The organism is Corynebacterium frankenforstense, assembly GCF_030211955.1.
In the GTDB taxonomy this organism is placed as follows: domain Bacteria; phylum Actinomycetota; class Actinomycetes; order Mycobacteriales; family Mycobacteriaceae; genus Corynebacterium; species Corynebacterium frankenforstense_A.
Window position 1 is genome coordinate 1 of record NZ_JASODI010000018.1, and the last position, 52262, is coordinate 52262.

Consider the following 52262-nt stretch of genomic DNA (forward strand, 5'->3'; position numbering starts at 1 on the left):
GGGATGATCCCGCCGGGCGGCGTCTTTCTCAGATCAGCTCTCGAGCACGCGGAACGAGTAGGTGTTGAACACGGGTTCGTGGATCTCCAGCTCGTAGCTCTGCCCGCGTGCGTCGGCGCCCTCGCGCAGCGACTCGATCTCCGCCGCGTTGAAGCGGTTGACGGTGACGGTCAGCGCGCAGGCGACGATCACGGCGACAGCTACGGCCGCAGCGATGACTTTCGCGGTGGTGGACATACCCGTGGAGGGTAGGGGAACACCGCGCCGGATCGTTACGGCTTCGATACGCCCGGGCGAGACACCCGGCCGAGACACCCGGCCGGGCCGCCCCGCGCTACTTGATCTCGAGCAGCTGCTCGCCCTTGGTCACGCCGGCGCCCTCCTCGGCGGTCAGCCCGGTGACCGTGCCGGCCTTGTGGGCCTTGACGGGGTTCTCCATCTTCATCGCCTCGAGCACGGCCACCACGTCACCCTCGGCGACCTCGTCGCCCTCGGAGACGTTGACCTTGATCACGGTGCCCTGCATCGGGGCGAGCACGGCGTCGCCGGAGGCGGCGGTCGCCTTGCCGGTGGCGCGGCGCTTGCGGGTCTTGCGCCGCGGGGTGAACCCGCCCAGGGAGAGCGAGGAGGGCAGCGCGATCTCGACGCGGCGGCCGTTGATCTCGACGACGACCTTGTGGTTCGGGTCGGTGCCGTCCTCGTCGGCGGTCTCGGTCGGGTCGGTGAACGGCTCGATGGGGTTGTCCCACTCCTCCTCGATCCACTTGGTGTAGACCGAGAAGCCGTCCTCGTCGCCGATGAAGGCCGGGTCGGAGACGATCAGGCGGTGGAAGGGCAGCACGGTCGGCATGCCCTCGACGGTGTACTCGTCCAGGGCGCGCCGGGAGCGCTCGAGAGCCTCGGTGCGGTCCTCGCCGTAGACGATCAGCTTGGCCAGCATGGAGTCGAACTGGCCGCCGACCACGGAGCCCTCGCGCACGCCGGAGTCGACGCGCACGCCCGGGCCGGACGGCTCATGGTAGCCGGTGACGGTGCCGGGCGTCGGCATGAAGTTGGATCCGGCGTCCTCGCCGTTGACGCGGAACTCGAAGGCGTGCCCGCGCGGGGTCGGGTCCTCGGTGAAGCGCAGCTTTTCGCCCTCGGCGATGCGGAACTGCTCGCGGACCAGGTCGATGCCGGTGGTCATCTCGGTGACGGGGTGCTCGACCTGCAGGCGGGTGTTGACCTCCAGGAAGGAGACCAGGCCGTCGGAGCCGACGAGGTACTCGACGGTGCCGGCGCCGTAGTAGCCGGCCTCGCGGCAGATGCGCTTGGCCGAGGAGTGGATCAGCTCGCGCTGCTCGTCGGTCAGGTAGGGCGCGGGGGCCTCCTCGACGAGCTTCTGGAAGCGTCGCTGCAGCGAGCAGTCGCGGGTGCCCACGACGATGACGTTGTCGTGCTGGTCGGCGAGGACCTGGGCCTCGACGTGGCGGGCGCGGTCGAGGTAGCGCTCGACGAAGCACTCGCCGCGGCCGAAGGCGGTGGTGGCCTCGCGGGTGGCGGACTCGTAGAGCTCGGCGACCTCGTCGAGCTCGTGGGCGACCTTCATGCCGCGCCCGCCGCCGCCGAAGGCGGCCTTGATGGCGATGGGCAGGCCGTGCTTCCCGGCGAAGGCGACGACCTCGTCGGCGTCGGCGACCGGGTCCTGGGTGCCGGGCACCATCGGGGCGTCGGCGCGCTCGGCGATGTGGCGGGCGGTGACCTTGTCGCCGAGGGCGGCGATGGACTCCGGCGAGGGCCCGATCCAGATCAGCCCGGCGTCGATGACGGCGCGGGCGAAGTCGGCGTTCTCGGCCAGGAAGCCGTAGCCGGGGTGCACGGCGTTGGCGCCGGACTTGCCGGCGGCGGCGACGATCTTCTCGATGTCCAGGTAGGTCTCGGCGGCCGTCGAGCCGCCCAGGGCGAAGGCCTCGTCGGCCATCTCGACGAAGGGGGCGCCGGCGTCCGGTTCGGCGTAGACGGCCACGGAGGCGATTCCCGCGTCCTTGGCGGCGCGGATGACGCGCACGGCGATCTCTCCGCGGTTGGCCACGAGGACCTTGCTGATCTTCCGGGATTCGACGGCCACTGTCACTCTCCTGGGCTCGGTTGGGGCGTGGACGGGTGCTTGTTTCGGCACCGTAACTTACGCCAGTCTAGGGCACGCGACAAAAATTGAGCGAATCCTCATGTTTCGGCGCGCCGATTTCGACGTCCCGTCTATCGCACCGTCGGCGGGAACAGTTACGGGGGTGCCGCGCCGACAGGCGGCGCTGTTGTTGCGCTGGGGCTGTAGAAATGGGGTCATTGCGCCGGGCGCCGGCCCCGGCGTGGCCGGGGCCGGCGCGGTCGGTCCGGCGCGCGTGCCCGCGCGGTGCCGGTGCGAAAAACGGGTGCCACGCGAAGGCGCGGCACCCGTCGGTGGGGGAGCGGTCTAGGGCTCCTCGCCGGTGCGGATCGGCATGCGGATCATGTTGCCCCACTCGGACCACGAGCCGTCGTAGTTGCGCACGTTGTCGAAGCCGAGCAGGTACTTCAGCACGAACCAGGCGTGCGCGGAGCGGTCGCCGAGCTGGCAGTAGGTGACCGTGGGCGCGTCCGGATCGAGCGCGGAGTAGTTCTCGCGCAGCTCCTCGACCGGGCGGAAGTTGTTGTTGAAGTGCACCGCGGAGCGCCACGGGGCGTGCACGGCACCCGGGATGTGGCCGGAGCGCTCGACCGACTTCGGCGCGTAGTTCTGGTCGGAGGCCTTGCCGGTGTACTCGTCGATGTCGCGGACGTCGATCAGTGAGAGCCCGTTCTCGCCGCGGGCGGCGGCGAGCACCTCGTCGACGAAGACGCGGGCCGAAGAGTCGTCGCGCTCGACGACGGGGTAGTCGGTGGCCGGGTACTCGGGCACGGCGAAGGAGGTGTCGCGCTCCTCGGCCATCCAGGCGTCGCGGCCGCCGTCGAGGAGGCGGACGTCCTCGTGGCCGAACAGCTCGAAGACCCACAGGGTGTAGGCGGCCCACCAGTTGGACTTGTCGCCGTAGATGACCACGGTGTCGTCGCGGGAGATGCCCTTCTCGCGCATCAGGCGGGCGAAGGCCTCGCCGTCGATGAAGTCGCGGGTGACCGGGTCGTTGAGGTCGCGCTGCCAGTCGATGCGCACGGCTCCGGGGATGTGCCCGATGTCGTAGAGGAGCGCGTCCTCGTCGGACTCGACGACCCGCAGCCCCTTGACGCCGAGCCGGGCGGAGAGCCACGCGGCGGTGACCAGCCGCTCCGGTTGGGCGTACTGCTGGAAGGGTGGGTGCGGATCAAACGGCACTGGCACGATGGTGACCTTTCTGCTGCCGGGACTGCTTCGTCGCCCACACGCGGGGATCGGTGGGGGCGACGTATATTTGTACCCCCACGATACCGCCGTGGGGCCCCGCGGTCACGCAGACGGACGCGCCATGACGCAGTTCACGGCATGGCGTGTGTCGGGCGGGCGTCGGGCCGGCGCGGGACCTACCGGTCCAGCAGCGTGGCCACGCAGTCCGGGTCGGCGTCGGAGAGCATCTGGCGGCAACGGTCGTACTCGTCGTCCTCGTCGATCAGCTTCGCGGCACGGGCCAGCGCGGCGATGGCGCGCAGCACGCCCTGGTTCGGCTCGTGCGAGAAGGGCACCGGGCCCCAGCCCTTCCAGCCGTTGTGGCGCAGGCGGTCCAGGCTGCGGTGGTAGCCGGTGCGCGCGAAGGCGTAGGCGACGAGCTTGTCTTCGTCGGCGGCCTTCTCCCCGGCCGCCTCGAGGGCGTCGAGGGCCTGCTCGGCGCGGGAGGCCCACACCAGCGGGCTGTCCGGGTGGGCGATGGCCGTGGCCGGGGTCTGCGGGTCGTGCGCCTCTGCGGCCGGGTCGGCGGGCAGGTGGACCGGGGGCGGGGCGAGCATGTCGTTGATCTCCATGGCGCCCACACTAACCCGCTACGGGCCACGCACGCCCGCGGCCCGGTCACCTGCTGATACAATTCCACGCGGTTATCGCCCGGGTCCGGGGCCGGCGCCGTGGGGCGGCGCGTCCGGGCCCGGGCACGGCGCGCGCGGTCCGTCCACCGCGCGGCGCGAAGGACGACGACGGGACGGGGAAGAGGACCGCTGGTTCTGAGGTGACTACGAGCGTGGACAACTCCGGGCACCCGGGTGGTCTCGGCACCGCGAAATACCGCTACGACCTCGACGGACTGCGCGGCATCGCCATCGCCTTCGTCGTCATCTTCCACGTCTTCGTCGGCCGGGTCTCCGGCGGCGTCGACGTCTTCCTGCTGCTGTCGGGCTACTTCTTCCTGGGTTCCCAGCTGCGCTACGCCGAGCGCCCCGACGCCTCGCTGAACATGTGGTGGCCGATCTGGCGCACCGCACGCAGGCTCCTGCCGTCGCTGGTCCTCGTGCTCACGGCGACCACGCTCGCCGTGGCCTGGTTCGTGCCCGCGCTGCGCCAGCTCGGCGTCGCCAATCAACTCGTGGCCAGCCTGTTCTACTACCAGAACTGGGAGCTGGCGAACCAGGGCCAGGCCTACGGTGCGGCCTCGGCGACGACCAGCCCGCTGCAGCACATCTGGTCGATGTCGGTGCAGGGGCAGTTCTACCTGTGCGCCGTGCTGCTCGGCTGGATTATCGCGGTGATCCTGCGCCGCCAGCGCCGCGCCGGGCGCGAGAGTGTCACCCCGGCCGTGCGCATCGCCGGGCCGGTGCTCATCGCCGCCACGGTGCTCTCCTTCTGCTACGCGGTCCACCTGCACCGAGTGGACCAGGCGCTGAACTACTACTCGACGTTCTCGCGCATGTGGGAGCTGACCCTCGGTGCGGTCCTGCTGCTCTACGGCTCGCGCATCCACCTGGCCCGCTGGGCCCGCGAGGTCTGCACCGTCGTCGGCCTGGCCATGGTGGTCACCACCGGCCTGCTCTTCGACGGCGCCGCCTACTTCCCGGGCCCCTGGACGCTCTACCCGCTGGGCGGGGCCGTGCTGGTCATCCTCGGCGGCGGCCGGGTGGCCTCGGTGCTGGCGAGCCGCTTCGCGCGCTGGCTCGGCGGCATCGCCTACGCGCTCTACCTGTGGCACTGGCCGATCCTCATCCTGTCGACCGTGATGCTCGGCATGACCCGCCCGCCGGTCTGGCTGGGCGTGCTCGTCATCGCCGGCTCCCTGGTGCTGGCCGACCTGACCCACCGCTTCATCGAGAGCCCGCTGCAGCAGAAGGCCAAGCGCCCGACGCGCTCGGAGAACCGCGTGGCCGACGCCTCGCGCAAGGTGGTCAACGAGACCCCGGCGCTGCTGCGCGCCGCCGGTGGCGTGACCGTCGCTCTGGTCGCCTCCGGCCTGTTGTCGGTGCCCGGGGCCTGGCAGTCCAGCGTCAGCCAGGTCGAGGACGGCACCCTGGACCCGGCCGACCACCCGGGCGCGCGCGTGCTCACCGGCGCGAAGGCCCCGGAGGGCGTCAAGCCCGGCCCGGACCCCTACGCGCTGGCGGACACCGTCTCGCCGGCGTGGGCCGCCGGCTGCATGTCCACCTTCGAGGACGACCCGGACGAGCTGGTCATCGACCGCTACACCGGCGAGGAGGCCGAGCACTGCATCTTCGGCGACAAGGACGCCGAGGTCGAGGTCTACCTGATCGGCGGCTCGCACGCTGAGCAGTGGATGGCCCCGATGGACGAGCTGGGCAAGAAGCACGGCTTCAAGGTCGTGCCGCTGGTGCGCCAGTCCTGCCCGGCCTTCGTCACCGAGCTCGACGGCGTCTTCGACGAGGGCTGCCAGATCTTCAACCAGCGCGTCATCGAGCGCATCGAGGAGCGCCAGCCGGACCTGGTGGTCTCCAACTCCACGCGCCCGCTGCTCGAGCTCGGCGAGACCATCGACTCGGTGCCGCAGTCCTACATCACCCTGTGGGACTTCCTGGCCGGCGAGGGCATCCCGTTCCTCGGCCTGCGCGACAACCCCTGGTTCCTCCTCGAGGACGGCGGGCCCGACATGGTCTCGCAGTGCCTCGAGGAGGGCAACGACTTCCACGACTGCGGCCGCCCGATCGACCACATCTACGCCGACTCCGACCCGGCGCGGCCCTACCTGGAGGCCCGCCCCGACATGCTCGCGGTGGACACCTCCGGCTGGTTCTGCCCGGACGGCTTCTGCGGCGCGGAGATGGGCAACATCTACATGTGGCGCGACGGCAACCACATGTCCGACGACTTCGCCCTCTCGCTGCAGGACCTGCTGTGGGCGCAGCTGCGCAAGCTCCTGCCGCCGGAGGCCGACGGGTTGCTTGACGACGCCGCGTCCGCCGACGAGGCGGGCACCTCCGGCGCGGAGACCACGGCCGGGCGCAGCCCGGCCCAGGGCGCGGGCGGCGCGGGCGGTGCCGGTGCCGCGGGCGGCACGGGCAGCACGGGCGGTGCGGGGCAGGCCCCGCAGGCGCCGAGCCGTCAAAAGAACACCTACGGCAACGGCACGGGGCCGTCCGCGGGTGCGGGCTACGGCACCGGCGGCTACGGCAGCACCTACGGCACCGGGGACGGATCCGGCTACGGCAGTCAGCAGGGGCAGGGCTACGCCCCGCCGGCCTACGGCGGCGGTTACGGCTACGGCTACTGAGCCCGGCCGATGGTCACCGGGCTGAACCGGTCAGCCGACCCGGGGAGAGCCCCTCAGCGGGCCCAGAAGGCGCTGACCGGGTAGCCGAAGGCGTTGAGCGCCCGGCGTAGCAGCGGCAGCGACAGCCCGATCACCGAGGAGGGGTCGCCCTCGATGCGGTCGATGAACCAGCCGCCGAGCGCCTCCAGGGTGAAGGCCCCGGCGCACTCGAGAGGCTCGCTGGAGGCCGCGTAGGCGGCGATCTCGTCCTCGCGGGCGTCGGCGAAGAAGACGCGTGTGCCGGCCGTCTCGACGATCTCGCGGCCGTCGGGGCCGATCACGCAGTGCCCGGTCAGCAGGTCCGCCGCCTTGCCGGCCTGGGCGCGCCAGCGCTCGACGACACGCTCGGCGGTGTGCGGCTTACCCTGCAGCTCGCCGTCGAGCAGCAGCATCGAGTCGCAGCCGATGACGACGGCGGGCGTGTCGCCGTCAAGGCGCGCGCGCACCGCGCGCGCCTTGGCCACGGCGAGGGCGGCCACGACGTCGGCGGGCGCGGCGTCGTCAAGCGAGGAACGGATGGCGTCCTCGTCGACGTCGGCGGGGATGAGCTCCGGCTCGCAGCCGCCGGCGTGCAGCAGCGCGGCGCGCGAGGGGGAGCGGGAGGCCAGGATCAGGCGCACGGGTTCGGGCACGGGCGTACTCACCGGTAGGTCAGCGTGCGGAAGGCGGCCGGGTTGAAGCCCGCGACGTGCAGGCGGCGGGCGCCGGTGTGGCCCCAGTCGTTGCGCTCGCGCTCCTGCGGTCCCGAGGAGCGGCGCGCGACGTCGTGGAGCACCTTGTCCAGGGCGGCGATCTCGACGTCGTCCGGGTGCCCGCTCAGGACGGTGAACATCGGTTGCGCAGTGGTCATCGTTCCTCCTTACAGCGGGGTGTTCGGGTGCTTCTTGGCCGGCGGGTAGATGACCTTACGGTCGAACAGGCGCAGGCCCTCGACGAGCTGGCCGCGCGTCTGGTTCGGCGGGATGACGGCGTCAACCAGGCCGCGCTCGGCGGCCAGGTACGGGGTGAGCGCCTCGGCCTCGTACTCGGCGGTGAACTTCTCGCGCATCGCGGCGGTGTCCTTGCGGCGGCGCTCGGCCTTGGCCAGCTCCGCGGCGTGGATCTCCGGGACAGCGACGTCCGCGGTCACCGCGGCGATCTCCGCGGTCGGCCAGGCGAAGACGAGGTCCGCGCCCAGGTGCTTGGCGCCCATGACCATCGCCGCCGCACCCATCGCCTTGCGGGTGACCACAGTCAGCGTGCCGACGGCGGCCTCCGCGTAGGCGGCGGCCAGCTTGCCGGTGCAGCGCACCACGCCGGCCAGCTCCTCGCCGGTGTCCGGCAGGAAGCCGGGCACGTCGACGAAGGTGACCACCGGGATGTTGAAGGAGTCCGCCACGCGGATGAAGCGGGCGGCCTTCTCGGCGGCGGCCGCGCTCAGGCAGCCGGCCAGGGCGACCGGCTGGTTGGCCACGACGGCCACCGCGCGGCCCTCGATGCGACCGAAGCCGGTGACGACGTTGTCGGCGTAGGCCGCCTGCAGCTCGAGGAACCAGCCGTTGTCGACGACGCGCTCGATGACCTCGCGGACGTCGTAGGGCACCGTGGAGTCGTCCGGGATGACGGCGTCGAGCTCGCGGTCACGGTCGGTGACGTTCTCGCTGATCGGGCCGGTCACACGCGCGTCCAGGTCGCGCGGGGCCTCGGCGCGGTTGTTGGCCGGCAGCACGCCGAGCAGCTCGGCGACGGCCGTGACCGCGGAGGCGTCGTCGGCGGCCGTCAGGTGCGCGGTGCCGGAGGTCGCCGCGTGCGCCTGCGCGCCGAGGTCGGCGGCCGGGTCGACCTCGGCGCCGGTGACGGTGGTGATGATCTCCGGCGGGGTCAGGCTCACCGCGGCGCCGCCCTCGACCATGACCGTGAAGTCGGCCAGGGAGGCCAGCAGCGCGTGCGGGCCGGTCAGCTCGCCGGTGACGACGCTGATCTGCGGGATCAGGCCGGAGGCCTTGGCCTGCCCGGCGATGATCGTGGAGTAGAAGGCCATCGCGGCGACGTTCTCGGCGGCACGCGCGCCGGCGCCCTCGAGGAAGGCGACCAGCGGCACGCCGGTGGTGGCGGCCAGCTTCTGGACCTTGGTGATCTTCTCGCCGTGGACCTCGCCGAGGCGGCCGTCGAAGATGTCGCGGTCCTGGGCGAACACGCAGATCTTGCGGCCGTCCACGGTGCCGTAACCGGCGACGATGCCGTCGGTGGCGGGGCGGTCGGCGTCCAGGCCGTGCGCCTCCACGCGGTGGCGGGCCAGGGCGTCGATCTCGACGAAGGAGTCGTGGTCCAGCAGGTGCTCGACCCGCTCCCGGGCGGTCAGCCGCCCGGCCTCGTGGGTCGCCTCGACGGCCTTCTCGCCCCGCGGGGCGTGGGCCTCCTCGAGGCGCTGCTGGAGTCCGGCCAACTTTCCGGCGGTGGTGGAAAGATCAGTCATGGGCTTCGATTCTAGATCGTCAGCGGTCTGTTGCCGGGACCGCCTCCGCCCGCCGCGTGCGCCCGGAGCCCGTGACGCGCGGGTGGCACCCGCGCCGGGACGCGCTCAGCGCCTGCGGTCGCGGGCGGTGCGCGTCCGTGGCGGGCTAGATGTAGGAGACGCCGGGCAGCGGTGCGGAGGAGATTCCCGAGAACATATCGCCCGGGGCGGCCCAACCGTTTCGCCCCGCCGGGCACGACCCGCCGCGGCGGGCGGCGACGCGCCCGCGGCCCGGGGTGCCGATAGCGGCCGCGGCGGTGGTGCGGCCGACGGCGACGACGGTGGCCAGCGCGGCCAGCTCGTCGGCGGTCGGGGAGCCGTTGGTGACGGTGAAGAGGGGAGACATCTTTTTCTTGTCCTTCCGGGTGTTCGGTGGGCGGGGGCGGGGTGGGCTGCTTCGGTGGGCGGCTGGATCAGAGCGGCATGTTGCCGTGCTTGCGCGCCGGGCGGGTCTTCCGCTTGGTGGCCAGCAGGCGCAGGGCGCGGGCGATCTCGCCGCGGGTCTCGCTGGGCAGGATCACCGCGTCGACCAGGCCGCGCTCGGCGGCGAGGTACGGGTTGAGGATGTAGTCGTCGTACTCGCGCTCGAGGCGGGCGCGCAGCGCGGCGACCTCGGCCTCGGCGTCCTCGGGGGAGTGGTTCGCCACGGCCTCGGCCTCGGCGGCCTTGAGCGTGCGGCGGTGGATGAAGCCGACCGCGCCGGCCGCGCCCATCACCGCGATCTGCGCGGTGGGCCAGGCCAGGTTGAGGTCCGCGCCCAGGCCCTTGGAGCCCATGACGCAGTAGGCGCCGCCGTAGGCCTTGCGCATGGTCACCGTGATCTTCGGGACGGTGGCCTCGGCGTAGGCGTAGAGCAGCTTCGCGCCGCGGCGCAGGATGCCCTGGTGCTCCTGGTCGGCGCCGGGCAGGAAGCCGGGCACGTCGACGAGCATGACCACCGGGATGTTGAAGGCGTCGCAGGTGCGCACGAAGCGGGCGGCCTTCTCGGCGGCGTCGATGTCCAGGCAGCCGGCGAAGTGGGTCGGCTGGTTGGCCACGAACCCCACCGAGGCGCCCTCGACGCGGCCGAAGGCGCAGACGACGTTCTCGGCGCGCTCGGCCTGGATCTCGAGGAACTCGCCGTCGTCGGCCACGGCGGCGACCACGTCGCGCACGTCGTAGGGGGTGCTCGGCGAGTCCGGGATGATCGAGTCGAGGGCGAGGTCGGTCTCGGTCAGCGAGTCCGCGATCTGCCCCTCCTCGACCTCGGCGGGCTCGACGGGGGCGAGCTCGCGGTTGTTGCCGGGCAGGTAGCTGACCAGCTCCTGGACCCACTCGAGGGCGTCGGTGTCGTCGGCGGCGGTGTAGTGGGAGTTGCCGGCGGTGGTCATGTGCACCTCGGCGCCGCCGAGCTCGGCCTGGGTGATCTTCTCGCCGGTGACGGTGGTGATCACGTCCGGGCCGGTGACGAACATCTTCGCCGAGTCGCGGACCATGACCACGAAGTCGGTCAGCGCGGGCGAGTAGGCGTTGCCGCCGGCGCAGGCGCCCATGATCACGGAGATCTGCGGGACCACGCCCGAGGCGCGCACGTTGTGGTAGAAGGTCTGCGCGATGAAGTCGAGCGAGACCACGCCGTCCTGGATGCGCGCGCCGGCGCCCTCGTAGAGGCCGATCAGCGGGCGGCCGGTCTCGCAGGCCAGCTGCTGCAGCTTGGTCATCTTCTCGCCGTAGACCTCGCCGAGGGCGCCGCCGAAGACGGTGCCGTCCTGGGAGAACACGCAGACCTCGCGGCCGTCGATGGTGCCCCAGCCGCAGATGATGCCGTCCGTGACCGGGCGGCGCTTGTCCATCCCGAAGGCGTGGGTGCGGTGGCGGGCCAGCTCGTCGATCTCGACGAAGCTGCCCTCGTCGAGCAGGACGTCCAGGCGCTCGCGGGCGGTCAGCCGCCCCTTGTCGTGCACCTTGTCCACGGCGGCCTGGCCCATCGGCAGGCGGACCTCGGCGCGCCGCCGGCGGAGGTCGTCGTTGCGCTCGGCGGTCGTCGGCGGGGCGGTGAGCACCGCCGAAGATGAGGGATCAGTCATGTTCGGCGATAGTAACCATCCCGGGCAAATGTTTCAAGACCGAAGTGATCGGGATTTGCCGCGCCACCTGCGTCACCCCAGGTTACGGTGCCGAAGGTTGGCGGAAAATTATTCGCTCCACCTACTCTGGTCGGCGTGAACATCACCACCGTGCGCGAGGCCCTCGCGGAGTTCTACCCGTCCATCGAGTACGTCGAGGAGACCGGCTCGACCAACGCCGACCTCATCGACGCCGCCGACCCCGTCGACCGCACCGTGCTGCTGGCCGGGCACCAGTCCGCCGGCCGCGGGCGCAAGGGCCGCAGCTTCACCGCCCCGCCCGGCACCCAGCTGATCTTCTCCGTGGTCTACCGCCCGGCCGCCGAGGTCTTCGCCGGCCCCGTCTCCGAGGTCCTCGACAGGCTCGGCCTGCTGCCGCTGACCGCCGGCCTGGCCTTCTCCGACGTCGTGGCCGGCTCGAAGCTGAAGTGGCCCAACGACGTGCTCGTGCGCGGCAAGAAGGTCTGCGGCATCCTCGCCGAGGCCGACGGCCTGGGCGAGGACCACCCGCGCATCGTCCTCGGCTGCGGGCTGAACGTCTCCATCGCGCCCGAGGACCTGCCGGTGCCCACCGCGACCTCGCTGGCCATCGAGAACGACCTCCTTGCGGGTGAGGGCATGGAGGCCGTCGCCGTCGCCGTGCTCACCGCCCTCGAGCGCCGCGTGCGCCAGTGGGAGTCCGGCTCGCCGCAGCTGCTGACCGACTACCGCGCCGCCAGCGGCACCATCGGCCAGGCCGTGCGCGTGGAGACCCCCTCGGACACCATCTACGGCGTGGCCGAGGGCATCGCCGAGGACGGCGAGCTCGTCGTCGTCGACGACCAGGGCATCCACCGCACCCTCTCGGCCGGCGACGTCACCCACCTGCGACCCTGGCGGCCCGGCCAGTGACGCCCGGCCGCGACCCGCACGCCGCGCCGGCGCCCCGGGCGCGGCGCCCCGAGCGGCTCATCGTCGACCTGAGCGCCCCGCTGGGCTCGCTGACCTTCGCCGTGCTCGAGTGCGTCCTGATCACGGCCCTGGCCTGGATCGCCGTCGGCTACCTCGACGGCCCGGGTGCGGGCACCGTCAGCGTCGACGTGCGCAACGGCATCGTCGGCGTGTGGGCGATCCTGCTGGCCTGGCGCCTGCTGCTGCCGCTGTTGCGCGCCCGCCACCAGCTCTTCCAGCTGACCGACCGGCGGATCCGCGTGCGCCCGGCCAAGCTGACCGCGCGCACCGGCAGCATCCGCCTCGCGGACGTCCTCGACGCCAACCGGCGCCGCCGCGGCACCGTCTCGCTCATGGTGCGCGGCTACGAGCGCCCCCTCGTCTTCGAGCGCGTCGCGCACACGCGCAAGGTCGTCGGACTCATCCGCGAACGCCTGCGCTGACACCCCGCGCCGGGCGGGCGGCGTGAGCGCGCACGCGCCGACGCCGCAGCGCACCCACGCCGCGCCAGGGCCGCCCACGTGGGGGAGGGGCGGCGTCGGCAATCGGGCCGCGCACTAGGATGAGCACCGTGACTGACTCCGGAAACCCCCACGCCCACGCCCCCGGAACGCCCACCGTCGCCGTCATCGGCGACGGTCAGCTCGCGCGCATGATGCAGACCGCGGCCATCGAGCTCGGCCAGTCGGTGCGCCTGCTCGCCGGCGCCCCCGACGCCTCCGCCGCCCAGGTCGCAGCCGACTGCGTCCAGGGCGACTACCACGAGCTCGCCGACCTCGAGCGCGCCGTCGAGGGGGCTGACGCCGTCACCTTCGACCACGAGCACGTGCCCAACCGGCACCTGCGCACCCTGCTCGACCGCGGCGTCGTCGTCGAGCCGCGCCCCGAGGCGCTCATCTTTGCCCAGGACAAGCTCGAGCAGCGCCGCCGCCTCCACGAGCTCGGCCTGCCCGTGCCGCCGTTCGCGGCCATCGAGTCGATTGACGACGCCGTGGAGTTCTTCGAGCGCGTCGACGGCGCCGTCTGCCTGAAGGCGACGCGCGGCGGCTACGACGGCCACGGCGTGTGGTTCCCCGGGGACCTCGAGGACCTGAAGAAGCTGGCGGAGAAGCTGCTGGGCGACGAGGTCCCGCTGATGGCCGAGGAGAAGGTACCCTTCACCCGCGAGCTGTCCGCGATGGTCGCGCGCAACCGCAGCGGCGAGTGCGTCGCTTGGCCCGTCGTCGAGTCCGTGCAGGCCGACGGCATCTGCCACGAGGCCGTCGCCCCGGCGCCCGGGCTGCCCGTCGACATCGAGCGCGGCACCCGCACCCTGGCCGAGACCATCGCCCGCGAGCTGGACGTCACCGGCGTGCTGGCCGTCGAGCTCTTCGAGGCCGAGGGCCCCGAGGGGGCGCCGCGCGTGGTGGTCAACGAGCTGGCCATGCGCCCGCACAACACCGGCCACTGGACCCAGGACGGCTGCGTGACCAGCCAGTTCGAGCAGCACCTGCGTGCCGTGCTCAACATGCCGCTTGGCTCGACCGAGCTGGTCACCCCGCACACCGTCATGGTCAACACCCTCGGTGCCGACGAGTCGCCCGAGATGCCGCTGACCGAGCGCGTCAACGCCGTGTGGCGCCGCTTCCCGCACGCCAAGATCCACCTCTACGGCAAGTCGCACCGGCCCGGGCGCAAGCTCGGCCACGTCAACGTCACCGGCTCCGATCTCGGCGCCGTGCGCCGCGAGGCCCAGCTGGCCGCGCACTTCCTGGTGCACGCCGTGTGGGCCGACGGCTACAGCGAGGCCTGAGCCCCGCCGGGGCCGGCCACCGGAACCTGACCGCCCCCGAAACTGACCGCTGAACCCCGAAGGAAGGAACCTTCACCATGCAACCCGTCGTCGGCCTGATCATGGGCTCGGACTCCGACTGGGACACCGTCCAGCCCGCCGCCGAGGTGCTCGCCCAGTTCGGCGTGCCATTCGAGGTCGGGGTCGTCTCCGCCCACCGCACCCCGGACCGCATGCTCGAGTACGCCAAGACCGCCCGTGAGCGCGGGCTCAAGGTCATCCTCGCCTGCGCCGGGGGCGCCGCCCACCTGCCCGGCATGGTCGCCGCCGCGACCCCGCTGCCGGTGATCGGCATCCCGCGCGCGCTGAAGAACCTCGACGGGCTGGACTCGCTGCTGTCTATCGTCCAGATGCCCGGCGGCGTGCCGGTGGCCACCGTCTCCGTCGACGGGGCGAAGAACGCGGGGCTGCTGGCCGTGCGCATCCTCGGCGCCGGCGACGCCGCGCTGGCCGAGAAGATGGAGGCCTACCAGAAGGAGATGGCCGACGGCGTGCTGGACAAGGACGCCGCGCTGAAGAAGCGGCTGCTCGGCGAGTGAGCGGGACCGCGTGAGCCGGGCGACGCAGCAGTGGCCGATCCTGGTGCTCGGCTCCAAGACCGACGGCGGCCGGGCCCAGCCCGTGCTGGCCGCCCGCCTGCGCACCGCCGCCGCGGTCGCCGCTGAGCGCCCCGGCGTGCCCGTCGTGGTCTCCGGGCGCGGCGAGTCCGACGTCATGGCCCGCGACCTGCGTCAGGCCGGGGTCGATCCGGCGCGCATCGTCGCCGAGCCGCTGGCGACCTCCACCAACGAAAACCTCGAGCACGCCCGCCGGCTCTTCCCGGACGCCGGCGGCTTCATCGTGGTCACGAGCAACTACCACGCCCGCCGCGCCCGCCTGTGGGCCTGGCACCTGGGCATCCCCGTCGAGGTGATCCCGGCACCGACGCCCAAGGCCCAGCGCCGGGACACCTACCTGCGCGAGGTGCTCGCGCTGCCGCACTCGGCGACGCGCATCGCCTGGCGGCGTATCCTCGCCCGCCTCGGGCGGTGACGCCGCACTACCTGCGCAGCGGGTCCGGGGCGCCCGCTGGCCCGGTGCGTCGGCTCGTCAGCCCATCACCAGCCCGCCGTCGACCAGCAGGTTCGGGCCGGTCACCGCGCGCGATAGCGGCGAGGCGAAGAAGACGGCGGTGTCGCCGAACTCCTCGGGGGTGGTCGTCGAGCCCAGCGGGGCGCCGGCGGCGATCATGTCAAAGACCTCCTCCAGGGTGGCCGCCGAGGCATCGGTGGTGCGCAGCAGGCCGCCGGAGAACATATTGACGGTCACGTGCTTCGAGCCGAGGTCCTTGCAGAAGGTGCGCGTCAGCGACAGCAGCGCGGCCTTGGCGGCGGTGTAGTCGTGGTAGGGCACCGAGGGGGCCTGGAAGAGGTCGGTACCGATGTTGACCACGCGGCCGAAGCCGGCCTTCTCGAAGTCGGGCACGGCCAGCTGGATGGTGTTGAGCGCACCGTGGACGGCGCCGGAGAACTGGGCGTCGAAACGCCCGGCGGTGATGTCCTCGGCCTTCGGGCGGGCGTCGCCGTCGAAGGGGAAGTCGACCAGCGCGTTGACCACGGTGGTCACCGGGGCGTCGAAGTGCTCGTGGGCGCGTCGCCCGCGTGCGAGGACCGGACATCCCTTCGCCAGTATTGACTGGATCAGGTTCGACGGGTGCCATCTCAGCCTTCCCCCTAAGGGGAAAGCACCCCGTGTCACTGGACCCGAAGTTAGCGTCGTCACAGCTTCGGCGGTGGGGTCGGGGTGGGTGCGGGTGCCGCCGGTGGCCGCCGGCCGTGGCCGACGTTTCAGGAGCCGGTTAGCGGTTCATGGCCTTCTGCAGCTCCGGGTACCAGACCGGGGAGAAGGAGCCGATGAGCATCAGCAGCGCGAAGAGGGCGGCGCCGACGCCGACGCCGATGCCGATCTTCTTGGCCTGCTCGAGGCCCTCGTTGAGCTTGCTGTTTTCGTCGCCGGAGGAGATGCTCGCGGCGCTGAGGATGGCGTCGTCGTCCGCGCCGGCGGAGGCGCACTTGCGCAGGGCGTCCTTGCGCGGGCCGTCGAGCTCGACGGTCGCGGTGCGGTAGGCGACGACCAGGCGGTTCTGCAGCGTCTTGTCGGTGGTGTTGACCGTGGCGTTGAAGTCCTCGATGTTGCCCTTGAGGGCGTCGCTGAGGCCGGTCAGCTCCAGGGCGATGTTGGTCTTGTCCACGCCCCACTCGCCCTTCTCCAGGGAGGACGTGTGCTCCTTGTTCGCCTCGCGCTGCAGGCGTAGGGCGGCGGTCGGCACAATGGTCCACGGATCGCTGTAGCCGTTTTCCTTGACCAGGTCATTGGCCTTGCCGAAGTCCCCGGCGCGGAGGGTTAGACGGCCCTGCTCGGCGGCGGGGCGGACGATCTCCTCGAGGCCTGGAACGGCGTCGTAGAAGACGTCGGCCTGGGCCTGGAAGCGCTTGCCCTCGAGCTCGGCGTAGCGGTCGTGATCGGCCTGGTCGTAGACGATCGTGCAGCGCTGGGCGTCCTTGTGGTAGGTCACCTCGGCGGCGTTGGCCTGCGGGGCGGTGAGCAGGGTGGAGGCGGTCGCGGCGGCGGTGAACACCGCGATGGCGGACTTGCGGTTCATGCGGAACTTCATGTTCAGAATCCTGTTGTGTGGCGCGACAAAGGGCTTAGAGCAAGATAATAGCGTGCTGGATTATGAATGTGCGCCTGATCTGTCAACGGGGGTGTGGTTACCCCTGGGGCAGATGTTTCCTGTGGGGTCCGGGGTGTTCCGGGAACCGATTGACCGGTCCGGTCGGTCCAACAGGTTGAGACGAGTATGCCGAACGAGAGGACCGTCGTCGTGGATTACCGCGGCACCGAGATTGACAGGCGCCTGTCCCACCACCTGCAGGGAGATGACCTGCACCGGCAGGCGCCTGTGCCGTGTCGCGGCAAGGTCGTGGAGGCTGCCTTCCAGACGACGGTGTATCCGTCGGAGCCAGCGGAGGAGTTTGCCCGACGTTTCCGGCTCGCCTCCCCGGACCTGTGCGTCCCGGCCGAGTCCGCCCGCAACGACAAGTTGGTGATGTCGCAGGGCGAGGCCCATCCGCGCCGGATCAAGTACTGGGTCCCCGCCGTCGACCGGATCTACGCCCACCTGTCCATCCGCCCGCGCGCGGTCGCCGCGGTGTGGAGCGCCGCGATGCTCTGAGGCGTACCCGAGTTCAGCGACTCGGCCGACACCGTCCTCTTCAACCGGGGCGGCGACAAGCGGGTGGCCCGACACAGCCTCGAGCCCACGCTCCTGCGGCGGGACATGACGGGGCTGACGTGGTCGACCACGCTGTGGGACCTGCAGGTCAGGGTTGCGCCGCCGATGATGACCGCCCTGCACTGCATCCGGTCAGCCCTGCTCGGAACCCATCGCTGGCCTGTGCCGGAGGTACCCGGTCTGGATCCGGACCTGGTGCGTGCGGTGCAGGTCGCGGACCGGTTCATGCATGTGTGGCAGATCGGTCCCGAGGAGTTCCGCGCGTGCGCGAGTCCGTTCATCGCCGCCGGCAGGCTCGATTCGGTGCTGCGGTTGGCTGATGCCGGTGCGGAGTCGGTGCCCGAGACCACGACCAGGCTCCAGGCCGTCACCGTGTTCAAGGGGAAGGACTGCACCTGGACGACGCAGTTGAAGATCCGGGTGAGCGACCGGTTGATCTCGGTCGCCGACGTCGGCTGCGCGGAGCTGAAGATCGCGAACTTCTACGACGGCGAGCACCACCTGAAACGCCGCCAACGCGACAAGGACTTCGCCCGCCGCCACGAGATCCAGAGCGCCGGTTGGACGGTCATCGTGCTCACCGCCGGCATGCTCCATGAGCCCGAGAGGTGGTTGCCGGATCTGGCCGGCTACATCGACCGGATTCGGGCCCGGCAGGTCGGATGAACGGGCTCCGGTAGGGGAGCGGTGGGGCCGGGACACCGGTTTTCGGTCTCTGGTCGGCCATGTGCGGTGCGGATTTACCGACCGCGGGTCGGTAACCAATTTTGGCCGATCCTGCGACCTGGGGTTTTGTGGAGGCCAAATCAGCTTTACCGACCGGGACCCGGTAAAAGCCCCCGCGCAGGCCGGCCCAGCCGCGGTCTGGGCCCGGTTCGGGGCCCGATCCAGCCTCAGCGCAACCTCGATTCCGCCCCGACCGGGCGCCCGCTCCCTCAGTCGGAGTACCGCGCCCGGCCCTTCCAGACCAGCCAGGTCGCCAGCACCATCACCAGCGCGAAGAGCCCGGGCCAGATCGCGGGATCGGCCCGGAAGACGTTGAGCACGGCCTGCAGGACAGCCAGCGCGGTCAGGAACCCGACGAAGCCCAAGGCGGTGTCCCAGACCAGGGCCCGCCGCCGGCTCTCGGACGCGCCCGGGCCAGGCCCGGGGCCCGCCCCAGGACCAGACCCAGCGCTCGACCCGGGACGGGAGCCGGGCCCGCCCCCGGACGCATCCCCGCCCCCGGCCTGATCCTCCGAACTCACGCCTTGACCCCGCCCGCGGTCAGCCCGGAGACGATCCGGCGCTGGAAGAACAGCACCATGATCACCAGCGGGATCGTGACCAGCGCGCCGGCGGCCATGATCGAGGTGTACGGGTACTCGAAGGCGCTCGGGCCCGAGAAGCGCGCGATCGCCACGGTCACCGGCTCGGTGTCGGTCGTGGACAGCTGGCGGGCGAGCATGAACTCGTTCCAGGTCGCGATGAACGCCAGGATCGCCGTGGTGAACAGCGCCGGGGCGGCCAGCGGCAGCAGCACCTTACGGAAGGCCTGCCCGCGGCTGGCGCCGTCGACGCGCGCGGCCTCCTCGAGCTCCCAGGGCAGGGTGCGGAAGAAGGAGACCAGCGTGTAGACGGTCAGCGGCAGCGCGAAGGAGATGTTCGGGATGATCAGCGCCTGGTAGGTGCCGATCCACCCGAGGTCACCGAAGAGCTGGAAGAGCGGGGTGACCAGCGCGATGCCGGGGAACATCGAGGCGGCCAGGACGATGCCGGTGACGATGCCCTTGCCGGAGAAGTCCAGCCGGGCCAACGCGTAGGCGGTGAACACGCCCACGGCCACGGCCAGCGCGGTCGTCGTCGCAGAGATCAGCAGCGAGTTGCCGATCGCGCCCAAAAAGTCGTTGCCCTTGTCCGTGGCCAGCGCATCGCGGAAGTTGTCCAGCGTGACGTGCGTGGGCCACGGGGTGGTGTCGAACGTGTGCGACGGGTCGCGCAGCGCGGTGACGACCATCCAGTAGAAGGGCGCGAGCCCCCAGATCAGAATGAAGATCAGGCCCAGGTAGTTGCCGATGAACGAACGCGTCTTGCTCATCGCGCACCGCCTTCCACGTCGTGGTCGCCTCGATTGCCGACGTCGCGTGGGTCGCCGTCGCGCATCGCGTCACCGTCGCGCGTGGCGTCACCGCCGCGCGCTCCGACCCCGGCGGACCCCGCACGCCCGCGGCCGAAGTGCTCGCGCAGCCCGCGCAGGCCCCGGGCCCGGCTTTTGCCGCCGGGCAGGTTGCGGGTGCCGGAGACGTCCGCGCCGAGGAAGCGGATCATGACGAACGCCACGGCGAAGATGAGCAGGAAGATCAGGGTGGACAGCGCGGAGGCCGAGTTGAAGTGGCCCTGGCGCATGTCCTCGACCACCAGCTGGGAGACCGTGGCGGTCGGCGAGTTCGAGGACCCGGAGATCATGATCACCGGCAGGTCGTACATGCGCAGCGCGTCGAGGGTGCGGAAAAGCACGGCCACCATCAGCGCCGGGCGCACCAGCGGCAAGGTGATGCGGGTGAAGCGCTGCCAGGCCGAGGCACCGTCGACGCGGGCGGCCTCGTAGAGCTCCTTGGGGATCATCTGCAGGCCGGCGAGGATGAGCAGCGCCATGAACGGCGTGGTCTTCCAGACGTCGGCGATGATCACGGCGGTGCGTGCGGCCCACGGGTCGGTGGTCCAGGCGATGTCGGTGCCCAGCGTCGCGTTGACCACGCCGTCGGGGGCGAACATGAACTGCCAGAGCTTGGCCGTGACGGCCGTGGGGATCGCCCAGGGCACGAGCACGGCGGCGCGGACCAGACCGCGGCCGCGGAACTCGCGGTTCATCACCAGCGCCATGATCACGCCGAGGACCGTCTCGAGGGCCACGGTGACCACGGTGAAGAACAGAGTGATGCGCACCGCCGGCCAGAAGTCGGTGGCGATGACGCCGGGCGGGCAGACCCCGGCGGAGCAGCGCTGGGTCAGCCAGTAGAAGTAGTGGTCGAGGCCGGCGAAGCCGCCCTCGGTGAACAGGCCGGTCTCGGGGTCGAGCCCCTTGTCGGCCTGGAACGACAGCCAGACCGCGCGCACGATCGGGTAGCCGATGACCACGGCCAGCACGATCATGGCCGGGGCGATCAGCCAGGCGGCGTTGCGCGCCTGGACGCGCGCCTGGCGGCGCGCGCCGGTCCGGCCGGACTTACGGGTTCCGGTGGGGGAGGGGCGCTCCGCGGTGGTCACCCCACCTGCGGCGCGGGCGGAACCCGCGGTCCCGCCGGCACCGTCCCCGCCACCGTGCGGTACGGCTGTCGACCCGGACACGCTGGGTTACTCCGCCGAGGCGTTCTCGATCGCGGCCTTCATGTCCGCGGTGGCCTTGTCCACGTCGGCGTCACCGTTGACGGCGGCGTAGGCGTTGTCCTGGATGGCCTTCGAGATGGCGTCGTAGAACGGGCTGACCGGGCGCGGCTTGGCGTTCTCCAGCGACTCCTTGAGCGCCGGCAGGTAGGGCTGCTCGGCGATGAGCTCCTGGTCGTCGTAAATGGAGGCGAGCACCGGCGGGAAGGAGGCCTCGGCGAAGGAGCGCTGGCTCTCCTCGCTGACGACGAACTCGATGAAGTCGCGGGCGGTGGCCTTGTAATCGGAGTTGATGTTGATGCCGTTGTTGTAGCCGCCGAGGGTGGACACACCCACGCCGTCCTTGCCCACCAGGGGCTGGACCTCGACCTTGCCGGCGACGGCGGAGCCGTCCTCCTCGGAGTTGGCGTACATGTACGGCCAGTTCACCGCGTAGGCGGTCTTGCCCTCGGTGAAGGCCAGGTTGGTCTCCTCCTCGGTGGCGGCGGTGGAGTCCTTGGCCACGGTGCCGTCCTCGTAGCCGTCGACCAGGGCCTGCAGGCCCTCCTTCGAGGCGTCGGAGTCGACGGCCGGGGTCTTGCCGTCGTCCTCGAGCACGGAGCCGCCCCAGCCGGCCATGAACCCGGCGGTGTTGACGGTCAGGCCCTCGTACTGCTTGAGCTGCAGGGTCAGGCAGTCGACCTGGGCCTCCTCGGCCTGCTTGCAGGACTCCTTGAGGCTGGCCCAGTCGGTGGGCGCCTCCGGGATGATCTCGGTGTTGCGGAAGAGTAGCTGGCCGTTGGTGTTCTGCGGCAGCGCGTACAGGGTGTCGTTGTAGGTGGCGGACTCGACGGTGGCGTCGAGCAGCTCGGAGGTGTCGACCTCGAGGTCGCCGGTCAGCGGGGCGAGCCACTGGTTGGCGGCGAACTGGGCGGTCCACACGACGTCGAGGGCCATCACGTCGTAGTCGGTGTTGCCGGCCTGCAGGGACTGCACGAGGGTCTCACGCTGGGCGTCGGCCTCGCCGGCGAGCTCGGAGAGGGTGACCTCCTCGTCCGGGTGCTCCTTGTTCCACCGGTCGATGATCGGGATGATCTTGTCGGTGTCGTTCTTGCCCATCGCGAAGGTGATGGGGCCACGGCCGTCGGTGTTCTCGGCCTCGGGGGCGGAGGAGGAGCCGTCGGAGCCGCACGCGGTGAGGGTGGCGCCGGCCACGGCGGTGGCGGCGAGGACGGCGCCGACGCGGCGCAGAGAGGTGAAGCGCATGGTTTCGGAACCTTTCAGTCGTGGATGCGCGGTGAACCCCAAGTTAATTGCGAGGCAACCCCGGGCGGCACGCTACGGCGCAAATTACCCCCGTGAGAGGGGAAAGACAGGTCCCATTCAGGAACTATGCGGCCCGACTTTCAGGGTTTGCTTGCCGACGCCGCGCCCGGCCCCACCGCCCGCGCGTGGTTGCGCACGCCCGCTCTTTCCCCGGTGGCGGGCGCCGACCCAACTAGTTGCGGGCGTCAGCCCGCAACCCGTCCGGTCCGAAGCGCAGCGCGGCGGCCGGGTCGTAGGCCATGCGCACCTCGGCGCCGCGCTCGGGGGCGGGGGCGTCGAGGAGCCGGGCGACCAGGCGCCCGCCGTCGCGGTGGGCGTAGACGTAGGACTCGGCGCCGAGCTCCTCGACGATGTCGACCGGCCCGCTCAGCTCGCGGAAGCCGGCCGGGCAGGCCTCGCCCTGCCCGAGCAGGCGCATGTGCTCGGGGCGCACGCCGAAGGTGACGTCGCCGGCGCCGGGGACGTCGTCGTGGAAGAGGTTCATCGACGGCGAGCCGATGAAGCCGGCGACGAAGAGGTTGACCGGGTCGCGGTAGAGCTCGCGCGGCGGGGCGACCTGCTGGAGCACGCCGCGGTCGAGCACGGCCACCCGGTCGCCCATCGTCATCGCCTCGACCTGGTCGTGGGTGACGTAGACGGTGGTCACTCCCAGCCGCCGCTGCAGGGCGGCGATCTCGGAGCGGGTGGACACACGCAGCTTGGCGTCGAGGTTGCTCAGCGGCTCGTCCATGAGGAAGACCCGCGGGTTGCGCACGATCGCCCGGCCCATGGCCACGCGCTGGCGCTGGCCGCCGGAGAGGTCCTTGGGCTTGCGGTCCAGAAAGTCGGTCAGCCCCAGGATCTCGGCGGCCTCGGCCACCCGGGCGTCGGCCTCGTCGCGGGGCACCTTGCGCAGGTCCAGGGCGAAGGACATGTTCTTGCGCACCGACAGGTGCGGGTAGAGCGCGTAGTTCTGGAAGACCATGGCCACGTCGCGGGCGGCCGGGTCGGAGTCGGTGACGTCGTCGTCGCCGATGAGGATGCGTCCGGACTCGACCGGCTCGAGGCCGGCCAGGGCGCGCAGCGTGGTCGACTTGCCGCAGCCGGAGGGACCGACGAGCACCAGGAACTCGCCGTCGGCGATCTCCAGGTCGAAGTCGGTGACCGAGGGGCGGTCCGCCCCGGGGTAGCGGACGGTGACGTTGTCGTAGGTGACCGGTGCCATGGCACCTCAGGCTAGCAGCGTGCGCCGCCTCAGAGGCGCAGAGTGACCTTCTCGGCCTCCGCGATCGCGTCGAGGCGGGCGGCCTCGGCGAAGCCGGAGACGACCACCGTCGAGCCGCCGACGGCCAGCGGCTCGAGGACCTGGCGGGTGAAGGAGGCGTCGTCGGTCCAGCCGGTGGCCAGCACGCGGGCGCCGGCGGGGATGTCGGTGCTCTCGGCCAGGTCGGCCAGGCTCATCGTCGGGGCGGGGAAGACGTCGGGGTAGAAGCGCACGGTCGGCCCGAAGTCGACCGCCCCGGGCGGCAGGGTGCCGCCGGTCTCGGCCACGCCGCGGCCGAAGGGGTCGTCGGTGACCAGCACCAGGTCGGGGCCGGGGTGGTCGCCGGCGCGTTCGGGGGAGGTGAAGACGACGTCCAGGTCGTCGGGCCCGGCCGCGGGCGCGCCGGGGTCCAGGGTGTGGTCCACGCCGGCGGCCATCGCGCCGAGGGCGATCGCGGCGGCCTGCCAGCCGACGGGCAGGTCGATGAGGATGCGGGAGTCGGCGTCGAGGTCGAGCTCCTCGAGCAGCATGGTGGCGACCTTGGCCGCCCAGTTGTCCAGGGTGGTCGCGGAGAAGTCGAGGCGGGCGCCGGTGTGCTCGTCGTAGACGGTCAGGCGCGGGCCGGCGGGGTCGGCGTCGAGGAGGTGGCGCAGCAGTTCCATGCACCCGATGGTAGGTCAGTTCACGCAGCGCGGACCGTCGCCGCCGGCGTCGATCTCGGGGGAGGCCTCGGGCTCGGTGCCGAAGTCGGCGCCGGGCTGGCCCACCGAGCCGTCGCCGCTGGGCGCCTCGGCCATCTGGTCGCCCTGGGGGCCGGCGTAGTCGTCGTGGGTGACCACGACCAGGGTGTCGGCGTCCAGGCCCTCGTTGACGGTCACGGGCAGCCCGCCGAGCTCCTCGGCGACGGCCTTGGCGGCCTCGCTGTCGGCGTCGCCGGCGACGACCTGGGACTCGGTGTAGATGCCCTCCAGGGCGTTGGAGACCTCGGCTACGTGGTAGCCGTGCTCCTCGAGCCAGCCGCCGACGGAGCCGGCCAGCCCGGAGACGGACCCGGCGTTGAGCACGTGCAGCTCGGCGTCAGCGGCCGCGGCCGCGGGCTCGCCGGCGGGCGGGGCCTCGCCGTCCTCGGGCTGCTCCTCCTCCCGGGTGCCGAGGAGGTCGTCCATGAAGGCGCGCACCTGGTCCGGGTCGACGGTGACGATGGACTCGCCGTAGTCGCCGACGCCGTCGAGCGAGGTCACCGGGACGGTGGTGAAGGTGACGTTGCCGCCGGCGAGGTTGGACAGCTGGGCGGCGAAGCTCATCACGTCCCAGTCCTCGTCGATGACCACGGAGCGCTCGACGGCGCCGCGCAGGTCGTTGAGGCGGCCCGGGTTGGTCAGGGTGCCGGCGGAGAGCAGCTTCTGCACCATCGAGGCCATGAAGGCCTGCTGACGGGTCACGCGGTCGAGGTCGCCGCGGGGCAGGCCGTGGCGCTGGCGGACGAACTTCAGGGCGTCCACGCCGTCGAGGGTCTGGCGGCCGGCGGGGAAGTCGGCGCCGGAGAACTCGTCCTGGACGGGCTCGTTGAGGCAGACGTCCACGCCGCCGACGGCGTCGGTGAGCAGCACGAAGCCGAGCAGGCCGATCTCCGCGTAGTGGTCGACCTCGATGCCGGTCAGCTCGGCGACGGTGGTGACCAGGCCCTCACGGCCGGCGGCGAGCTCCTCGCGGGCGATGCGCTGCTCGTCGGCGCCCTCCGCCTCCAGCTCGGAGCGGCGCTCGGCGGCGTGGGCGGCGAAGACGCCGTTGATCTTCATGTTGCCCAGCTCGTCGTCCTTGACGTAGGTGTCGCGCGGGATGGACACGGCTGTCGCGGAAGAGCCGTCGTTGGGCACGCGGATGACCATGATGGTGTCCGTGTTGTGCTCGCCCTCCTCGGCGCCGGCGTTGAGCGAGGCCAGCTCCTCCTGGCTCAACGGGTTGCCCTGGGCGTCGGTGCGCGAGTCGGAGCCGACCAGCAGGATGTCGGTGGCGCCGTCGGGGGCCTTCTTCATGCCCTGCCCGCCGCCGAGGGAGAGGTTGCCGGCGGAGGCGACCTCGTTGCCCAGCCGCCCGACGGTCAGGTAGCCGATGCCGGCGAAGACGAGCACGAGCACGGAGAGCACGGCGATGACGCCCTTGAGGCCGCCGGGGCCTGCCTGCCGGATGCGGGTGTCCGAGTCCGGGGCCGGCTGGATGGCCCTGACCTGGCGGTAGTGCTCACTCACTGCGGTGCTTTTCCTTCGACGTACTGTGGGGGCGGCCTGGCGGTCGCCGGGCTCAAGTGCACCCATCGTACTTCAAGGAGGCCTCCGCCCATGAGAGTCGTCGTCACCGGCGCGCGCGGTCAGCTGGGCCGCAGCCTCGCGCTGACCTGTCCGCCGGGGCTCGACGGCGACGTCGTCTGGGCGGACCGCTCGCTCCTCGACGTCACCGACACCGCCGCCGTCGCCGCCTCGCCCGTGCTCGAGGCGGCGGACGTGGTGCTCAACTGCGCGGCGTTCACCGACGTCGACGGCGCCGAGGAGGAGCCGGGGCGCACGCTGGCCGAGGCCGCCAATGCCACCGCGCCCGGGCTCATTGCCCGCCGCTGCGCCGACGTGGGCGCGCGCCTGGTGCACGTGTCCACCGACTACGTCTTCGGCGACGCCGTACTTGACGACGCCGCGCATGCGGACGTGGTCGTTTCCCGCCCCGTGCTTGACGACGCCGCGCCCGGCGGCGTCGCCGGTCCCGGCGCCGCGGTGCCCGCGGGCGCCCGGCCGTTGCTGCCCGGGGACCCCACGAGCCCGGAGACGATCTACGGGCGCACGAAGCTGGCCGGGGAGCGCGCCGCGCTGGCGGCTTGCCCGGCCACGACGGTCGTACGCACCGCGTGGGTCTACTCGGGCGACACGCTGCCGGAGCACAGGGACTTCGTCTCCACGATGCTGCGCCTGGCGCGCAGGGGAGTGGACCCGAAGGTGGTCGACGACCAGTTCGGCAGCCCGACGTACGCGCCCGACCTGGCCCGCGCGCTGTGGCGGCTCGTGCTCGACGGCGACGGGGCCGCGTCGGGTACGGCCGGCGTGCGCCCCGCCGCCGGGCGCGTGCTGCACGGTGTGGGGGCCGGCTGGACGAGCTGGCACCTGCTCGCCCGCGAGGTCTTTGCGGCGGCCGGCTTCGACCCGGAGCGGGTCTCGCCGGTGGACACGGCCGGTTACCCCACCAAGGCGAAGCGGCCGCGCTGGTCGGTGCTCGCCGCTGACCTGGAGCTGCCGGAGTGGCGGACCGGGGTCGCCCGGGCGGTGGCCGCTAGACTCTGAAGACCGTGAACGACAACGCTCACGCCCCGGTACCCGTGATCACCGTGACCTACTCGCCGGGGCGTCATCTGCGCGCGCTCCTCGAGTCGCTGCCCGAAGCCACGGTCCGGGGCACCCGCACGGTGCTCGCCGACAACGGCAGCACCGACGGGGTCCCGCAGGCCGAGGCCGCCGCCCGCGACGACGTCGAGTTCCTCGACACCGGGGGAAACATCGGCTACGGCGCGGCGATCAACGCCGCCTGGCGGCACCTGGGAGACGGTGCCGGGGAGGCCGGGGAGGCCGGGGTGGACGACGAGTTCCTCGTGGTGGTCAACCCGGACGTCGTCTTCGAGTCCGGCGCGATCGACGCGATGATCGAGTGCGCCCGCCGCCACCCGGACGCCGGCGCGGTCGGCCCGCTCATCCACGACCCGTCGGGCGAGGTCTACCCCTCGGCCCGCGAGCTGCCGGACCTGGTCCACGGGGCCGGGCACGCCGTGCTCGCCGGGATCTGGCCGGACAACCCGTTCACCCGCGCCTACCGCGCGGGCCGCGACATGTCCCGGGAGCGGGCCGCCGGCTGGCTCTCCGGGTCCTGCCTGCTGTTGCGCCGTACGGCCTTCGAGCAGATCGGCGGCTTCGACGAGCGTTACTTCATGTACCTGGAGGACGTCGACCTCGGCGACCGGCTGGCGCGCGCCGGCTGGACCTCGGTGCTGTGCGTGGACGCGGGCGTGGTCCACGACCAGGGCCACGCGGCCAACGCGCACCGCACGGTCACCTCCGCGGCGCACCACCACAGCGCCTACGCCTACCTGGCCGACCGCCACCCGGGACCGGTGCAGGCCCCGCTGCGGCTGGCCCTGCGCGCCGGGCTCGCGGTGCGCCGGCGCGTCGCCACGGCCGCGGCGCGCCTGACCGACACGACACGGAAATGAAAGAGACTGTTTTCATGCCGCATCCCGAGAACACGGACGCCGTCATCCTCGTCGGAGGCAAGGGCACCCGTCTGCGCCCGTTGACGGTCAACACCCCGAAGCCGATGCTGCCGACCGCCGGCTTCCCCTTCCTGCAGCACCTGCTGGCCCGCATCCGCGACGCCGGCATGACCCACGTGGTGCTGGGCACCTCCTACAAGGCGGAGGTCTTCGAGAGCTACTTCGGCGACGGCTCCGACTTCGGGCTCGAGATCGAGTACGTCGTCGAGGAGCAGGCGCTGGGCACCGGCGGCGGCATCCGCAACGTCTACGAGAAGCTGCGCCACGACACGGTGATGGTCTTCAACGGAGACATCCTCTCCGGCAACGACCTCGGCGCGCTGCTGGACACCCACGAGCGCAACGAGGCCGACGTCACGCTGCACCTGGTGCGTGTGAGCGACCCGCGCGCCTTCGGCTGTGTGCCCACCGGCCCGGACGGGCGGGTGCTCGAGTTCCTCGAGAAGACCGAGGATCCGCCGACCAACCAGGTCAACGCCGGCTGCTACGTCTTCCGCCGCGACGTGATCGCCGAGATCCCCGCCGGGCGCGTGGTCTCCGTCGAGCGCGAGACCTTCCCGCAGCTGCTGGAGGAGGACCGGAGCGTCTTCGGCCACGTCGACTCCAGCTACTGGCGCGACATGGGCCGCCCGGACGACTTCGTGCGCGGCTCCTCGGACCTGGTCCGCGGCATCGCGCCCTCGCCGCTCTTGCGCGGCAGCACCGGCGAGTCCTACGTCGACGAGTCCGCCGGCGTGCGCGACGGCGTGATCCTGCTCGGCGGCACCGCGGTGGGTCGCGGCACAGAGATCGGCGCGGGCTGCCGCCTCGACGACTCGGTCGTCTTCGACGGCGCGACCATTGAGCCGGGCGCGGTGGTGGAGGACTCCATCATCGCCTCGGGCGCGCGCATCGGCGCCAACGCCCGCCTCAGCGGCTGCGTCATCGGCGACGGTGCGCAGATCGGCGCGCGCTGCGAGCTGCGCGGCGGCATGCGCGTGTGGCCCGGCGTGGTCATCCCGGATTCGGGTGTGCGCTTCTCCCCGGACGCCTAGCAGCCGTGGCGGGCCCCGGCATCGGGGCACTGGCACCGGGCCGCCGACGCGGCGCCGGGAGACCGGCCCGGCGTGTCGCGGCCCCTCCGGGCGTCCGCCGGGCTAGGCCGCCGAACCTGCCTGTGACCTGTGTCGCGGCCGGGGTAGTTGCCAGGTATTTGGCCTACCACTACATGTGCTACCCCCGGAATCCCACCCCCGTGGGGCGAGTGTGTGACTCGTGTGAATTCTGTGGTGGTCGACGTGCGGTTTCGGGAAATGCTCCCCAAAACCGCCACATTCAGGTTGACGACATCTTGTGATCCGTGTTGAATTTCATCGGTGTAAGCACCTTTCACATCAAAGACGTCAACGGCAGAAGGGATGGTGGCGTGGAGAACATGGCAGACGACGCCACATTCCACCGCGGCTCGGCCGCCCGCCTCAACCTCGACGACCTCTTCGGTGCGGTCGAGCAGGAGTGGCAGGACCAGGCACTGTGCGCCCAGACGGACCCGGAGGCCTTCTTCCCCGAGAAGGGCGGCTCCACGCGAGAGGCGAAGAGGATCTGTCAGGCGTGCGCCGTGCGCGACGAGTGCCTCGAGTTCGCCCTCGAGAACGACGAGCGCTTCGGCATCTGGGGCGGCCTCTCCGACCGTGAGCGCCGCCGCCTCAAGCGTGACATCGGCTGACGGTGGTCCCCCGCGGTACCCGCGGGCGAGTCCGCGCGCGCTCATCCGGCCCTCGAGGCCGGTTTTTTCATGCCCGCATGCCCGGGGGAGGGGTCCCGGGTGTTACCAGGGGAAGTTCGGGTCGATGTCGCGCGGGTCCAGGTTCAGGTAGTTGGCCACCAGTGCGGTGAGCACCACCGTGAGCAGCTCCTGGCGCTGCGCCGGCGTCGAGCAGCGCTCCTCGACGGGCATCCGGAAGATGACGATGCGCGCCCGTGTGGGCGAGCCCGTGGAGTCCACGCCCGCCGGGATCACGCGGCCCAGCGGCACCGGGCCGTCGGCGACGATCTCGTCAGGCAGCACGGTCATGTCCGCGCGCAGCCGCATCCGCGGCACGGTGTCCACCGCGACGTCGAGACCCGACAGCTCGTCGGGGTACTGGGCGGCGAGCGGGGCGTAGGCCGCCAGTACGGCGACGTCGAAGCGCCGCCGCCGCGTGCGGTGGGCCGGAACACCGGCGGGCAGCAGCGGTCCCCGCGCGCCTCGTCCGCGACGGTCGCGGTGCACCCTCATACGCATGGTCACAACGGTAGCCCGGCCCCGCCCACGGGCCGGGGACCCACGCCACGGGTGTCGGAATCTCGACCACAGGTCTAGACTTTGACGGCGTGAGTGAGTTCCGACGTTGTTCCCGCCCCGGCTGCGGCCGACCCGCCGTGGCCACGCTGACCTACGCCTACGCCGAGTCCACCGCCGTGGTCGGCCCGCTCGCGCCCACCGCCGAGCCGCACAGCTGGGACCTGTGCGCCCGCCACGCGGACAACCTCACCGCCCCGCTCGGCTGGGAGATGCTCCACGTCAAGGACATCGAGATCGACGAGGACGAGGACATCACCGCCCTGGCCGAGGCCGTCCGCGAGGCCGGCCAGGTCACCAGCGGACTCGTCGCCCCGCAGGACCCGAGCGACACCGACGACTCCTCGCTCGACCCGGTCACCTCCAACCACCCGGTGCACCGCTCGCGCCGCGTGGCCGCCGAGAAGACCCGCCGCCGCGCCCACCTGCACGTCGTGCCCGACCCGGAGGAGAACTCCGCCGAGGGTGACGAGCAGCGCTAACCCGCACGAACCCGCACAAGCACGCCGACGGCGTGCGACGGGACGTCGGAAAGCGGAGTTAGTCCCCGTCGCATCACTGCCGTAACATCTCCCACCAGCACTGCCCCGCGCCGCGCGGGGCGCGACACCGTCAGCCGGGCCGGTAACCGTGGGCCCGGGCGAGCAGGAAGAAGGCAGCAGATGCGCACACGCGACGCGGTCACCTCCGTGATCAAGGCCTACGACGTCCGCGGGGTCGTCGGCGAGGACATCGACGAGGACTTCGTCCGCGACGTCGGAGCCTCCTACGCCCGCATCCTGCGCGGGGAGGGCGAGATCACCCTGGCCGTCGGCCGCGACATGCGCCCGTCCTCCCCGGAGCTCTCCCGCGCCTTCGCCGAGGGCGCTACCTCCCAGGGAGTCGACGTCATCCTCCTCGGGCTGACCTCCACCGACGAGCTCTACTTCGCCTCCGGCTCGCTGAACTGCGCCGGCGCGATGTTCACCGCCAGCCACAACCCGGCCCGCTACAACGGCATCAAGCTCTGCCGCGCCGGCGCGCGCCCGGTCAGCCAGGACTCCGGCCTGGCCGTGATCACCGAGGACCTCATCAACGGCGTGCCCGCCTTCGACGGCGAGGCCGGGACGATCACCGAGCGCGACGTGCTGGCCGACTACTCCGCCTTCCTCAACGGGCTGGTCGACCTCGACGGCATCCGCAAGCTCACCGTCGCCGTCGACGCCGCCAACGGCATGGGCGGGCTGACCGTTCCGGCCGTGCTCGACCGCGCCGAGCTGGACGTGCGCGACCTCTACTTCGAGCTCGACGGCACCTTCCCCAACCATGAGGCCAACCCGCTGGACCCGAAGAACCTCGAGGACCTGCGCCGCTTCGTCGTCGAGCAGGGCGCCGACATCGGCCTGGCCTTCGACGGCGACGCCGACCGTTGCTTCGTCGTCGACGAGCGCGGCGAGGCCGTCTCGCCCTCGGCGATCTGCGCCGTCATCGCGGAGAACTACCTGGCCGAGCACCCGGGTGCCACGATCATCCACAACCTGATCACCTCGCGCTCCGTGGCCGAGCTGGTCGAGGCCAACGGCGGCACGCCCGTGCGCACGCGCGTGGGCCACTCCTACATCAAGGCCACCATGGCGGAGAAGAACGCGGTCTTCGGCGGCGAGCACTCCGCGCACTACTACTTCACCGAGTTCTTCAACGCCGACTCCGGCCTGCTGGCCGCGCTGCACGTGCTCAAGGCGCTCGGCGAGCAGGACAAGCCGCTGTCTGAGCTGATGAAGAAGTACAACCGCTACGCCGCCAGCGGCGAGATCAACTCCACCGTCGAGGACCAGGCCGCCGCCACCGCCAAGGTGCTTGAGGCCTTCGCCGACCGCACCGAGAGCGTCGACCGCCTCGACGGGGTGACCGTGGACCTGAAGGACTCCAAGGCCTGGTTCAACCTGCGCGCCAGCAACACCGAGCCGCTGCTGCGCCTCAACGTCGAGGCGCCGACGAAGGACGAGGTGGACGCGGTCGTCGAGGAGATCCTCGGTATCGTGCGCGGCTGATTTCACCAGCCGGCACCACGGTTTCTCCCACCGTACTGTCAATCGGCGCCGCTATCCTGGGGGCCATGAATCTCCAGGGCCCGGCCGCGGACGAGTCGCGGCTGTTTCTGCCTGCCGCCTACGAGGGGGCGCAGGTGCGCACTTTGGTCACCCTCGCCCACCGCGTTGACCTGCGCGGACTCGATCCGCGCAGCGTCATCGTGGTCGCCGCCGACGAGCTGGCCGCCCGCTGTGCGGGCGCGGCCGCGGACCTGCACGCCCCGCTGCGGGTGCCCGTCGTGGTCACCCGCGGGCTGCCGGCCTACGCCGGCCCGCTCGACCTCGTCGTCGTGCTCGGCGAACCCGACGCGGAGGCCGGCGTCGCCCTCGAGGAGGCCTGCGCCGTCGCCGCGCGCCGCGGCTGCCCGATCGTCCTGGCCGGTCCCGCCGACGGGCCCCTGATCGAGGACGCCCCGGACTCCGCCGTGGTGCTCGAGCCGCCGGCCGGCGCCTCGGGCGACTCTCCGGCCCGCGCCTTCGGCACCGTGCACACCGCTCTCGAGCTGCTACACCGCGACGCCGCGCCCGTGACCGAGGCGCTGTCGATGACCGCCGACCTCGTCGACGAGGAGCTGCAGTCGCTCGTGCCTGAGCGCGACGAGGTGGTCAACCCCGCCCGCAACCTGGCCGCCGCCGTCGAGGGCCACCGCGTGATGCACACCGGCCTGGACCGGACCGGCCGCGCCGTCGCCGGCGTGGTCGCCGCGCTGTGGTCCTCGCGCGGCGTCTACTCGGGCGTGACAGGGCCGGCCGAGCTGGCCGCCACCGCGCCGGTGCGCGACATCTTCCACGACCCGCTGATCGACGGCGACGACGGGGTGATACCTTTGAGGGTCGTCGTATGGGCGGCCAAAGAGTCCGGCCTGCCCGACTCCATCGCCCAGGACGCGCCCGAGGACGCGGCCACGGGCCCGGCGGCGCGCGCTCTGCGCCTGATCACCCGCGGTTTCGCCGCCACCGCGTTCCACCGGAGGTAATCGAGTACACAATGGATCTGCTCAACGGAACCATCCGTGCGTACCCGTGGGGTTCGCGCACGCTGCTGCCCGCGCTGTGCGGCCGGCAGGCGCCCTCCGAGCGCCCCGAGGCCGAGCTCTGGTACGGCGCGCACCCCGCCTCCCCGTCCGAGCTCGCCGGTTCGGGGGAGCTTCTCGACGCCGTGGTGGCCGCCGACCCGCGCGCCGCGCTCGGCGCGCGCGTGGCCGACGCCCACGACGGCCAGCTGCCCTTCCTGGTCAAGATCCTCGCCGCCGACCAGCCGCTCTCGCTGCAGGCCCACCCCTCGCCGGAGCAGGCCGAGGCCGGCTTCGCCCGCGAGAACGAGGCCGGGGTGCCCATCGACGCGCCCAACCGCAACTACCGCGACGCGCACCACAAGCCCGAGATCATGATCGCGCTGACCGAGTTCCGCGCCATGGCCGGCTTCCGCCCCGTCGAGGCCACCCGCGAGCTCTTCGCCGAGCTCGACTGCCCCGAGTGCGACCGCTACCTGACCATGCTCGACCCGGGCCCGGACGGCGAGACCGACCTGCGCGGCCTGTTCACCACCTGGATCACCATCCCCGGCGAGACGCGCCGCGAGCTGATCGACGCGATCGTCGCCAAGGCGCGGGTGCGCGCACGGCGGGACGACTGGATCGCCGACGTGCTGCGCACCGTCGTTGACCTCAACCAGCGCTACCCCGGCGACGTCGGGGTGCTCGGTGCCCTGCTGCTCAACCACGTCACCCTGCGCCCCGGCGAGGCGATCTACCTCGACGCCGGGCAGCTGCACGCCTACGTGCAGGGCATGGGCGTGGAGATCCAGGCCAACTCCGACAACGTCCTGCGCGGCGGGCTGACCTCGAAGTACGTCGACGTGCCCGAGCTGGTGCGCGTCCTCGACTTCACCCCGCTGGCCGACCCGCGCGTGGTGCCGGTGCCGAGCCAGGAGGGCCCGGCCGGCTCCGTGAACTACCCGGTGCCGGTGCCCGACTTCGTCATCACCGTCGGCCACCCGCCGGCCGACGGCTGGCGCATCGACCAGGACGCCCCGTCGATCCTGCTGTGCACCAACGGCCATCTCGAGGTCGCGGACAAGAAGCTCAGCGCCGGCGACGCGCTGTGGCTGGCCGCCGAGGACCCGGAGGTCACCGTCACCGGCCCCGGCCAGCTGGTCTGGGTGCGCTGCTAGGGCGCTTCCGGCGGCGGCGCGACTGCGCAGCAGAAAGGGCGCGGCTTTCGGCCGCGCCCTTCGTCATGTCCCGGTCGGGGGAGTGGTCAGCCCCGCGGGGGCAGGGACCACTCGTCGATGCGGGGGAAGTCCATCGAGTCCAGGCCCGTGGTCGGCACCGCCAGGGACGGCACCGGCTCCGGCAGGCCGCCGCGCCCGGAGGTCTCGCCGGTCGGCTGGGGCGCCTCGGTGCGGTGGATACCCATGTCGTCCTCGGTCTGCCCCGCACCCGGGGTCAGCTCGGCCGACGGGGTGGGCGTGGCCGGCTGCGACGTCGAGGGGGCGGAGCTGCCGGGGGTCGGCTCCGCGGCGGTGGTCGCCTCGCCGCCCTGCGTCGTGCGGGTGGGCTCGCCGACGTTGGTGGGACGGTAGTAGCGCGTCGGCGCGGAGGCCTGGGCGCCGCGGTCCGGGGAGACTGCGTGCGGCGGCAGGAGCGGGTCGTCGGCCGGCGCGACGGGTTGGTGCTCGGCCTCGGCGTGTGTGGTCTGGCCGCCCTCGGTGTCCGCGCCGGACTCGTGCTCGACGGGCTCCTCCTCGTCGCGGTCGCGGACCTCCTCGCTGGCGGCGGTCAGGTGCCCGTTGGTGGTGCAGTAGCCGGATTCGGCAGAGCTGCTGGAGAACGGCGTGTTGAACTGCCAGACGAGTAGACCGACGGCCAAGGCGGCGACGATGCCCAGTCCGATGAAGGTGATCACCTTCTTCGTCTCGCCTCTCACAGACGCACCACTTTCGCTTCCCATTGTCTCCAGGTATAACAGGCCATGTACAGGGCCTCGAGCCCCCGGCGGCGGTGCGCCGCCCGACGCTCCGGGTTCTATTGCGACCGCCTAAGGTCACAACGTGATAACGAACATATCAGAAATCGCCGTCGGGGCAAGGGGTTGACGCTATGCTTGCGCCTTCCCGGCGGGCATCGACCGGAGAGGTGGGCCTCATGGGTGCCTGGGACGTGAAGATTCTCGGAGACGACGTCAACGAGGAGTTTCTCGATGACTTGAACGACCTCGACGACGACGAGGTCGTCGAGGCCGTCCGCGACGCCTGCGTGCTCGCGGAGTCCGAGGAGGCCTCCGAGGAGGAGATCATCAACGGCCAAGCCGCGGCCACCGTCGCCGCCATCTGGGCCGGCGCGCCGTTCTCCGCCGGTGCGATCGCCGACGAGCACCCCTTCATCCGCCGCCTGATCGGCACCGACTCCGAGGAGCTCTCCGAGGCCGCCGGCGCGGTGCTCGAGGCCGCCGAGGTAGAGGAGGACCTCGAGGTCTTCATTGAGGCGCTCAGCTGATCCGCTGACCCGCGGCACGTCGGGCACGGGCGGGCGGCCCGGGGCGGGGTTATGGTTGGGGGAAGTCTGAATACCCCGAACGAACCCCGAGGAGTTGAACCGCCTGATGACCACGGTCAGTGACTACAAGATCGCCGACATCTCGCTCGCCGAGGCCGGCCGCCACCAGATCCGCCTGGCCGAGCACGAGATGCCCGGCCTGATGGCCCTGCGCGAGGAGTACGGCCAGGAGAAGCCGCTCGCCGGCGCCCGGATCGCCGGTTCGATCCACATGACCGTGCAGACCGCCGTGCTCATCGAGACCCTCCTCGAGCTCGGCGCCGAGGTCCGCTGGGCCTCCTGCAACATCTTCTCCACCGACGACGCCGCGGCCGCCGCCGTCGTCGTCGGCGAGGGCACCCCCGAGGACCCGCAGGGCGCGCCCGTCTTCGCCTGGAAGGGCGAGACCCTCGAGGAGTACTGGGACTGCCTGCTCAACGTCTTCACCTGGGGTGACGGCGTGGAGCCGAACATGATTCTCGACGACGGCGGCGACGCGACCATGGCCGTGATCAAGGGCGTCGAGTTCGAGCAGGCCGGCGCCGTGCCGCCGGCCGACGCCACCGACTCCGACGAGGAGATCGCCTTCAAGGACATGCTGCGCGGCGCCCTGGAGCAGGACAACGAGCGCTGGCGCCGGGCCGCCGCCGAGATCCGCGGTGTCACCGAGGAGACCACCACCGGTGTCCACCGCCTCTACCACTTCGCACAGGAGAACCTGCTGCCCTTCCCGGCGATGAACGTCAACGACGCCGTCACCAAGAGCAAGTTCGACAACAAGTACGGCACCCGCCACAGCCTCATCGACGGCATCAACCGCGCCACCGACATGCTCATCGGCGGCAAGAACGTGCTCATCTGCGGCTACGGCGACGTGGGCAAGGGCTGCGCGGAGGCCATGAAGGGCCAGGGCGCGCGCGTGAAGGTCACCGAGGCCGACCCGATCAACGCTCTGCAGGCCCTGATGGAGGGCTTCCCCGTGGTCACCGTCGAGGACGCCATCGCCGAGGCCGACATCGTCATCACCGCCACCGGCAACCTGGGCATCATCTCCTTCGACGACATGCTCAAGATGAAGGACCACGCGGTGCTGGGCAACATCGGCCACTTCGACAACGAGATCGACATGGCCAGCCTGATCCACCGCGACGACGTCACCCGCACCAGCATCAAGCCGCAGGTCGACGAGTTCCACCTGCCCAACGGGCGCGCGATCATTGTGCTGTCCATGGGCCGCCTGCTCAACCTGGGCAACGCCACCGGCCACCCCAGCTTCGTGATGTCGAACTCCTTCGCCGACCAGACGATCGCCCAGATCGAGCTGTTCACCCACCCGGACGACTACGACAACGAGGTGTACCGCCTGCCGAAGATCCTCGACGAGAAGGTCGCGCGCATCCACGTCGAGGCCCTCGGCGGCGAGCTGACCGAGCTGACCAAGGAGCAGGCCGAGTACATCGGCGTCGACGTCGCCGGCCCGTTCAAGCCCGAGCACTACCGCTACTGAGTCCGCGGAGGAGACCGGGCAGATGCTGATCGCAGTCGAGGGCCTCGACGGGGCCGGCAAGAACACGCTCGTGCGCGGGCTGGTCGAGGCCACCGGCGCGGACGTGCTCGCCTTCCCCCGCTACGCGGAGTCCGTCCACGCCCAGCTGGCCGCCGAGGCCCTGCACGGGCGGATGGGAGACCTGACCGACTCCGCCTACGCGATGGCCACGCTGTTCGCCCTGGACCGCCACGGCGCCGGTGACCGGCTCCGCGCGGCGTCGGCAAGCGCCGGCGCCCCGGCCGCGCCGGACGCGGCCGCCGGGCGCGGCGTGCTCATCTGCGACCGCTACGTCGCCTCCAACGCCGCCTACTCCTGGGCGCGCACCGGCGACGAGGCCGCGGTCGACTGGGTCGAGGAGCTCGAGTTCTCCCGCCTCGGCCTGCCGCGGCCGGACCTGACCGTCCTGCTCGACACCGACCCGGCCACCGCCGCCGAGCGCGCCCGCGGCCGGGAGGCCGCCGACGCCTCGCGCACCCGGGACCGCTACGAGCGCGACTCCGGGCTGCAGGAGCGCACGTGGCAGGCCTACCTGCGCCTCGCCGATCGCCGGTGGGGCGGGCCCTGGCTGGTAACGTCGGATCCGGCGAAGATCCTCGCCGCCGCTGGCCTGGCCTGACCACGCACCCGGCGGCGCGGATCTGTCAGAGAAAGACTAAAGACTTATCCGCGCGCCGCACCGGCGGACCCGAGAAGGCCCGCCGGCGGCTCCAGACAGCAGGGAGTGGCTCACCGTGCCGAAGATCCTCGTCGTCGATGACGACCCGGCCATCTCCGAGATGCTCACGCTCGTGCTCGAGGGCGAGGGCTTCGACCCCGTGGCCGTCATGGACGGCTCCGAGGCCGTGCCCGCCTTCGAGCGCGAGGACCCGGACCTGATCCTGCTCGACCTGATGCTCCCGGGCATCAACGGCATCGACATCTGCCGGGCGATCCGCGAGACCTCCACCGTGCCGATCGTCATGCTCACCGCGAAGACGGACACCGTCGACGTGGTCCTCGGTCTCGAGACCGGCGCGGACGACTACATCACCAAGCCGTTCAAGCCGCAGGAGCTCATCGCGCGCATCCGCGCGCGCCTGCGCCGCAGCGACGACCACCCCTCCGAGTCCATCGAGGTCGGCGACCTGGTCATCGACGTCCCGCGCCACACCGTGCGCCGCGGTGAGCGGGAGATCAACCTGACCCCGCTCGAGTTCGACCTGCTCGTCGAGATGGCACGGCGCCCCACCGAGGTCTTCTCGCGCGAGGAGCTGCTGGAGAAGGTCTGGGGCTACCGCCACGTCTCGGACACCCGCCTGGTCAACGTGCACGTCCAGCGGCTGCGCTCGAAGATCGAGAAGGACCCGGAGAACCCGCAGATCGTGCTGACTGTGCGGGGTGTGGGCTACAAGACCGGCGGCGTGGGGGAGTAGCGCCTCTTGCGGGAGAAACTCGCCTCCCTGCGCGCCACGGTCGCCGAGTCGTGGCGCACCTCGCTGCAGGTCCGCGTCATCGGCTCCATCGTGGTGGCCACGACCGTGGTGATGATCGTCCTTGGCCTGTCCATGGTCTCCGTGGTCACCCAGCAGCTCGTCGACGCGAAGATCGACACGGCCAACTCGGACATCGACCGCGCCCGCCTCGCCGTCGAGGAGCAGATCTCGGCCACCGGCGCGAGCAGCTCGGTGCAGTCGCGGCTGAACTCCGCGCGCGCCGCGCTGACCAACCGCGCCTCCCAGGACGAGCCGGCCGCCCTCTACGAGCCGGTGCTGCTCGTGGCCAATCAGGACGGCACCGTGACCACCTCTCCGGAGGGCTACCGCATCCCGGAGCGGCTGCGCTACTACGTAGACCAGAACCAGATCTCGTACCAGTTCACCGAGGTCAACCGCACCGACGGCTCGACCTACTCGGCGCTGGTCATCGGCACGCCCACCGACTCCGACATCCCGGGTCTGCAGGTCTACCTGGTGATGAGCATGGAGAACGACCAGGAGACCATGGCGCTGATGCGCGGGCTGATCTCCGCGGCTGCCGTGGTGCTCATCGTCCTGCTCGTCGGCATCGCGTGGCTGCTGGCCCAGCAGGTGATCACCCCGGTGCGCTCGGCCAGCCGCATCGCCGAGCGCCTGGCCGCCGGCCACCTGCGCGAGCGCATGTCAGTCGAGGGCGAGGACGAGATGGCGCGCCTGGCCATGAGCTTCAACTCCATGGCCGAGTCGCTGTCCAAGCAGATCAGCCAGCTCAAGGAGTACGGCGACCTGCAGCGCCAGTTCACCTCGGACGTCTCCCACGAGCTGCGCACCCCACTGACCACCGTGCGCATGGCCGCCGACATGATCGCCATGCACAACGACGAGTTCAACCCGGCGACCAAGCGGGCCTCGGAGCTTTTGACCAGCGAGCTCGACCGCTTCGAGGACCTGCTCTCCGACCTGCTGGAGATCTCGCGCCACGACGCCGGCGTGGCCGACCTCAACGAGTCCCTCTTCGACATCCGCATGAGCGTCGACGAGGCCGTCCGCCAGGTCGAGCCCATCGCCGAGCAGGTCGGCACCGAGATCCGCCTGCGCGGCCCCGCCGAGCCGCTGCGGGTGACCGGCGACTCCCGCCGTGTCGAGCGCATCCTGCGCAACCTCCTGGCCAACGCCGTCGACCACTCCGAGTCCCAGCCGGTCGAGATCAACTGGGCCGCCAACGACGAGGCGCTCGCCGTCACCGTCACCGACCACGGTGTGGGCCTGAAGGAGGGCCAGGAGGAGCTCGTGTTCAACCGCTTCTGGCGCGCCGACCCCTCGCGCGTGCGCCACTCCGGCGGCACCGGCCTCGGCCTGGCCATCGCCCAGGAGGACGCCCACCTGCACGGCGGGCACATCGACGCCGCCGGTACCGAGGGTGTGGGCTCCCAGTTCCGCCTCGTGCTGCCGCTGACCCCGATGGCCGAGTACACCGAGGAACCGCTGCCGCTGCGCGCCCCCGGATCCGACGGGGAGCCCGGGGAGATTGACGACGCCGCGTCGGGCACCGTCGCACTTCCCGCACCGTCGGGCGCCCAGGCGCCCGCGGCGCCTGCCACGCAGGCGGCCGCGCCGACCGCCGAGGAGCGCGCCGAGCGCACCGTTGACCCGGAAGACGCCCCCGCGCCCGGGGGAACGGAACCGGAGACGCCGGGTGACGGGGCCGCGGAAAGCGACGAGGAGGACTGAGTGCGAAACCGCCGAACCCGACTGCGCGCCGCGGTGGCCGTGGTGACCTGCGCGGTCATGCTCGCCTCGTGCAGCTCGCTGCCGCGCAACTCCGAGCCGAACGCGCTGCGCCCCTTCGCGCCCAACGAGCGCACCGAACAGGACCTCGGGCCCACCCCGGACCAGGAGCCGGACCTGCTGCTGCGCGAGTTCTACACCGCAGCTGCCCGCCCGACGCAGGACTACCAGGCTGCGCGCGGCTACCTGGCCGGCGGCGTCGCCCAGCGCTGGACCCCGCAGGAGTCCACGCTGGTGGTCGACCGCATCGACATCAACACCCAGGCCGGCGCCAACGCCGACGAGCGCACCTTCGACGTGCGCGGCACCGTCATCGGCCGGCTCGACTCCGACGGCGCCTACAGCCCGGACAACGGCACCTACGAGGCCAGCGTGACGCTGCGCCGTCAGGACGACGGCCAGTGGCGAATCACGGCGCTGCCCGACGGCGTCGTCTTCGAGCGCACCGAGCTGCGCAACAACTACGAGCCGCACCGCATCTTCTTCTTCGACCCCGCCGGGCGCGTGCTCGTCGGCGACCGCCGCTGGGTCTACTCCGGCGAGCGCGCCCAGGACGCCGCCCTGATCAACCTGCTCGTGCAGGGCCCGGCCTCCGGCCTCGAGCCCGGCGTGCGCCACGACCTGCCCGAGGAGGCCAGCTTCCTGGGCACCGAGGACGGCGTCTACCGCTTCGCCGGCATGGGCTCGATGAGCCCGGAGCAGCGCATCGCCTTTGCCGCCCAGCTGGTCTGGACGCTCGCCGAGGCCGACATCCCCGGCCCGTACACCATCGAGGCCGACGGCGCCCCGCTGGCCGAGGGCTACCGCGAGCTGACCACCGACGACTTCGCCGCCTTCAACCCGGAGATCGGGTCGGCGGCCGTCGCCCCGCTCTACGCGCTCTCCGACGGCAACCTGCTGAAGGTCTCCGGCGCCGGCGCCGACCCGGTGCCCGGCGAGCTGGGCACGGCCGGCGACATCGCCTCGGCGGACGTCTCCGTCGAGGACGTCGCCGCCGTGGTGCGCCGCCGCGGCAACACCAACGAGCTGTGGATGGGCGGCACCGAGAACGGGCTGACCCGCCAGCTGACCGGCCAGACGCTGACCCGGCCGACCATCGAGCCCGAGGCCGCCGGCGCGTGGACCGTCGTCGACGGCGACGACGTGGTGCGCCTGGTGCGCTCGAACTCCACCGGCGCGGTGGCGCGCACCTCCGTGCGCGTCGACGGCCTCGGCGAGACCGACAGCGCCGACGAGGAGATCTCCGTGCTGCAGCTGTCGCGCACCGGCGTGCGCGTGGCCATGATCGTCGACGGCCGCGTCTACCTCGGCGTCGTCGCGCAGCGCCCCAACGGCGAGCGCAGCGTGGTCAACGTCACCGAGATCGCCGCGCAGCTCGACGGCACGGCCGTCTCCCTCGACTGGCAGGCCGACGGCTCGCTGGTGGTGGGCACCTCCTCGGCCGAGTCGCCGCTGTGGCGCGTCGAGCAGGACGGCTCCTCGCTGGTCTCGCTGCCCTCCGGCAACGTCACCGCGCCCGTGGTGGCCGTCGCCTCCGGGCAGAACACGCTCTACCTCACCGACGCCCTGGCCATGCGCCAGCTGCCCGCCAACGGCACCTCCGACAGCGCCTTCTGGCGCGAGGTGCCCGGCCTGCAGGGCGTGCGCTCCGCCCCGGTCGTCGCGCACTGACGCCGCCGCTGCGGTAGGTTCCGCGGGCAGAGGGGACGGCGGGCCGGCGCCCGCTGCCGGGGACCGAGGGGGGACCATGCTGCCGGAACTGGAGCTCCTACTGCCGCGGCGCTGCGCCGGCTGCGGCGCGCCGGGCGAGGTGCTCTGCGCGCGCTGCCGCACCGAGCTGGCAGCCCCGCCGCAGCGGGTCTCCCCGCGGGTGGAGTCCGGGGTGCCGGTCTGGGCGCTCGGGCCCTACTCGGAGACGCGCCGCTCGGTGATCCTGGCGATGAAGGAGCGCGGCGACCGCACCGTGCGCCGCTGGGTCGGCGCGGTGCTCGCCGCCGCGGTGGCCACGCTGACGGCCCGCGGCGAGGTCGGCGAGCACCCGGTGCTGGTGCCCGCGCCCACGGCCGCCCGCTCGGCCCGCCTGCGCGGCGGCGACCCGGTCACCGACGCCTGCCGGGCCACGGGGCTGCCCACCGCCGCGGTGCTCTCCCATGCCCGCGGGGTGCGCGACTCGGTGGGCCTGTCACCTGCGGCTCGTCGGGCGAACCTCGCGGGCAGGGTGCGCCTGCGCGGGCCGGTGCCGGCCGGCGAGCTGGTGCTCGTCGACGACGTGGTGACCACCGGGGCCACACTCGCGGCGGCCTGCGCGAAGCTGACCTTCGCCGGGGCGCAGGTGCGCGGGGCACTGGCCTTCGCGGCGGCGTAGGCGGCACCGGGGGCGGAGGGGTGGACCGGGGGCCACCCTCCGTAGGGGGTGGTCGGGCCCGAAAGATGTGTGAATGTGCCCGCATTGCTCCTGGACGGGGCCGCCGTGGGGGAGAGGGCCCGGACACTGTTGCGCGCGTCAAAGGTAGCATGGGAGGTGACCTACAGTCCCGCCTATTCTGAGGGAGGAAAGCAGATGTCGAACTCTGCTGACAGCGCCGAGAACACCACCGAGGCTCTCGGCCCCGACGCCCAGGTGACCATCACCGGGCGCAACGTAGAGGTGCCCGAGCACTTCGCGGAACGGGTCAACTCCAAGCTCGCCAAGATCGAGCGTCTCGATCCCACCCTGACTTTCTTCCACGTTGAGCTGCAGTACGAGCCCAACCCGCGGCGGGAGGCCGAGTGCGATCGCATCCAGATCACGGCGACCGGTAAGGGCCACATCGCCCGCGCCGAGGCCAAGGAGGACAGCTTCTACGCCGCCCTCGAGACCGCCCTGGCGAAGATGGAGCGCTCCCTGCGCAAGGTCAAGGCGCGTCGCTCCATCGCCCAGTCCGGCCACCGCGCCCCGAAGGGCACCGGCCAGATCGCGGCCGACCTCGTCGCCGAGGCGAACAAGGCCAAGGAGCAGCACGGCAAGTACGACGTCGACCCGTACGCCGACGAGGTCGAGGAGATCCTGCCCGGCCGCGTGGTGCGCACCAAGGAGCACCCGGCCAACCCGATGACCGTCGACGACGCGCTCAGCGAGATGGAGCTCGTCGGCCACGACTTCTTCCTCTTCGTCAACTCCGAGGACAACCGGCCGTCCGTGGTGTACCGCCGCCACGCCTTCGACTACGGCCTGATCACCCTCACCGAGGAGGAGTGAGTCACCCGGCGCGGTGACCCCGCGCGGCGCCGCCGGGCGCCCGCCGGCACCGCGCCGAGCGCCCCGAGGGCCGGGGCCCGCCCACCGTGGCGGGCCACGGCCCTCGTGCGTCCCCGCTCCGGATCACGCCGCCCCGGCCGCGGCGGCGCCGGGGCGCGCGACGGATGCGGCGTCGTCAATTTCACCCCTGCCGTGCATGAAACCCACAGCCGCCCGTTGTGTGCGCGGGCAGGCCGGCCGTTAGACTCGGCGGACGCGGAAGGGCTCGCGCCGCCGCGTGCGTACAATGTTGGAGCGCACAACGGAAGATTCCATGTAACGAAGGACCTGTAGACGTGTTTGGACTGTCCAAGCTTCTGCGCGCCGGCGAAGGCCGGACAGTGAAGCGCCTGTCGAAGATCGCGGACGACGTCGTCGCCCTCGAGGACGAGTACGCCGCCCTCAGCGACGACGAGCTCAAGGCCAAGACCGACGAGTTCAAGCGTCGCGTGGCCGACGGCGAGAGCCTCGACGACATCTTCCTCGAGGCCTTCGCCACCGCCCGCGAGGCCTCCTGGCGCGTGCTCGGGCAGAAGCACTACCACGTCCAGATCATGGGCGGCGCGGCCCTGCACTTCGGCAACGTCGCCGAGATGGCCACCGGTGAGGGCAAGACCCTGACCTCGGTGCTGCCGGTCTACCTCAACGCTCTCGAGGGCAAGGGCGTGCACGTGGTCACCGTCAACGACTACCTGGCCAAGCGCGACGCCGAGTGGATGGGCCGTGTGCACCGCTGGCTGGGTCTGTCCGTCGGCGTGATCCTGCCGGACCTGGACCGCAAGGCCCGCAAGGCGGCCTACGACTCCGACATCACCTACGGCACCAACAACGAGCTCGGCTTCGACTACCTGCGCGACAACATGGTGCGCAGCCTCGACGACTGCGTGCAGCGCGGCCACCACTACGCCATCGTCGACGAGGTCGACTCGATCCTCATCGACGAGGCTCGCACCCCGCTGATCATCTCCGGTCCGGCCGAGGGCTCCTCGCAGTACTACACCGTCTTCGCCCAGCTGGCCCCGCGCATGCAGCTCGACGTCCACTACGAGGTGGACCGCCGCAAGCGCACCGTCGGAGTTCTCGAGGCCGGCGTCGAGTTCGTCGAGGACCAGCTCGGCATCGACAACCTCTACGCCCCCGAGAACTCCCAGCTGGTCAGCTACCTCAACAACGCGCTGAAGGCCAAGGAGCTCTTCGAGCGCGACAAGGACTACATCGTCCGCAACGGCGAGGTGCTCATCGTCGACAGCTTCACCGGGCGCATCCTGGCCGGCCGCCGCTACAACGAGGGCATGCACCAGGCCATCGAGGCCAAGGAGGGGGTGGAGATCAAGAACGAGAACCAGACCCTGGCCACCGTGACCCTCCAGAACTACTTCCGCCTCTACGACAAGCTGGCCGGCATGACCGGCACCGCCGAGACCGAGGCCGCCGAGCTCAACCAGATCTACAAGCTCAACGTGGTCAAGGTGCCCACCAACAAGCCGAAGCAGCGAGTCGACCACTCCGATCGCGTCTACAAGACGCAGGAGGCCAAGTTCGCCGCCGTCGCCGACGACATCGCCGAGCGCCAGGAAGCCGGCCAGCCGGTCCTGGTGGGCACCACCTCCGTCGAGCGCTCCGAGTACCTCTCGCAGCTGCTGCAGCACCGCGGCATCCGCCACAACGTGCTCAACGCGAAGTTCCACGAGCAGGAGGCGCAGATCGTCGCCCAGGCCGGCCTGCCCGGCAACGTCACCGTGGCCACCAACATGGCCGGCCGCGGCACCGACATCGTGCTCGGCGGCAACCCGGACATCCTGCTCGACATCAAGCTGCGCGAGCGCGGGCTGGACCCCGTCGAGGACGAGGAAGCCTACCAGGAGGCCTGGGACGCGGAGCTGCCCGCCGCCCAGGAGCGCTCCAAGAAGCTCGGCGACAAGGTGCGCGAGGCCGGCGGCCTCTACGTGTTGGGCACCGAGCGCCACGAGTCGCGCCGCATCGACAACCAGCTGCGCGGCCGCTCGGGACGCCAGGGTGACCCGGGCGAGACCCGCTTCTACCTGTCCATGCGCGATGACCTGATGGTCCGCTTCGCCGGCCAGGCCATGGAGAACATGATGAACCGCCTCAACGTCCCGGACGACGTGCCGATCGAGGCGAAGATGGTCTCCAACTCCATCAAGGGCGCCCAGGCGCAGGTGGAGAACCAGAACTTCGAGATGCGCAAGAACGTCCTGAAGTACGACGAGGTGCTCAACGAGCAGCGCAAGGTCATCTACCGCGAGCGCAACGAGGTGCTCGAGGCCGCGGACATCTCGACCTACATCCGCAAGATGATCGACGAGACCGTCTCCGCCTACGTCGACGGTGCCACGGCCACCGGCTTCGTCGAGGACTGGGACCTGGACAGCCTGTGGCACGCCCTGGAGTCCCTCTACGGGCCGACGATGAGCTACCGCAGCCTCATCGACGGCGACGAGTACGGCCCGGCCGGCGAGCTGACCGCCGAGCAGCTGCGCGAGGCCGTGCTGGCCGACGTCAACGCCCAGTACGACTCGCTGGAGGCCAAGGTCGAGGAGCTCGGCGGCGAGGGCCGCATGCGCGCCGTCGAGCGGATGGTGCTGCTGCCGGTCATCGACCAGAAGTGGCGTGAGCACCTCTACGAGATGGACTACCTCAAGGAGGGCATCGGCCTGCGCGCGATGGCGCAGCGCGACCCGCTGGTCGAGTACCAGAAGGAGGGCGGTGACCTCTTCAACGCGATGAACGACGCGATCAAGGAGGAGACCGTCCGCCAGCTGTTCCTGCTGCGCAAGCAGTTCGAGCAGCAGGAGGCCCAGTCCGGCGCCACCGAGTCGGACCCGGCCGAGCCCGCCGCCAAGACCGAGGGCCCGGCCACGCGCGACTGACTCTCAGCCGACGCGCAGCACGTCGAGGCGCCCGCCGTCGAGGCAGGCGACGAAGGCGTGCACGCGCCCGTCGACGCGGCAGGAGCCGAAGACCTCCACGCGCCCGTCGATTTCCGACGCCCCCGCACCCCGCCCGGGTGCGGGGGCGTCGCCGTCTCTGCGGCGCGGCGTGCGCGCGGTGTCTGCGGGGGCGGCGCCCGGCGCGGGCGCCGGGCGCAGGTGCAGCGTGAGGACGCGCACCTCGGCCGCGGCGCGAGGTGCGGCGGGGGAGGCGCCGGCGCGCTCGGCGCGGCGGGCGGCGGCGTGCAGGCGCACCTGGCGGCCGTAGGCGGCCGACTCCAGGGCCCGGGGCCCGCGCACGCCGAAGATGACGTGCAGGGCGCGGGTGACGCGTGTCAGGGCCAGGCGGCGCGGGGCGCCGGCCCCGGGGGTGCCCGGCAGGGCCCTCGGCGGCGCCCCGCGCCGGTGTGGCCCCGCGGCGTGCGGGCCGGTGGGCCCGGTGGTCTCGGTTCGCTCGGCGGGGCCGGTGGGCTCGGCGGTTTCGGCTCGCCCGGGTGCCACCGCGTGCGGGTCGAGCATCATGAGCACGGCGGTGCCCGGCAGGGGCACCAGCGCGCCGGTGTCGGCGGACATGGTGGTCTGTCTCCTCGTCGCGCGGGCGACCCGGGCGGCGGGGCGGGGGTGGGCTGGGTATCATTGTGACACGAAAAGCGGCCGGGCGCGCGACGCCGGCGGCCGGCGAGACCACCACCGGAAAGGGTTGTGAGAGCGTGCGAGGACTGATCGTCGACTACGTGGGCGTGCTGGACGGCGACGAGGAGGAGCAGCGTCGCTGGCGCAACCTCTTCGCCGCGGCGCGGGCCAACGGGGTGGCCACCGCCATCCTGTCCAACGACCCGGGTGGCCAGGGTGCCGAGCCGATCCGTGAGTGGGAGTACCGCGGCATCGTCGACGCCGTGCTGCTCTCCGGGGAGATCGGCGTGGACAAGCCCGCCGAGGAGGCCTTCCAGGCCGCCGCGGACGCCCTCGAGCTGCCGATGCAGGACTGCGTCTTCGTCGACGACTCCATCGTCAACGTGCGCGCCGCCGTCGAGTCCGGCCTGGTCGGCGTGATGTACCAGACCTTCGACCGGGCGGTCATGGAGATCACCGGCCTGTTCGACATCGACGGCGAGTTCTAGGCCACCGATGCGCGTCTACCTGCCCGCGACCTTCAGCACCCTGACCGAGCTCAACGAGTCCGGCGTCATCCACGCCCGCAGCGGCTGGGCCTTCGCCGTCACCGACGCCCTGCGCGAGTTCTACACCGCGGGCGACGAGGAGGAACTTTCCGACGTCGCTTTCGACCAGGCCGCCCTGGCCAGCCTGCGGCTGCTCGCGGTCGGCGACGTGGCGAAGTTCCCGCACCGCCGCGTGGTCGTCTCCGCCGACGTCGACGACGCGCACGTGACCCCGGTGCCGGACAACGGCGAGTCCGTGGTGCGCCTCGAGCCGGCCTCCGTGGAGCTCGACGACGTCGCGGCGATCCACGTCGACGTGCCCGACGCCGAGGAGGCCACCGCCAGGGCGGTCAAGGCCATCGACGCCGCGGACCTCGGCGACGAGGACGCGGAGCTGACCGTGGGCGACGCCCAGGACAACTGGCTCGCGTTCTACGACCCCTCCGAGCTGCCGGTCCTCATCGAGCTGCTCTAGCCCTCCCGCCGCCCGGTGATTCCTTTTCCGGGGTGGTGGACGGAGTCCACCACGCCTCACTCCCAGTCGACGTTGGAGTGCAGCGCCTCGAGCAGCCGGCGCACGGCCGCCACGCGGCGCGCGCCCGCCCCGGTCAGCCCGTCGAGGGCGCACTCCGGGTCGGCCGGGGGACCCAGGTGCGTGCAGCCGCGGGGGCAGTCCTCCGCGGCGGCCGCGAGGTCCTCGAAGGCCGCGATGACGTCGTCGGGGGAGACGTGCGCCAGCCCGAAGGAGCGGATGCCGGGGGTGTCGATGATCCAGCCGCCGCCGGCCTCGCGCGGCAGGCGCAGCGCGACCGACTGGGTGGAGGTGTGCCGGCCCTTGCCTACCCCGGAGACCTCGCCGGTGGCGCGGTCGGCCTCGGGCAGCAGCCGGTTGACCAGCGTGGACTTGCCCACCCCGGAGTGCCCGATCAGGGCGGAGACCCGCCCGGAGATCCGCTCGAGCAGCGGGTCGAGGGGGTCGTTGACGCCGCAGACGACCACGGGCACGTCCAGGTCCGCGAACTCCGCGGCGAAGACGCTCGGGTCGGCCAGGTCCGACTTGGTCAGCACGATCACCGGCTCGATGCCGCCGACGAAGGCGGCGACCAGCGAACGCTCCACGAACCCGGAGCGCGGCGGGGGATCGGCCACCGCGGAGACGATGAGAAGCAGCTCCGCGTTGGCCACCACGGTGCGCTCGTAGGAGTCCGTGTCGTCGGCGGTGCGCCGCAGCACGCTGGTCCGCTCGTCGAGCTTGACGATGCGCGCGAGCGTCCCCTCCCGCCCGGAGGTGTCGCCGACCACGCCGACGCGGTCGCCGACCTCGACGGGGGTCCGTCCCAGCTCGCGGGCGCGCATGCACACCACGCGGGTGGGGTCGTCGGCGTCGCGGTCCCGGTCGAGGACCACGCCCCAGCGGCCGCGGTCCTTGGTGACCACCATGCCGAAGAGGGCGTCCTTGTGAGCCGGGCGCTTCTTGGTGCGCGGGCGTGACCCCTTGCCGGGGCGCACGTGCACGTCGGACTCGTCGTAGTGGCGCCTAGGCACGGCACCCCTCGTCGACCATGGTCTGCCACATCATCTGGAAGCCAGGCAGGGTCTTGGCGGTGGTCTGCACGTCCTCGACCTCGACGCCGTGGACGCGCAGGCCAAGCACCGCGCCGGCGGTGGCCATGCGGTGGTCGGCGTAGGAGCGCCAGACCCCGCCGTGCAGGAATGCCGGGCGGATGAGCAGGCCTTCGTCGAGCTCGCTGCAGTCGCCGCCGAGCCGGTTGATCTCGGTGCTCAGGGCGGTCAGCCGGTCGGTCTCGTGGCCGCGCAGGTGCGCGATGCCGGTCAGCCGGCTCTCGGACTGCGCCAGCGCGGCCAGTGCGGCCACGGTGGGGGTCAGCTCGCCGAAGTCGGACATGTCGAGCTCGATGCCCTTCAGGTGCCCGCCGGCCGGGCCGGTGACCTCGAGGTCGTGCGCGTGCGGCCCGCCGGACTCGCCGGGCACCAGCTTCACCGTGCAGCCCATGGCCTCGAGCACGCCGCGGATGGCGTCGCCGGCCTGGGTGGTCCGCTCCGGCCAGCCGTAGACGCGCACGGTGCCGCCGGTGACGGCCGCCGCCGAGAGGAACGGCGCGGCGTTGGACAGGTCCGGCTCGATGACCCAGCGCCGCCCGGCGATGGGCCCGGGGTGCACACGCCAGGTCTGCGCGTCGCCGTCGACGTCGACGAGCACACCGGCGGTGCGCAGCATGTCGACGGTCATCTCGATGTGGGGCACCGAGGGCAGCCGCCCGCCCTGGTGGCGCACGGTGATGCCCTCCTCGAAGCAGGCGCCGGCCAGCAGCAGCCCGGAGACGAACTGCGAGGAGCCGGAGGCGTCAATGGTGACCTCGCCGCCGCGGGCCGCGCCCCCGCGCACCGTGCAGGGCAGCGCGTCGCCGTGGAGCTCCACGCCGAGGTCGCGCAGGGCGTTGAGGATCGTGCCCATCGGGCGGCGGCGCGCCTGGGCGTCGCCGTCGAAGACCACGTAGGCGCCCTCCGGGGTCAGCGCGGCGATCGGGGGCACGAAGCGCATCACCGTGCCGGCCAGGCCGCACTCGACGGTGCCGCCGCGCAGCGGGCCGGGGTCGACGGCCACCGTCGTCGAGGCGGTGCCGTGACCGGGCTCGTCGGAGTGGATCCGCGCGCCGATGGCGCGCAGGGCCTCGGCCATTAGGTGGGTGTCGCGGGAGTGCAGGGCGCCGGCGATCTCCGAGGGGCCGGAGGCGAGGGCGGACAGCACGAGCGCCCGGTTCGTGATGGACTTCGAACCGGGTACATGTTGGCGCCAGCGGACCGGGCCGCGGGCGGCGGGAGCGGGCCAGGGCGGGGCATTTTTACTCACACCCCCATAATAGAGAGCATGTGCGGAAGGTTCGTCCTGTTCACCACCGGGGAGCGCCTCCTCGACGCCGTCGGCACCCTGCCGGGCGTCACCGAGGTGCGTGCGCCGCGCGACACCCCGCCGGCGCGCTACAACATCGCCCCGACCCAGATCGCCCCCGTCGTCCGCCTCGGCGGCGAGGCCAACTCCGAGGCGCTGGTGGAGCCGGCGCGCTGGGGCCTGCTGCCGCACTGGAAGCGCGACGAGAAGGGCCCGACCCTGTTCAACGCCCGCTCCGAGACCGTCGCCGAGAAGCCCTCCTTCCGCGACGCCTTCGCCAAGCGGCGCTGCGTGATACCCATGGACGGCTACTACGAGTGGCACGAGAAGGTGCCGCACTTCATCAGCCGCGACGACGGCGGGCTGCTGTGGGTCGCCGGGCTGTGGGACACCGGGCTGGACCAGCTGTCCTGCACCATCGTGACCACCGCCTCCGCCGGGCCGTTGGAGTGGCTGCACGACCGCATGCCGTTGCTTCTCGACGCCGCGTCGGCCGCCGCCTGGTGCACCGGCTCGGCCGGGTCCGCCACGGAGATGCTGGCGCCTGCGGTGCCCACGCTGCGCGCGCACCTTCAAGTCCGGCCGGTGCGACGCGACGTCGGCAATGTCTCCAACGACTTTCCCGGGCTCCTCGACGCCGTCGAGGCGGAGTAGACGCGCCCGGGCCTAGAATGGTTCCCCGACCCCGACCGTGGAAAGGACGGTGGCCCGGCAGATGGCGGACAGTGACGTCGAGGACGACACGCGGCTGCGCGAGCGCTTCGAGAGCGAGGCGCTGCCGCTGCTCGACCAGCTCTACGGCGGTGCGCTGAAGATGACGCGCAACCCGGCCGACGCGGAGGACCTGGTCCAGGAGACCTACATGAAGGCCTTCCGGGCCTTCGGCTCCTTCAGACCGGGCACCAACCTCAAGGCGTGGCTGTACCGGATCATGACCAACGCCTACATCAACACCTACCGCAAGAAGCAGCGGCGCCCGCAGCAGACCTCGACCGACGAGATGACCGACCACCAGCTGTACACGACGTCCTCGCACGACTCCTCCGGGCTGGAGTCCGCGGAGGTCGCGGCGCTGAAGAACATCCCGGACCAGGAGATCGTCGACGCGCTGAACTCGCTGTCGGACGACTACCGCATGGTCGTCTACTACGCCGACGTCGAGGGGCTGGCCTACAAGGAGATCGCCGAGATCATGGGCACCCCGCTGGGCACCGTGATGAGCCGGCTGCATCGGGGAAGAAAACAGCTGCGCGGTTTGTTGAAGGGGGTGGCACACGAGCACGGCATCGGGCTCGACCACCCCGACATGGCCGAACCGGCGGAGAACGCCGCGAAGACGAAGAAGCAGGAGGCGTGAGCGATGACGTCCGGACACGACCGGCACGGCGAAGGGTGCACCTGTGACTGCGACAGCGTCGAGCGCAAGCTCGCCGCGCTCCTCGACGACGAGCTGACCGCCGCCGAGTGCGCGCAGCTGCGCGCGGAGATCACCGCGTGCCCCGAGTGCGCGGCCGGCCTCGAGCTCGAGGAGGCGCTGCGTACGCTGCTGCGCACCTGCTGCGGGGCGGACCACGCGCCGAGCCGGCTGCGCGAGCGGGTGACCTACCAGCTGCGGGTCACCACGGTGCGGCGGTACAACTAGCTGCGGTGGGGCCGCTCCGCGGCGGTGGGACGGCTCCGCCCTCCCGCCCAATAAAACGAAGGCGCGGCCGGGATCCTCTGGGG

At 71.7% G+C, this 52262-nt stretch carries 51 protein-coding genes, 2 pseudogenes and 1 riboswitch; of the genes and pseudogenes, 30 read left to right on the forward strand and 23 right to left on the reverse strand.

Annotation, left to right across the window (positions count from 1 at the left end; all coding sequences use genetic code 11):
* Nucleotides 1-33: 33 nt before the first annotated feature.
* From QP119_RS09180 to QP119_RS09195, 4 genes are all read right to left on the reverse strand, one after another.
* Entirely contained in the window at nucleotides 34-237 is a 204-nt protein-coding gene (locus tag QP119_RS09180) for a hypothetical protein (protein ID WP_284775521.1), read from the reverse strand.
* A 97-nt stretch (nucleotides 238-334) separates the two neighbouring features.
* The gene (locus QP119_RS09185; RefSeq protein ID WP_284775523.1) at nucleotides 335-2107 is read right to left on the reverse strand and encodes an acetyl/propionyl/methylcrotonyl-CoA carboxylase subunit alpha; all 1773 of its coding nucleotides are present in this window, start codon (nucleotides 2105-2107) and stop codon (nucleotides 335-337) included.
* A gap of 345 nt (nucleotides 2108-2452) precedes the next feature.
* On the reverse strand, nucleotides 2453-3334 hold the full coding sequence (locus QP119_RS09190) for a sulfurtransferase (RefSeq protein ID WP_284775525.1): 882 nt from the start codon (nucleotides 3332-3334) through the stop codon (nucleotides 2453-2455).
* A 179-nt stretch (nucleotides 3335-3513) separates the two neighbouring features.
* Nucleotides 3514-3948, reverse strand: a complete 435-nt coding sequence (locus tag QP119_RS09195; protein WP_284775527.1) for a DUF3151 domain-containing protein — start codon at nucleotides 3946-3948, stop codon at nucleotides 3514-3516.
* 212 nt (nucleotides 3949-4160) lie between these two features.
* Here QP119_RS09195 and QP119_RS09200 point away from each other — a divergent pair.
* Nucleotides 4161-6281 (forward strand): annotated as a pseudogene (locus QP119_RS09200) (acyltransferase family protein); the annotation flags it as partial.
* A gap of 404 nt (nucleotides 6282-6685) precedes the next feature.
* Here QP119_RS09200 and QP119_RS09205 read toward each other — a convergent pair.
* The 5 genes from QP119_RS09205 to QP119_RS09225 form a co-directional block, all read right to left on the reverse strand.
* A complete protein-coding gene (locus QP119_RS09205) occupies nucleotides 6686-7291 on the reverse strand; it encodes a Maf family protein (protein WP_284775611.1) in 606 nt (201 codons plus the stop codon).
* 20 nt (nucleotides 7292-7311) lie between these two features.
* Entirely contained in the window at nucleotides 7312-7521 is a 210-nt protein-coding gene (locus QP119_RS09210) for an acyl-CoA carboxylase subunit epsilon (RefSeq protein WP_284775530.1), read from the reverse strand.
* 9 nt (nucleotides 7522-7530) lie between these two features.
* Nucleotides 7531-9126 (reverse strand): acyl-CoA carboxylase subunit beta, encoded by a 1596-nt coding sequence (locus QP119_RS09215; RefSeq protein WP_284775532.1) that lies wholly within the window; start codon nucleotides 9124-9126, stop codon nucleotides 7531-7533.
* 145 nt (nucleotides 9127-9271) lie between these two features.
* Complete coding sequence (locus tag QP119_RS09220) at nucleotides 9272-9511, reverse strand: acyl-CoA carboxylase subunit epsilon (protein WP_284775534.1); 240 nt, start codon at nucleotides 9509-9511, stop codon at nucleotides 9272-9274.
* A 67-nt stretch (nucleotides 9512-9578) separates the two neighbouring features.
* Nucleotides 9579-11231 (reverse strand): acyl-CoA carboxylase subunit beta, encoded by a 1653-nt coding sequence (locus QP119_RS09225; RefSeq protein ID WP_284775535.1) that lies wholly within the window; start codon nucleotides 11229-11231, stop codon nucleotides 9579-9581.
* Nucleotides 11232-11366: 135 nt separating this feature from the next.
* On the opposite strand from QP119_RS09225, the gene QP119_RS09230 reads away from it, so the two are divergent.
* The 5 genes from QP119_RS09230 to QP119_RS09250 all read left to right on the forward strand — a co-directional run bounded on the left by QP119_RS09230 (nucleotide 11367) and on the right by QP119_RS09250 (nucleotide 15063).
* Entirely contained in the window at nucleotides 11367-12161 is a 795-nt protein-coding gene (locus QP119_RS09230) for a biotin--[acetyl-CoA-carboxylase] ligase (protein ID WP_284775537.1), read from the forward strand.
* Nucleotides 12158-12643 (forward strand): hypothetical protein, encoded by a 486-nt coding sequence (locus QP119_RS09235; RefSeq protein ID WP_284775540.1) that lies wholly within the window; start codon nucleotides 12158-12160, stop codon nucleotides 12641-12643. The genes QP119_RS09230 and QP119_RS09235 overlap by 4 nt, the downstream gene beginning before the upstream one ends.
* 119 nt (nucleotides 12644-12762) lie before the next feature.
* Entirely contained in the window at nucleotides 12763-13992 is a 1230-nt protein-coding gene (locus QP119_RS09240; protein ID WP_284775541.1) for a 5-(carboxyamino)imidazole ribonucleotide synthase, read from the forward strand.
* 77 nt (nucleotides 13993-14069) lie between these two features.
* The gene (gene purE, locus QP119_RS09245) at nucleotides 14070-14570 is read left to right on the forward strand and encodes a 5-(carboxyamino)imidazole ribonucleotide mutase (RefSeq protein WP_284775543.1); all 501 of its coding nucleotides are present in this window, start codon (nucleotides 14070-14072) and stop codon (nucleotides 14568-14570) included.
* A gap of 10 nt (nucleotides 14571-14580) precedes the next feature.
* Nucleotides 14581-15063, forward strand: coding sequence for a YdcF family protein (locus tag QP119_RS09250; RefSeq protein ID WP_284775544.1), 483 nt, complete (start codon nucleotides 14581-14583; stop codon nucleotides 15061-15063).
* A 57-nt stretch (nucleotides 15064-15120) separates the two neighbouring features.
* On the opposite strand, the pseudogene QP119_RS09255 reads toward QP119_RS09250, so the two are convergent.
* Nucleotides 15121-15663, reverse strand: a pseudogene (locus QP119_RS09255) (SDR family oxidoreductase); the annotation flags it as partial.
* A 7-nt stretch (nucleotides 15664-15670) separates the two neighbouring features.
* Nucleotides 15671-15772, reverse strand: a riboswitch (TPP riboswitch).
* A gap of 96 nt (nucleotides 15773-15868) precedes the next feature.
* Complete coding sequence (locus QP119_RS09260) at nucleotides 15869-16684, reverse strand: hypothetical protein (protein ID WP_284775546.1); 816 nt, start codon at nucleotides 16682-16684, stop codon at nucleotides 15869-15871.
* Between the two features lie 186 nt (nucleotides 16685-16870).
* On the opposite strand from QP119_RS09260, the gene QP119_RS09265 reads away from it, so the two are divergent.
* Together QP119_RS09265 and QP119_RS09270 are read left to right on the forward strand one after the other, a co-directional pair.
* On the forward strand, nucleotides 16871-17245 hold the full coding sequence (locus QP119_RS09265) for a hypothetical protein (RefSeq protein ID WP_284775547.1): 375 nt from the start codon (nucleotides 16871-16873) through the stop codon (nucleotides 17243-17245).
* 105 nt (nucleotides 17246-17350) lie between these two features.
* Nucleotides 17351-17971, forward strand: coding sequence for a hypothetical protein (locus QP119_RS09270; protein ID WP_284775549.1), 621 nt, complete (start codon nucleotides 17351-17353; stop codon nucleotides 17969-17971).
* Between the two features lie 269 nt (nucleotides 17972-18240).
* On the opposite strand, the gene QP119_RS09275 is transcribed toward QP119_RS09270, so the two are convergent.
* The 7 genes from QP119_RS09275 to QP119_RS09305 form a co-directional block, all read right to left on the reverse strand.
* The gene (locus QP119_RS09275; RefSeq protein WP_284775614.1) at nucleotides 18241-18396 is read right to left on the reverse strand and encodes a hypothetical protein; all 156 of its coding nucleotides are present in this window, start codon (nucleotides 18394-18396) and stop codon (nucleotides 18241-18243) included.
* Between the two features lie 152 nt (nucleotides 18397-18548).
* A complete protein-coding gene (locus QP119_RS09280) occupies nucleotides 18549-19382 on the reverse strand; it encodes a carbohydrate ABC transporter permease (RefSeq protein ID WP_284775551.1) in 834 nt (277 codons plus the stop codon).
* Nucleotides 19379-20437, reverse strand: a complete 1059-nt coding sequence (locus QP119_RS09285) for a carbohydrate ABC transporter permease (RefSeq protein WP_284775612.1) — start codon at nucleotides 20435-20437, stop codon at nucleotides 19379-19381. Before QP119_RS09285 ends, QP119_RS09280 begins: the two co-directional genes overlap by 4 nt.
* Nucleotides 20438-20638: 201 nt before the next feature.
* Complete coding sequence (locus QP119_RS09290; RefSeq protein ID WP_284775553.1) at nucleotides 20639-21913, reverse strand: ABC transporter substrate-binding protein; 1275 nt, start codon at nucleotides 21911-21913, stop codon at nucleotides 20639-20641.
* Between the two features lie 232 nt (nucleotides 21914-22145).
* Complete coding sequence (locus QP119_RS09295; RefSeq protein WP_284775554.1) at nucleotides 22146-23177, reverse strand: ABC transporter ATP-binding protein; 1032 nt, start codon at nucleotides 23175-23177, stop codon at nucleotides 22146-22148.
* 29 nt (nucleotides 23178-23206) lie between these two features.
* Nucleotides 23207-23878, reverse strand: coding sequence for a TIGR03089 family protein (locus QP119_RS09300; RefSeq protein WP_284775555.1), 672 nt, complete (start codon nucleotides 23876-23878; stop codon nucleotides 23207-23209).
* 15 nt (nucleotides 23879-23893) lie between these two features.
* Nucleotides 23894-25465, reverse strand: coding sequence for an LCP family protein (locus QP119_RS09305; protein WP_284775558.1), 1572 nt, complete (start codon nucleotides 25463-25465; stop codon nucleotides 23894-23896).
* Nucleotides 25466-25555: 90 nt separating this feature from the next.
* On the opposite strand from QP119_RS09305, the gene QP119_RS09310 reads away from it, so the two are divergent.
* The 4 genes from QP119_RS09310 to QP119_RS09325 all read left to right on the forward strand — a co-directional run bounded on the left by QP119_RS09310 (nucleotide 25556) and on the right by QP119_RS09325 (nucleotide 29227).
* Complete coding sequence (locus tag QP119_RS09310; RefSeq protein ID WP_284775560.1) at nucleotides 25556-26542, forward strand: SDR family oxidoreductase; 987 nt, start codon at nucleotides 25556-25558, stop codon at nucleotides 26540-26542.
* Nucleotides 26539-27462 carry a glycosyltransferase family 2 protein gene (locus tag QP119_RS09315; protein WP_423777793.1) on the forward strand — a complete coding sequence of 308 codons (924 nt, stop codon included), beginning with the start codon at nucleotides 26539-26541 and terminating at the stop codon, nucleotides 27460-27462. The genes QP119_RS09310 and QP119_RS09315 overlap by 4 nt, the downstream gene beginning before the upstream one ends.
* Nucleotides 27463-27476: 14 nt before the next feature.
* A complete protein-coding gene (locus QP119_RS09320; protein ID WP_284775565.1) occupies nucleotides 27477-28556 on the forward strand; it encodes an NDP-sugar synthase in 1080 nt (359 codons plus the stop codon).
* 380 nt (nucleotides 28557-28936) lie between these two features.
* A complete protein-coding gene (locus QP119_RS09325) occupies nucleotides 28937-29227 on the forward strand; it encodes a WhiB family transcriptional regulator (RefSeq protein ID WP_211272344.1) in 291 nt (96 codons plus the stop codon).
* 102 nt (nucleotides 29228-29329) lie between these two features.
* Here QP119_RS09325 and QP119_RS09330 read toward each other — a convergent pair whose 3' ends face one another.
* Nucleotides 29330-29785 (reverse strand): metallopeptidase family protein, encoded by a 456-nt coding sequence (locus QP119_RS09330; protein WP_284775567.1) that lies wholly within the window; start codon nucleotides 29783-29785, stop codon nucleotides 29330-29332.
* Nucleotides 29786-29874: 89 nt separating this feature from the next.
* Between QP119_RS09330 and QP119_RS09335 the strand changes: the two genes are divergently transcribed.
* The 4 genes from QP119_RS09335 (at nucleotide 29875) to manA (ending at nucleotide 34084) form a co-directional block, all read left to right on the forward strand.
* Complete coding sequence (locus tag QP119_RS09335) at nucleotides 29875-30324, forward strand: DUF3499 domain-containing protein (RefSeq protein ID WP_284775569.1); 450 nt, start codon at nucleotides 29875-29877, stop codon at nucleotides 30322-30324.
* A 180-nt stretch (nucleotides 30325-30504) separates the two neighbouring features.
* The gene (locus QP119_RS09340; protein WP_284775571.1) at nucleotides 30505-31872 is read left to right on the forward strand and encodes a phosphomannomutase/phosphoglucomutase; all 1368 of its coding nucleotides are present in this window, start codon (nucleotides 30505-30507) and stop codon (nucleotides 31870-31872) included.
* Nucleotides 31873-31937: 65 nt separating this feature from the next.
* Entirely contained in the window at nucleotides 31938-32888 is a 951-nt protein-coding gene (locus QP119_RS09345) for a hypothetical protein (protein WP_284775575.1), read from the forward strand.
* 11 nt (nucleotides 32889-32899) lie between these two features.
* Nucleotides 32900-34084 (forward strand): mannose-6-phosphate isomerase, class I, encoded by a 1185-nt coding sequence (manA, locus tag QP119_RS09350; protein ID WP_284775576.1) that lies wholly within the window; start codon nucleotides 32900-32902, stop codon nucleotides 34082-34084.
* An 86-nt stretch (nucleotides 34085-34170) separates the two neighbouring features.
* Here the strand turns inward: manA and QP119_RS09355 are convergent, their stop codons facing one another.
* Nucleotides 34171-34839, reverse strand: a complete 669-nt coding sequence (locus QP119_RS09355; RefSeq protein ID WP_284775578.1) for a hypothetical protein — start codon at nucleotides 34837-34839, stop codon at nucleotides 34171-34173.
* Between the two features lie 218 nt (nucleotides 34840-35057).
* Here QP119_RS09355 and QP119_RS09360 point away from each other — a divergent pair, with 218 nt between their 5' ends.
* The 9 genes from QP119_RS09360 (at nucleotide 35058) to secA (ending at nucleotide 46406) form a co-directional block, all read left to right on the forward strand.
* Nucleotides 35058-35408 carry a hypothetical protein gene (locus tag QP119_RS09360; RefSeq protein ID WP_284775581.1) on the forward strand — a complete coding sequence of 117 codons (351 nt, stop codon included), beginning with the start codon at nucleotides 35058-35060 and terminating at the stop codon, nucleotides 35406-35408.
* 106 nt (nucleotides 35409-35514) lie between these two features.
* On the forward strand, nucleotides 35515-36954 hold the full coding sequence (gene ahcY / locus QP119_RS09365; protein WP_284775583.1) for an adenosylhomocysteinase: 1440 nt from the start codon (nucleotides 35515-35517) through the stop codon (nucleotides 36952-36954).
* 22 nt (nucleotides 36955-36976) lie between these two features.
* Nucleotides 36977-37612 (forward strand): dTMP kinase, encoded by a 636-nt coding sequence (locus tag QP119_RS09370; protein ID WP_284775585.1) that lies wholly within the window; start codon nucleotides 36977-36979, stop codon nucleotides 37610-37612.
* Nucleotides 37613-37727: 115 nt separating this feature from the next.
* Nucleotides 37728-38408 carry an MtrAB system response regulator MtrA gene (gene mtrA, locus QP119_RS09375; protein WP_284775589.1) on the forward strand — a complete coding sequence of 227 codons (681 nt, stop codon included), beginning with the start codon at nucleotides 37728-37730 and terminating at the stop codon, nucleotides 38406-38408.
* Nucleotides 38409-38435: 27 nt separating this feature from the next.
* Nucleotides 38436-40181, forward strand: coding sequence for an MtrAB system histidine kinase MtrB (mtrB, locus tag QP119_RS09380; protein ID WP_423777794.1), 1746 nt, complete (start codon nucleotides 38436-38438; stop codon nucleotides 40179-40181).
* Nucleotides 40182-41909 carry an MtrAB system accessory lipoprotein LpqB gene (gene lpqB, locus QP119_RS09385; protein WP_284775592.1) on the forward strand — a complete coding sequence of 576 codons (1728 nt, stop codon included), beginning with the start codon at nucleotides 40182-40184 and terminating at the stop codon, nucleotides 41907-41909. It begins immediately after the preceding gene.
* A gap of 76 nt (nucleotides 41910-41985) precedes the next feature.
* On the forward strand, nucleotides 41986-42603 hold the full coding sequence (locus tag QP119_RS09390) for a ComF family protein (RefSeq protein WP_284775593.1): 618 nt from the start codon (nucleotides 41986-41988) through the stop codon (nucleotides 42601-42603).
* Between the two features lie 195 nt (nucleotides 42604-42798).
* Nucleotides 42799-43476, forward strand: a complete 678-nt coding sequence (gene hpf / locus QP119_RS09395) for a ribosome hibernation-promoting factor, HPF/YfiA family (RefSeq protein WP_284775594.1) — start codon at nucleotides 42799-42801, stop codon at nucleotides 43474-43476.
* Between the two features lie 335 nt (nucleotides 43477-43811).
* On the forward strand, nucleotides 43812-46406 hold the full coding sequence (secA, locus tag QP119_RS09400) for a preprotein translocase subunit SecA (protein ID WP_284775595.1): 2595 nt from the start codon (nucleotides 43812-43814) through the stop codon (nucleotides 46404-46406).
* A 3-nt stretch (nucleotides 46407-46409) separates the two neighbouring features.
* Here secA and QP119_RS09405 read toward each other — a convergent pair whose 3' ends face one another.
* On the reverse strand, nucleotides 46410-47039 hold the full coding sequence (locus QP119_RS09405; protein ID WP_284775596.1) for a hypothetical protein: 630 nt from the start codon (nucleotides 47037-47039) through the stop codon (nucleotides 46410-46412).
* A 137-nt stretch (nucleotides 47040-47176) separates the two neighbouring features.
* Between QP119_RS09405 and QP119_RS09410 the strand changes: the two genes are divergently transcribed.
* Both QP119_RS09410 and QP119_RS09415 read left to right on the forward strand, forming a co-directional pair.
* Nucleotides 47177-47587 (forward strand): HAD-IA family hydrolase, encoded by a 411-nt coding sequence (locus QP119_RS09410; protein WP_284775598.1) that lies wholly within the window; start codon nucleotides 47177-47179, stop codon nucleotides 47585-47587.
* A gap of 7 nt (nucleotides 47588-47594) precedes the next feature.
* Entirely contained in the window at nucleotides 47595-48101 is a 507-nt protein-coding gene (locus tag QP119_RS09415) for a DUF6912 family protein (protein WP_284775600.1), read from the forward strand.
* Nucleotides 48102-48157: 56 nt separating this feature from the next.
* Here the strand turns inward: QP119_RS09415 and rsgA are convergent, their stop codons facing one another.
* Both rsgA and aroA read right to left on the reverse strand, forming a co-directional pair.
* Nucleotides 48158-49171 (reverse strand): ribosome small subunit-dependent GTPase A, encoded by a 1014-nt coding sequence (rsgA, locus tag QP119_RS09420; RefSeq protein ID WP_284775602.1) that lies wholly within the window; start codon nucleotides 49169-49171, stop codon nucleotides 48158-48160.
* Nucleotides 49164-50498: a 3-phosphoshikimate 1-carboxyvinyltransferase gene (gene aroA, locus QP119_RS09425; RefSeq protein WP_284775603.1), complete on the reverse strand. Its 1335-nt coding sequence runs from the start codon at nucleotides 50496-50498 to the stop codon at nucleotides 49164-49166. The genes rsgA and aroA overlap by 8 nt, the downstream gene beginning before the upstream one ends.
* An 18-nt stretch (nucleotides 50499-50516) precedes the next feature.
* Here aroA and QP119_RS09430 point away from each other — a divergent pair, with 18 nt between their 5' ends.
* The 3 genes from QP119_RS09430 to rsrA all read left to right on the forward strand — a co-directional run bounded on the left by QP119_RS09430 (nucleotide 50517) and on the right by rsrA (nucleotide 52179).
* Nucleotides 50517-51191: an SOS response-associated peptidase gene (locus tag QP119_RS09430; RefSeq protein ID WP_284775605.1), complete on the forward strand. Its 675-nt coding sequence runs from the start codon at nucleotides 50517-50519 to the stop codon at nucleotides 51189-51191.
* 61 nt (nucleotides 51192-51252) lie between these two features.
* Nucleotides 51253-51894, forward strand: a complete 642-nt coding sequence (locus QP119_RS09435) for a sigma-70 family RNA polymerase sigma factor (RefSeq protein ID WP_284775607.1) — start codon at nucleotides 51253-51255, stop codon at nucleotides 51892-51894.
* A 3-nt stretch (nucleotides 51895-51897) separates the two neighbouring features.
* Entirely contained in the window at nucleotides 51898-52179 is a 282-nt protein-coding gene (rsrA, locus tag QP119_RS09440; protein ID WP_284775610.1) for a mycothiol system anti-sigma-R factor, read from the forward strand.
* Nucleotides 52180-52262: the final 83 nt, after the last annotated feature.

Excerpts from the sequence above, each read along its gene's own strand:
- QP119_RS09220 (WP_284775534.1), bottom strand. The coding sequence starts at position 9,511 with ATGTCTCCCCTCTTCACCGTCACCAACGGCTCCCCGACCGCCGACGAG.
- QP119_RS09300 (WP_284775555.1), bottom strand. The coding sequence starts at position 23,878 with ATGGAACTGCTGCGCCACCTCCTCGACGCCGACCCCGCCGGCCCGCGC.
- QP119_RS09310 (WP_284775560.1), top strand. The coding sequence starts at position 25,556 with ATGAGAGTCGTCGTCACCGGCGCGCGCGGTCAGCTGGGCCGCAGCCTC.
- QP119_RS09340 (WP_284775571.1), top strand. The coding sequence starts at position 30,505 with ATGCGCACACGCGACGCGGTCACCTCCGTGATCAAGGCCTACGACGTC.
- purE (WP_284775543.1), top strand. The coding sequence starts at position 14,070 with ATGCAACCCGTCGTCGGCCTGATCATGGGCTCGGACTCCGACTGGGAC.
- rsrA (WP_284775610.1), top strand. The coding sequence starts at position 51,898 with ATGACGTCCGGACACGACCGGCACGGCGAAGGGTGCACCTGTGACTGC.
- QP119_RS09325 (WP_211272344.1), top strand. The coding sequence starts at position 28,937 with ATGGCAGACGACGCCACATTCCACCGCGGCTCGGCCGCCCGCCTCAAC.
- QP119_RS09295 (WP_284775554.1), bottom strand. The coding sequence starts at position 23,177 with ATGGCACCGGTCACCTACGACAACGTCACCGTCCGCTACCCCGGGGCG.
- QP119_RS09405 (WP_284775596.1), bottom strand. The coding sequence starts at position 47,039 with ATGTCCGCCGACACCGGCGCGCTGGTGCCCCTGCCGGGCACCGCCGTG.
- QP119_RS09320 (WP_284775565.1), top strand. The coding sequence starts at position 27,477 with ATGCCGCATCCCGAGAACACGGACGCCGTCATCCTCGTCGGAGGCAAG.
- QP119_RS09360 (WP_284775581.1), top strand. The coding sequence starts at position 35,058 with ATGGGTGCCTGGGACGTGAAGATTCTCGGAGACGACGTCAACGAGGAG.
- manA (WP_284775576.1), top strand. The coding sequence starts at position 32,900 with ATGGATCTGCTCAACGGAACCATCCGTGCGTACCCGTGGGGTTCGCGC.
- QP119_RS09290 (WP_284775553.1), bottom strand. The coding sequence starts at position 21,913 with ATGCGCTTCACCTCTCTGCGCCGCGTCGGCGCCGTCCTCGCCGCCACC.
- QP119_RS09260 (WP_284775546.1), bottom strand. The coding sequence starts at position 16,684 with ATGAAGTTCCGCATGAACCGCAAGTCCGCCATCGCGGTGTTCACCGCC.
- QP119_RS09215 (WP_284775532.1), bottom strand. The coding sequence starts at position 9,126 with ATGACTGATCTTTCCACCACCGCCGGAAAGTTGGCCGGACTCCAGCAG.
- QP119_RS09180 (WP_284775521.1), bottom strand. The coding sequence starts at position 237 with ATGTCCACCACCGCGAAAGTCATCGCTGCGGCCGTAGCTGTCGCCGTG.
- QP119_RS09225 (WP_284775535.1), bottom strand. The coding sequence starts at position 11,231 with ATGACTGATCCCTCATCTTCGGCGGTGCTCACCGCCCCGCCGACGACC.
- QP119_RS09370 (WP_284775585.1), top strand. The coding sequence starts at position 36,977 with ATGCTGATCGCAGTCGAGGGCCTCGACGGGGCCGGCAAGAACACGCTC.
- hpf (WP_284775594.1), top strand. The coding sequence starts at position 42,799 with ATGTCGAACTCTGCTGACAGCGCCGAGAACACCACCGAGGCTCTCGGC.
- QP119_RS09270 (WP_284775549.1), top strand. The coding sequence starts at position 17,351 with ATGACGGGGCTGACGTGGTCGACCACGCTGTGGGACCTGCAGGTCAGG.
- QP119_RS09435 (WP_284775607.1), top strand. The coding sequence starts at position 51,253 with ATGGCGGACAGTGACGTCGAGGACGACACGCGGCTGCGCGAGCGCTTC.
- QP119_RS09280 (WP_284775551.1), bottom strand. The coding sequence starts at position 19,382 with ATGAGCAAGACGCGTTCGTTCATCGGCAACTACCTGGGCCTGATCTTC.
- QP119_RS09240 (WP_284775541.1), top strand. The coding sequence starts at position 12,763 with ATGAGCACCGTGACTGACTCCGGAAACCCCCACGCCCACGCCCCCGGA.
- QP119_RS09285 (WP_284775612.1), bottom strand. The coding sequence starts at position 20,437 with ATGATCGTGCTGGCCGTGGTCATCGGCTACCCGATCGTGCGCGCGGTC.
- QP119_RS09330 (WP_284775567.1), bottom strand. The coding sequence starts at position 29,785 with ATGCGTATGAGGGTGCACCGCGACCGTCGCGGACGAGGCGCGCGGGGA.
- QP119_RS09210 (WP_284775530.1), bottom strand. The coding sequence starts at position 7,521 with ATGACCACTGCGCAACCGATGTTCACCGTCCTGAGCGGGCACCCGGAC.
- QP119_RS09345 (WP_284775575.1), top strand. The coding sequence starts at position 31,938 with ATGAATCTCCAGGGCCCGGCCGCGGACGAGTCGCGGCTGTTTCTGCCT.
- QP119_RS09265 (WP_284775547.1), top strand. The coding sequence starts at position 16,871 with ATGCCGAACGAGAGGACCGTCGTCGTGGATTACCGCGGCACCGAGATT.
- QP119_RS09390 (WP_284775593.1), top strand. The coding sequence starts at position 41,986 with ATGCTGCCGGAACTGGAGCTCCTACTGCCGCGGCGCTGCGCCGGCTGC.
- QP119_RS09430 (WP_284775605.1), top strand. The coding sequence starts at position 50,517 with ATGTGCGGAAGGTTCGTCCTGTTCACCACCGGGGAGCGCCTCCTCGAC.
- ahcY (WP_284775583.1), top strand. The coding sequence starts at position 35,515 with ATGACCACGGTCAGTGACTACAAGATCGCCGACATCTCGCTCGCCGAG.
- QP119_RS09415 (WP_284775600.1), top strand. The coding sequence starts at position 47,595 with ATGCGCGTCTACCTGCCCGCGACCTTCAGCACCCTGACCGAGCTCAAC.
- QP119_RS09195 (WP_284775527.1), bottom strand. The coding sequence starts at position 3,948 with ATGGAGATCAACGACATGCTCGCCCCGCCCCCGGTCCACCTGCCCGCC.